This is a genomic window from Sphaerisporangium siamense, assembly GCF_014205275.1.
Classification (GTDB): domain Bacteria; phylum Actinomycetota; class Actinomycetes; order Streptosporangiales; family Streptosporangiaceae; genus Sphaerisporangium; species Sphaerisporangium siamense.
Map to the genome: position 1 here is coordinate 4,556,475 of NZ_JACHND010000001.1, position 56,717 is coordinate 4,613,191.

Here is a 56,717-nt window from a genome sequence, read left to right on the forward strand (position 1 = left end):
AGGGCCGGGTGCGCTGGGTCGTCGATCCCATCGACGGCACGGTCAACTTCATGTACGGCCTGCCCGACTGGTGCGTCAGCATCGCGGTCGAGGTGGACGGCGAGATCGTCGCGGGCGTGGTCAACGTCGTGCCGCGCGGCGAGCTGTACGCGGCCGAGAAGGGCGGCGGCGCCGAGCTGCTGCGCGAGGGGCTGCCCGCCGAGCGCCTGCGCTGCAACACCGGCGTCCCGCTCGCGCGGGCGCTGATCGCCACCGGCTTCGGCTACCTCCCCGGGCGGCGCGCCGTCCAGGGCGAGGTGCTGGCCCACGTGCTCCCGCGGGTGCGCGACATCCGCAGGGGCGGGTCCTGCGCCGCCGACCTGTGCGCCGTGGCGTCGGGACGCGTGGACGGCTACTACGAGCGCGGCCCCGAGTACTGGGACTACGCGGCGGGCGGCCTGATCGCCGCCGAGGCCGGCGCCAGGATCGGCGGGCTCGACGGCCGTCCCAGCAACCCCGGCCTCACCCTGTGCGCCGCCCCGGGCCTCTTCGAGGAGCTCCACGACCTGCTCGCGCCGCTGGACCCCGAGCGCGACTCCTAGGCCGGCGGCGGCCGCGCGGACGACGAGGGCCCGCCCGTGACACGGGCGGGCCCTCGGCTCGTCGGGGCGGAGAGAGTCAGGGCTGGATCGACACGCCGTTGTCGACGGCGATCCGCCGCAGATCTTCGATCTCGGCGGTGAGAGTGTCGGCGAGGAAGTCGTCGCCACTCGTGCGCGCCTCCTGAAGACCCTTGTAGGCCTGGTCGAGCCGGTGTTCGATCGTGGAGCTGAACTCGCCCATCTCACCTTCTTTCTACGAGGGGGGCGAAAGAGTGGTCGGCCCTCCGGTGGCATGGGAGACGAAGCGATCTTCCCTGGCCTTGCCGTTGGGTCTTGGGGTCTACCCACAGCGCTGTTGTGCTTAAACCAGGAATGTCGGATGTCCGTCATGTGCTTTGCGTCACCGCTTCTCGCGTGGTCGGCGCACGGTCGGCGCGTGCTTACCATGCGCTTAAGCCTGATGTGGCGACAATGAACCTTGCGGGTTCCGGCCCGGACGGCCGCGGGGCACGCGGCGCGGGACGGAGGCCGTGACCGGCCGGCACGGGCCGGCCGCGGGCGGGACTATCAGGAGGTGCCAGGAGCCGTGCGCGTGCTTGTGGTGGAGGACGAGCGGGTGCTCGCGGACGCGATCGCGACCGGGCTGCGCCGCGAGGCGATGGCCGTGGACGTCGCCTACGACGGCGCCGGGGCACTGGAGCGCACGTCGTACATCGACTACGACGTGGTCGTGCTGGACCGCGACCTGCCGAAGGTCCACGGGGACGAGGTGTGCCGCAGGCTCGTGGCCGGGCGCACCGCGACCCGCATCCTCATGCTCACCGCCTCGGGCGAGGTGGACGACAAGGTGGAGGGCCTGGAGCTCGGCGCGGACGACTACCTCGCCAAGCCCTTCGCGTTCATGGAGCTCGTGGCGCGCGTGCGGGCGCTCGGCCGCCGCTCGGCCCCCGCGCTGCCGCCGGTCCTGGAGCGGGCCGGGGTGCGCCTGGACCCGGGCAAGCGGCTCGTCACCCGCGACGGCCACGAGATCGCGCTCACCAAGAAGGAGTTCGCCGTCCTTGAGGAGCTGATGCGCGCCGAGGGCGCGGTCGTCAGCCAGGAGGACCTGCTGGACAAGGCGTGGGACGAGAACATCGACCCGTTCACCAACGTGGTCAGGGTCACGATGATGACCTTGCGGAAGAAACTGGGCGAGCCGGCGGTGATCGAGACCGTGCCGGGAGTGGGATACAAGCTGTGACCGAGGAACGCGAGCGGGACCGGGTCGCCGGCCCCGGGCGCCCGACCTTCTCGTCGCCCCAGCCGCTGATCGTCCCCCCGGGGGCCGCGGCGCCCGGCGACGACGGCGGTGACGCCGCCTCCCCGCGCGCCCAGGGCTACAGCGCCGCGCACGCCCCTGTCTCGCCGCCGCTCGGCCCCGCCGCGACCGGCGGGCAGGAGGAGGCGCCGGACGGCGCGGCCCCGCCCCGGCCCGACGGGTTCCGCAGCGGGCAGCCGACCGTCCCGAGCACCCGCGCCGCGCACCGCCCGAAGACGCCTCCGCCACCGCCGACCGGGGCGCCCGCCTGGGACGGCCCCCCGCCGTTCGCCCCGCGGCCGGTCGCGGAGGACTGGTTCGCCCGGCTGCGGACGCTGACGGGCCGCATGAGCATCCGGGTGCGGCTCACTCTCACCTACGGCGGTCTGTTCTTCGCGGCCGGAGCCCTGCTGCTGTTCGTCATCTACTCCTTCGTGGGCCGCTCCATCGCCGACTCCTGGCCGGCCTTCCCCTTCTCCCTGGACGACGTCCCCGCCGGCATCGCGGCGCGCGTCCAGGACCAGTGGGAGACGTTCCGTGTCGACACGATCTCGGCCGCGCAGCACCAGATCCTGATCCGGTCGCTGCTGGCCCTCGCCGGGGTCGGCATCCTGGCCCTGATCCTGGGGTACTTCGTCGCCGACCGGGCGCTGCGGCCGATCCAGAAGATGACCTCCACGGCCCGCAAGCTCTCGGAGACCTCCCTCGCCCACGAGCGCATCGACCTGGAGGGCCCGAACGACGAGATCAAGGAGCTCGCCGACACCTTCGACGCCATGCTGACCCGGCTCGGCCGCGCGTTCGACGCCCAGCGCAGGTTCGTCGACAACGCCTCCCACGAGCTGCGCACGCCGCTGGCGATCAACAGGACCGTGCTGGAGGTCGCGCTCGGCGACCCGCACGCCTCGGAGGACCTGAAGGTGCTCGGGCGCACGCTGCTCGGCACCAACGCCAGGAACGAGCACCTCATCGAGGGGCTGCTGCTGCTCGCCCGTAGCGAACGCGAGCTGGCCGTGCGCAAGCCGGTCGATCTGCTGGAGGTCGGGCGCACGGTGACCGAACAGCACGCGGCCATGGCCGAGGAGGCCGACGTCACCGTGCACACCGACCTGCGTCCCGCCCCTACGATGGGCGATCCGGTACTGGTGGAGCGCCTGGTCGCCAACCTCGTCGAGAACGCCGTCAAGTACAACATTCCCTCATCGGGACAACTCTGGCTCCGGACGGGAATGGTGGACGGGGCTCCGGTTGTTCAGGTGGCCAACACCGGGCAGCATGTGCCCGCGTACGAGGTGGACGACCTGTTCGAGCCGTTCCGGCGGCTCAACTCCGACCGCGTGGAATCGGCGCGCGGCACGGGGCTCGGGCTGTCCATCGTCCGTGCGGTGGTCCGCGCCCACCAGGGCATCGTCTCGGCGGTGCCCAGGGAAGGCGGGGGGCTGGTGGTGACGGTGCGACTTCCGGCGGCCTGATACGGCGGGGGTCGTCTCGTTCGCGCCAGACATGTGGTTGGATGTGCCGTCGAACACGATGGGTCCTGTCGCCAATGCTTAGGTTTTCGCCATATTTGGCTAACTCGATGGCGAAGGCGGCATGGCCCTCACGTGTGGGGAGGTTCGCTGACCGTGCCGACGGGGTACCGATTGCAAAATTCCCCGAGAGATACGGGCACAAGACGGACCGCCCAGACGTTACAGACGCGCGACGCGTGACGCGCACTCAATAGATGAGGGGGATGAATACGCAAATGGCCACCGATTACGACAGCCCACGCAAGACCGACGATGACCTGAGTGAGGACAGCCTTCAGGAGCTACAGGCGCGGCGGACCGACAAGTCCTCCGGCAGCATCGACATCGACGAGACCGATCTCGCCGAGTCGCTGGAGCTGCCCGGTGCCGACCTGTCGAACGAGGAGCTCTCGCTCCGGGTGATCCCGCGCCAGGCGGACGAGTTCACCTGCTCGCGATGCTTCCTCGTGCATCACCGCAGTCAGCTTGCCTCCGACAAGGGTGGGCAGCAGATCTGCCGAGAATGCGCCGCCTGACACTCAGGGAGGGTCCGTGACCTCTGGAGCGGATCGATCATCGCAGGACCGGCCAGGCCGGGACGAGGAGCCGGATGGCGCGGCGGGCCCGCGTCACACCGACATTCCGGACGTCGAGGGCGCCGGGGACACCCCGGGCGGCGAGCTGACCCGCGGCCAGGCCGACACCGAGGTCGCCGAGCTGGTCGGGAAGCTTTCCGGCGCCGACGACATGGACGGGGCCGAGCGGCGGCGGCTGCTCGGCCGCCTCAGCATGTCGCTGGTCGCGGCCGCGCGGCGGGCGCGGGTGACGGGCGAGGGGCGCGGCCGATGGCTGGCCGACGTCTTCGCCTCCATAGTGCCGCGTCTTCCCATCCGTGACCTCGCGACACTCCAGGAACACCACTACGGTCTCAGCGGCGAGGCCCTCGCCGACGACCTGGTGCGCACGGCCATCAAGGCCACCACCGCCGTCGGAGCGGTCGGCGGCGCCCTGGCGGCCGCCCAGTTCGCCGCCCCGCCGCTGCTGCTCTCCGCCCCCGCCCAGCTCGTCGCCGAGACCCTCGTGGTCGCCGCGATCGAGGTCAAGCTGATCGCCGAGCTGCACGAGGTGTACGGCGTGCAGGTTCCCGGCACGACCCCCCAGCGCGCGGTCGCCTTCACCGTGGCGTGGACCAAACAGCGCGGCGTCGACCCGCTGGCTCCCGCGTCCGTCACGCTGGCCCTCGGCACCGCGGCCAAGGCGTCGCTGCGCAACCGTCTTCTGCGCACCCTCGGCCGCCATCTGACCACACTGGGCCCGTTCCTCACCGGCGCCATCGCCGGAGGCGCGCTCAACCGGATGGCCACCAAGCGGCTCTCCGAGGCCGTCAGGACCGACCTGCGCCGCCAGCGGGCCCTGCCCCCCGCCTGAGCCGGCCTCCCGCGTCCCCCGCGGTTTCTATCTCCCCTCGCCCCGCCTCACGCGTCGCGGACGGCGTCCCTTAACGGTCTCGCGCCGCATCGCGATTTATGGGCCCAAAACCCGATGAATGCCACTTATGTCGGGTACGTGCATACTCCTGCGCCCGAGGCCGTGTACGGAGGGCTGCGACCGGTTTCGTAAGGTAGTCATAAACCGATCACGAGGGAGGACATGTGCGCAGCTCATTCCTGATCGTCGCGAACCGGTTGCCCGTGGACCGGACGATCACCCCGGACGGGACCGCCTCGTGGCGGCGCAGCCCCGGCGGGCTCGTCACCGCGATAGCCCCCGTGATGCAGCGCCGCGACGGCGCCTGGCTGGGCTGGCACGGAGCACCCGACGAGGAGCTCAAGCCCTTCGAGCACGACGGCATGAACCTCATCCCCATCCCTCTGTCGGCCGGCGAGGTCGAGCTCTACTACGAGGGCTTCTCCAACGCCACCCTGTGGCCGCTCTACCACGACGTGGTCGCCACGCCGGTCTACTCCCGCGTCCTGTGGGACGCCTACCGCGCGGTCAACGAGCGGTTCGCCCGGGCCGCGGCCGACACCGCCGCGGAGAACGCCGTGGTCTGGGTGCAGGACTACCAGCTCCAGCTCGTGCCCGCGATGCTGCGGGCCCTGCGGCCCGACGTGCGCATCGGCTTCTTCCTGCACATCCCTTTCCCGCCCGCCGAGCTGTTCTGGCAGCTCCCCTGGCGGCGCGAGATCCTGGAGGGCCTGCTCGGCGCCGACCTGGTCGGCTTCCAGCGGCCCGGCGGTGCGTCCAACTTCATCCGCCTGTGCCGCCGCCAGCTCGGCCTGCAGAACCAGCGCCAGGAGATCTCCTACGGCGAGCGGACCGTGCGCGCCGAGGCGTTCCCCATATCCGTCGACTTCAGCGAGCTGGACACCCTGGTGCGCGAGCCGCACATCATCGCCCGCGCCAAGGAGATCCGCGCCGAGCTGGGCGAGCCCGAGCACGTCATGCTCGGCGTCGACCGGCTCGACTACACCAAGGGCATCGGCCAGCGCCTGAAGGCGTTCGGAGAGCTGCTCGCCGACAAGACCGTCGCCCCGGGGGAGGCGGTCTTCGTCCAGATCGCGACCCCGAGCCGCGAGCGCGTCGAGGAGTACCGCAACCTGCGCGACGACATCGAACTGCGCGTCGGCCGCATCAACGGCCAGTACGGCGTGCTCGGCGTCCCCCCGATCAACTACTTCCACCAGTCCTACGACCGCGACGAGCTGGCCGCGCTCTACTGCGCCGCCGACGTCATGGTCGTCACCCCGCTGCGCGACGGCATGAACCTCGTGGCCAAGGAGTACGTCGCCTGCCGCCACGACCTGCGGGGCGCGCTGGTGCTCAGCGAGTTCGCCGGCGCCGCCGACGAGCTCAAGCACGCCTACCTGGTCAACCCGTGGGACGTGGACGGGCTCAAACGGCAGATGGTGGCCGCGCTGCGGGCCACGCCGCACGAGCTGTCGCGCCGGATGCGCTCCATGCGGCGCCGCGTGGCGACCTACGACGTCGACCGGTGGGCCGGCGACTTCCTGGCGGCCCTGGAACGCTGAGCGCGGCCCGGACGCCGAGCGGCGCCGAGGCGTTCCCCGCGCGCCTCCACGCCGCCCTCGCCGGGCGGACTACCCGACCACCTGCTCGGCCTTACGGGTGACGCTCTTCCATGCCTGGTAGCGCTTGTGGGCCGTCCGGGTGGCCACGATGCGGGTGACCTCCATGCCGACGCCCATCACCACCGCGAAGCCGATCGCCTCGGCGAGGCTCGTCTCCAGCGAGTTCGGGTCCGCGGGAGGCTCCTTGCCGGTGGTCTTGCGCCAGCCGTACTCGATCGCCTTGCGGGCGACGAAGCCGACGCCGAGCCCGACCACCGCCCCGATCAGGCGCCACGCCATGTCCTGCTTCTCGGCCTCGGCCGACCTGCCGCCCATGATCTCTCCCCTCGTCGATCTGCCAAACCCTAGTCTGTCGTGCCCGGCGCCGCCGCGACGCCATACCATAAGGCGCCATGACCCAACAGCGACCGCACCGTGCCACCGTTCCCGACAGGCCCTCCTTGGACGGCCTCGAAGCGGTATGGGCGGCCCGCTGGGATGGAGAGGGCACCTACCGTTTCGACCGGTCGAAGACCCGCGACGAGGTCTACTCGATCGACACGCCCCCGCCCACGGTGTCGGGGTCGCTGCACGTCGGACACGTCTTCTCCTACACCCACACCGACACCCTGGCCCGCTACCGGCGCATGCGCGGTCGTGAGGTCTTCTACCCCATGGGCTGGGACGACAACGGCCTGCCCACCGAGCGCCGCGTGCAGAACCACTTCGGCGTCCGCTGCGACCCCTCCCTCCCGTACGACCCGGCGTTCACGCCGCCCGCCGCGCCCGACCCCAAGCGCCCGGCGCGGGTCTCGCGGCGCAACTTCACCGAGCTGTGCGAGCGGCTCACCGCCGAGGACGAGAAGGCGTTCGAGGAGCTGTGGCGCCACCTCGGCCTGTCGGTCGACTGGTCGCTCACCTACGCCACCATCGACGCCGCCTCCCGCGCGGCCTCCCAGCGCGCCTTCCTGCGCAACATGGCGCGCGGGGAGGCCTATCTGGCCGAGGGACCCACCCTGTGGGACGTCACCTTCGGCACGGCCGTCGCCCAGGCCGAGCTGGAGGACCGGGAGTGGCCCGGCGCCTTCCACCGGATCCGCTTCGGCGGAGCGCCCGGCACCGCCCACGAGGACGGCGTGTTCATCGAGACCACCCGGCCGGAGCTGATCCCCGCCTGCGTGGCCCTGGTGGCCCACCCCGACGACGAGCGCTACCGGCCGCTGTTCGGCCGCACCGTCACCACCCCGATCTTCGGCGTCCCGGTCCCGGTCGTGGCGCACCGCCTCGCCGAGCCGGGCAAGGGCTCCGGCATCGCCATGATCTGCACCTTCGGCGATGTCACCGACGTCGTCTGGTGGCGCGAGCTGGACCTGCCGACCCGCCCGGTCATCGGCTGGGACGGCCGCCTGCTGCCCGAGCCGCCCGACGGCGTCCCCGCCGGGCCGTACGCCGAACTGGCCGGGAAGACCACCCACTCCGCCCGCGAGCGGCTCGTGCAGATGCTGCGCGACTCCGGCGACCTGGACGGCGAGCCGCGCAAGATCTCCCGCCCGGTGAAGTTCTACGAGAAGGGCGACCGCCCGCTGGAGATCGTCACCACCCGCCAGTGGTACATCCGCAACGGCGGCCGGGACGCGGCCCTGCGCGAGGCCCTGGTCGAGCGCGGCCGCGAGCTGGAGTGGCACCCGCCGCACATGCGCGTGCGCTACGAGAACTGGGTGCAGGGGCTCGCGGGCGACTGGCTGATCTCACGGCAGCGCTTCTTCGGCGTGCCGATCCCCGTCTGGTACCCGCTGGACTCCGAGGGCCGTCCCATCCACGAGTCGCCGATCGCGGCGGACGAGCGGTCCCTGCCGGTGGACCCGGCGAGCGACGCGCCGCCCGGGTACGCCGAGGAGCAACGGGGCAAGCCCTTCGGCTTCGCCGCCGACCCCGACGTCATGGACACCTGGGCGACGTCCTCGCTCTCGCCGCAGACCGTCTCCGGCTGGGAGCGCGACCCCGACCTGTTCGCCCGCGTGTTCCCCATGGACCTGCGCCCGCAGGCCCACGAGATCATCCGCACGTGGCTGTTCGCCTCGGTGGTCAGGGCCCACCTGGAGAACGGCGTGCTGCCCTGGCGGCACGCGGCCATCTCGGGGTGGATCCTCGACCCCGACCGCAAGAAGATGTCCAAGTCCAAGGGCAACGTCGTCACGCCGATGGCCCTGCTGCAGGAGTACGGCTCCGACGCCGTGCGCTACTGGGCGGCCGGCGGGCGGCCCGGCACCGACACCGCCTTCGACACCGGGCAGATCAAGGTCGGCCGCCGCCTGGCCATCAAGATCCTCAACGCCTCCAAGTTCGTGCTCGGCCTCGGCGAGGCCCCCGCCGAGCCGGGGGAGTTCCACGCGCTGGACGCCTCCATGCTGGCGCGGCTCGCCGCCGTCACCGAGGAGGCCACCGCCGCCTTCGAGGGCTACGACTACACGCGGGCCCTGGAGGCCGCCGAGCGGTTCTTCTGGGAGTTCTGCGACGACTACCTGGAACTGGTCAAGGCCCGCGCCTACGGCGACGACGAGGGCGCCGCCTCGGCGCGCGCCGCGCTGCGCACGGCCCTGGACGTGCTGCTGCGGCTGTTCGCCCCGTTCCTGCCGTTCGTCACCGAGGAGGTCTGGTCCTGGTGGCGGCCCGGCTCGGTGCACCGCGCCGCCTGGCCGTCCCCGGCCGAGCTCGGCGCCGCCGCCCCCGGCGACCCCGGCGTGCTCGCCACGGTGTCGGAGGTCCTGCGCGAGGTCCGCAAGGCCAAGTCCTCGGCCAAGCTGTCCATGCGGGCCGAGGTCGCGCGGCTGAGCGTCGCCGGCGCCTCCGTGGCGCTCGTGCGCCCCGCCCAGGACGACCTGTGCGCGGCCGGCGCCGTCGAGGAGTTCGTCCTGCGGCACGACGAGGACGGCGACCTGCGGGTCGAGGTCACGCTCGCGCAGGCCGCTCCCGCCTGATCCGGTTCCGCGCTCCTCCGTGCCCCCGGCCCGCGTCCGTGAGCCCGCGCCGGGGGACGGAGGGGACGCCGGGGGACAGATCAGAACCGGAGCAGCCTCAACCGGTCGGTAAGCTGCGCGCGTTCGGCTTCCCGGCGTGCCAGTCTGGAGAGGTGATCGTGGAAAGGGAGAGCGACGGGCGCGGCGTGCCGCCCGTCCTGTCGGCGATGGCGGCCTGGAGCTGGCGCCTCATCGTCACGGGCGTGGTCGTCTGGTTCTCGGTACAGGTGATCGTCAGGCTGAGCTTCGTGGCGCTACCGGTGGCCATCGCGCTGCTGCTCACCGCCCTGCTCTTCCCGCTCACCGACCGGCTGCGCGAGACGGGCATGCGCTCCATCTGGGCGACGTGGATCACCATGCTGCTCGCCTTCGCCGTCATCGTCGGGCTCGGGTTCATCATCGGCATCCGCGCCAACGACGAGTTCCCCCGGCTGGCCGAGCAGGTCCAGGTCACCGCGCGCGAGGTGCAGAACTGGCTGCTGACCGGGCCGTTCCAGCTCAAGGAGGCCCAGCTCACCGAGATCGTCAACGAGATCGTGCGGCAGATCAACACCCAGCGCAGCGCCATCACCAGCACGATCCTGTCCACGGCGACGGTCTTCGTCGAGGTGCTCGCCTCGATCGTCCTGCTGCTGTTCGTCACGTTCTTCCTGCTCAAGGACGGCGGCCAGATCTGGTCGTGGTTCCTGCGCGCCTTCGGCGGCGCCGCGCCGCGCGTCGACAGGGCCGGCCGCGCCGCCTGGCACACCCTGTCGCAGTACATCCACGGCACCGTCATCGTGGCCGCCATCCACGGCGTGGTGATCGGCATCGTCCTGTTCGGCATGGGCGTGCCGCTGTGGGCGCCGCTGGCCGTGCTCATCTTCGTGGCCAGCTTCATCCCGATCGTCGGCATCTTCTTCGCCGGCGGCCTGGCCACGCTCGTCACCCTCGGCGCCAAGGGAATGATCTTCGCGCTGGTCTTCGTCGGCATCCTCGTCGTCGAGCAGCAACTGGAGAACCACGTGCTCCAGCCGCTGATCGTCGGCCGCGCGGTGAAGTTCCACCCCCTGGCCATCATCCTGGTGCTGGCCATCGGCGGCGTCCTCGGCGGCATCGCCGGAGCGGCGATCGCCGTCCCCATCGTCGCGGTCCTGTACCGTGCCCTGCCCGAACTGCGCAGAACGCCGCCCGAGCTGCCGCCGGGCGAGCCCCACGAGCCACCGGCGCCGCCCAAGCCGCCCGCCGGCCGCGTGCCCGGCGCGGGAGAGGACGTCTCGCCTCAGCACAGCGGGTAAGGTCTCCCTTCATGAGCACACCGGTGACGCCGCGGCGCCGCCGGTGGCGTAGCTTGAGGCTGAGGGCGACGAGGTGAACACATGATCGAGGTGCTGATCCAGCGACTCGACCCCGAACTCCCGATCCCCGCGTACGCCCACCCGGGGGACGCGGGCGCCGACCTCTACGCCGCCGAGGACGTCGAGCTCCTCCCGGGCGAGCGGGCCAAGGTCCGTACCGGCGTGGCCATCGCGCTGCCCGACGGATACGCGGCCTTCGTCCACCCGCGCTCGGGCCTCGCCGCCCGGTTCGGCGTCGCGCTGGTCAACGCGCCCGGCACCATCGACGCCGGCTACCGCGGCGAGATCCACGTGACCATGCTGAACACCGACACCAAGGACGCCTTCCACGTCCGGCGCGGTGACCGCATCGCCCAGCTCGTCGTCCAGCGCGTCGAGAAGGCGGCCTTCCATGAGGTGGAGCGACTCCCGGGTTCGGCGCGCGGCGCCGGCGGGTTCGGCTCCACCGGCCGATGAGTCGATAAGGAGTGTGAGGGAAGTGTTCCGACGCCGCCGTCGCGAGGAGACAGCGGAGACCGCCCCGGACGCCGTCGAGGAGGCGACACCGGAGTCGGCCCGCGAGTCGGGACCATGGGACTCCGACGAGCCCTATCCCGAGATCGACCGGGTGGACCTCGGCGGCATGCTGCTGCCGGTCGGCCCGGGGTTCGAGGTCCAGCTCAACGTCGCGGGCGACCAGCTCGTCGGCGCCGTCGTCCTGGTCGGCGAGAGCGCCCTGCAGGTCCACGCGTTCGCCGCGCCCAAGAGGAGCGGCATCTGGGACGAGATCCGCGCCGAGCTGGCCCGCGAGGTGACCGGCGCGGGCGGCTCCTGCGAGGAGCGGGAGGGCCCGTTCGGCACCGAGCTCGCCGCCGAGGTCGAGCAGGACGGCGGCCCCCGGCCGGTGCGGTTCATCGGCGTGGACGGGCCCCGCTGGTTCCTGCGCGGGGTCATCAGCGGCCGCGCCGTCACCGACGCCGAGACCGCCGCCACCTTGGAGGACGTCGTGCGCGACATCGTCGTCGTGCGCGGCGACCAGCCCATGGCGCCCAAGGAGCCGATCGAGCTGCGGCTGCCCACCGAGGCCCGCCAGGCCGTCGAGCAGCAGGCGGCGCAGCAGGGCCGGACGGGCCTGAACCCCTTCGAGCGAGGACCCGAGATCACCGAGACCCGCTGACGTAAGCTGCGGGCAGTATCGCAGGGGGCTCCCGGAGGAGTTGAGCGGAACATGAGTACGGCAGAGCCTGTCAAACGCGGGCTGCGCGGGTTCTTCCGTCGGCTGACGACGAGCAGGGCCGAGCAGGAGGCCGAGGAGCTCAAGGAGGACCTCGACCAGTACGGCGCCACGCCGATCGCCTCGTGCGCCCAGCGCCGCAGGTTCTGCGTGGCCGGCACGCTCAGGACGGTCACGCTGCGCCCCCGGGGCGGCGTGCCGTCCCTGGAGGCCGAGCTGTACGACGGCTCCGACGTCGTCGACCTGGTCTGGCTGGGCCGCCGCAAGATCGTCGGGGTCGAGCCGGGGCGGGTGGTCCGGGCCGAGGGCCTGGTCAGCGTCCAGGACGGCCGCAAGGTCATGTTCAACCCCCGCTACGAGCTGCTGCCGGGAAGCGGCCAGTGACCACGGGTTCCACCAGCCGAGGAGACCAATGACCATGGACCGAGACGGCGCGCGGACGTCGGACGAGACGCCCGCACCGGCCGGCGAGGGTCACGGGGCCGCGCCCGCGGGCGTCGCGGAGGCGGCGGCCGGTGAGCAGGCGGCCCACGACACCGTCGAGGCGGCCATCCGGGCGCAGCTCGCCAAGGCGCTCGGCGGCGTGCGCGGCATCATCGAGGCCGCCGTCCCGACGGTGGCCTTCACGATCACCTGGATCACGAGCGAACAGCTCAAGCTCTCGCTGATCGTCGGCATCGGCGCGGCCGTGCTGCTGCTGGTGGTGCGCCTGGCCCAGCGCTCCACCGTGCAGTTCGTGCTGAACAGCCTGATCGGCATCGGCGTCGGCGCGTTCTTCGCGAGCAAGTCCGGCGAGGCCAAGGACGTCTTCCTGCCCGGCATCTGGTACAACGCCGCCTACGCCGTGGCCATGACGTTCTCGGTCGTCGTCCGATGGCCGGTGGTGGGCTTCCTGATCGGCTCGGTGACCGGCGACCCGACCGGCTGGCGGCGCGACCCGGGCGTGGTGCGGCTGTGCTCGCGGCTGACGTGGCTGCTGATCCTGCCGTGCGTGCTGCGCGTGGTGGTGCAGCTTCCGTTGTACTACGCCGATCAGGTGGCGGCGCTGGGGGTGGCCAAGGTCGCGCTCGGCTGGCCGCTGCAGGTCGCCGGGCTCGCCGCGATGGTCTGGGTGCTGGCCCGGGGCCGGACGCCGATCACGGGCCCCTCCGCGCCGGGCGCCTGACGCCCGGCGCGGCCCGGGCTCAGTGCGGGGCCAGCAGGTGCGCCAGCTCCTGCTCGACCTCCTGGTTGGCCACGAACAGCAGTTCGTCGCCCGCCTCCAGCGGGTCGTCGTCGGTGGGAACCAGCACCCGTCCCTCGCGCAGGATCGCCACCAGGGCCGAGTCCTGCGGCCAGGGCACCGAGCCGGCCCGCTGGCCGACCACCGGGGCGTCCTCGGGCAGCGTGAGTTCCACCAGGTTGGCCTGCCCCTGCCGGAAGGTCATCAGGCGCACCAGGTCGCCGACGCTGACCGCCTCCTCGACCAGGGCCGACAGCAGGCGCGGCGTGGAGACGGCGACGTCCACGCCCCACGACTCGTTGAACAGCCACTCGTTCTTGGGGTGGTTGATGCGGGCGACCACCCGCGGCACGCCGTACTCGGTCTTGGCCAGCAGCGAGACCACCAGGTTGGTCTTGTCGTCGCCGGTCGAGGCGATGACCACGTGGCAGTTGTTCAGCCCGGCCTCGTCCAGCGAGGAGATCTCGCAGGCGTCGGCGAGCAGCCACTCCGCCTGCGGCACGCTGTCGATCTTGATGGCCTTGGGGTCGATGTCGATGAGCAGGACCTCGTGACCGTTCTCCAGCAGTTCGGCCGCGATGGACCGCCCGACGGCGCCCGCTCCCGCGATCGTGACGCGCATCAGTGCGACTCCTCCTCGGGTGCCGCCGACAGCACCTTGTTGATCCGGTCCATGTCGTTCTCCGCGGCCATCACGTGCAGGATGTCGCCCTCCTGGAGGACGGTGTCCTCCTTGGGCAGCAAGGCCTCGCCCATGCGGTTGAGGAAGGCGACGCGGGTGCCCCCGGCCTCCTCCAGCGCGCGGGTGCGGGTGCCGATCCAGGCCGAGTGGTAGGCGACCTCGGCGAGCATCACCGTGCCGGTCGGGTCGCGCCACAGCGGTTCGGTGCCCTCGGGTAGCACCCGGCGCAGGATCTGGTCGGCCGTCCAGCGCACCGTCGCGACCGTGGGGATGCCGAGGCGCTGGTAGACCTCGGCGCGGCGGGGGTCGTAGATGCGGGCCACCACGTTGTCGACCCCGAAGGTCTCCCTGGCCACCCGGGCGGAGATGATGTTGGAGTTGTCGCCGCTGCTCACGGCGACGTACGCGCCGGCGGACTCGATGCCGGCCTCCTCCAGCACGTCGCGGTCGAAGCCGATGCCGGTGACGCGGCGCCCGCGGAAGCCCGGCCGCAGCCGCCGGAACGCCTGCGGATCCCTGTCGATGATCGCGACCGAGTGGCCGCTGTCTTCGAGGATATGGGCCAGGGTCGAACCCACCCGGCCGCATCCCATGATGACGATGTGCATGCTCCCCCGCTGAAGGCTTTAGCGGCGACTTCTGGACCTTATACAGCTACGAGGCCAAGTATGACCCGTTCTGCCAGCGCCGTGTGAGGAGCACCTACGGCCACGACTAGCATCTTCACTCGTGGCGAAGGTTGGAGATATGGTCAAGCGGTTACTCGTGGGCCGCGCGCTGAGAAGCGCGCAGGCACACGAGCAGTTGCTGCCCAAACGCATAGCGTTGCCGGTGTTCGCCAGCGACGCGCTGTCGTCCGTCGCGTACGCCCCGCAGGAGATCCTGATCACCCTGGGCGTCGCCGGGCTGGCCGCCTACCACTTCACGCCGTGGATCGCCCTCGCCGTCGTCGTGATCCTGCTGACGGTCGTCGCGTCCTACCGGCAGAACGTCCGGGCCTACACGAGCGGCGGCGGCGACTTCGAGGTGGCCACCACCAACCTCGGCTCGAACTACGGCCTGGTCGTCGCCAGCGCGCTCATGGTCGACTACGTGCTGACGGTGGCGGTGTCGGTGTCGTCCGGCGTGGAGAACCTGGGGGCCGCGCTCCCGTTCCTGCGCGAGCACAAGGTCGCCGCGGCGCTGGTGATCGTCGCGCTGCTCACGGTGATGAACCTGCGCGGCATCCGGGAGTCCGGCCTGGCCTTCGCCATTCCCACCTACGCCTTCATGATCAGCGTCTTCGGCATGATGATCTGGGGCGCGGGGCGGCTGGCGCTCGGGACCGAGCTGAAGGCCCCCACGGCCGACTTCACCGTGACCGGCGAGAGCGTGGGCATCGGCGGCTTCGCCCTGTTCTTCCTGCTGCTGCGCGCGTTCTCCTCCGGCTGCGCCGCGCTGACCGGCGTGGAGGCCATCAGCAACGGCGTCCCCGCCTTCAAGAAGCCCAAGGGCAAGAACGCGGCCAACACGCTGCTGGCGCTCGGGCTGCTGGCCGCCACGATGTTCGCCGGCATCACCGCCCTCGCCTACATCACCGGCGCCAAGTTCGCCGACCCGTCGGTGGGCAGCGAGGTCCACGACGCCGCCGGCAGGGTCGTCGCCCACCCCGACCCGGTGATCGCCCAGGTGTCCCAGACCGTCTTCAGCAACTTCCCGGTGGCGTTCTACATCGTCACCGCGATGACCGCGCTGATCCTCGTGCTGGCCGCCAACACCGCCTTCAACGGTTTCCCGGTGCTCGGGTCGGTGCTGGCCCAGAACCGCTACCTGCCGCGCCAGCTCCACACCCGGGGCGACCGGCTGGCGTTCAGCAACGGCATCGTGATGCTGGCGGCCATGGCCGGGCTGCTGATCTACGCCTTCGGGGCCGACACCACCCGCCTCGTCCAGCTCTACATCGTCGGGGTGTTCGTGTCGTTCACGGTCAGCCAGACCGGCATGGTGCGGCACTGGAACCGGCTGCTGAGCACCGAGACCGACCCGAAGAAGCGCGGCCAGATGCGGCGGTCGCGGCTGATCAACGCGTTCGGCGCGACCGTCACGGGCCTGGTGCTGGTCGTCGTGCTGATCACCAAGTTCACCCACGGCGCCTGGATCGCCTGCGCGGCCATGGCCGTGCTGTTCGTGCTGATGCGGGGCATCAGGCGCCACTACGACAACGTGGCGACCGAGCTGGCGACGCCGGAGGAGACCCAGGTCGACGAGTCGATGCTCCCGGCGCGCAACCACGCCATCGTCCTGCTCTCCAAGATCCACAAGCCGACGCTGCGTGCCTTGGCCTACGCCAGGGCGACCCGTCCCTCGACGCTGGAGGCCATCTCGGTGGCGGTCGACTCCGAAGAGGCCAGGCAGCTTCAGCGAGAATGGGAGGAGCGGGGGCTACCCGTCCCGCTGAAGATCCTCGACTCGCCGTACCGCGAGATCACCCGGCCGGTGCTCGAATACGTCAAGAGCCTGCGCCGCCGCTCGCCGCGCGACGTCGTGACGGTCTTCATTCCCGAGTATGTCGTGGGTCATTGGTGGGAACATCTGTTGCACAACCAGAGCGCGCTCCGGCTCAAGGGACGGCTGCTCTTCCAGCCGGGTGTGATGGTCACCAGCGTGCCCTGGCAGCTGGTCTCCTCCGACCGGCTCAAGGGCAGACCGGAGTCGTTCGGCCCCGGATCGGTCCGCCGGCCCTACGCTGAGGCGCGTAAGGATGATCAGGTGAAGATGTGAGCGGGGGAACCGCAGTGCCGATCGAACTCGACGTGGAGCGCGTGGCCAACGGCGGCTGGTGTGTCGCCAGGCATGAGGGCCGCGTGGTGTTCGTCCGCCACGCCCTGCCCGGCGAGCGCGTGCTGGCGGAGGTGACCGACGAGACCACGCGCTTCCTGCGCGCCGACGCGGTGGAGATCCTCGACGCCTCGCCCGACCGCGTCACGCCGCCCTGCCCGTTCGCCGGCCCCGGCCGCTGCGGGGGCTGCGACTGGCAGCACGCCACCCTCGCCGCCCAGCGCGGCTTCAAGGCCGAGATCCTCGCCGAGCAGCTCAGGCGGCTGGCCGGGATCGAGGTGAAGGTCGACGTCGAGGAGGTCCCCGGCTCGCCGAAGGGCCTCGGCTGGCGCACGCGCGTGCAGTTCGCCGTGACGCCCGACGGCCACCCGGGCCTGCGCCGGCACCGCTCCCACGAGATCGAGCCGGTGGACGCCTGCCTGATCGCCCACCCCGAGGTCGAGCGGATCGGCGTCGAGCGGGACAACTGGCGCGGCGCCACGGCCGTGGAGGGCATCGCCTCCTCCACGGGGGAGCGGGCCGTGGTCGTCACGCCGAAGGGCCACCGCACGGTCGCCGTGCCCGAGCTGGGCGCCGACGCCTACGTCCTGGTGGACGAGGGCCGCGGCCACGTGCGGGCCGTCCGCGGCCGCACCGCGCTCACCGAGCGGGTGGGCGACCGCGAGTTCCGGGTCACCGGCAGCGGGTTCTGGCAGGTCCACCCCGGCGCCGCCGCGGTGCTGCTGGAGGCCGTCATGGAGTTCGCCGCGGTGCGCCCCGGCGACTGGGCGCTCGACCTGTACTGCGGCGTGGGGCTGTTCGCCGCGGGCCTCGCCGAGGCCACCGGCCCCGAGGGCGCGGTGCTCGGCATCGAGTCCGACGCCCGCGCCGTCCAGGACGCCCGTCACAACCTGCGCGACCTGCACCAGGCCCGCGTCGAGCGCGGCCGCGTCGAGGACACGCTGGACCGTCTCGGCGTCGAACGCGCCGACGTCGTCGTGGTCGACCCCCCACGCACCGGCCTCGGCCGCGACGTGGTCACCCGCGTGTCCGCCCTGGACCCCGCCAGAATCGTCTACGTCTCCTGCGACCCGGCGACCCTGGCCCGCGACCTCGCCTGGTTCACCGACCACGGCTACCCCCTTGTGGACCTCCGCGCCTTCGACGCCTTCCCCATGACCCACCACGTCGAAGCCGTGGCCCTCCTGGTGAAGGACACGGCCTGATCACCGCGGCGGGGCGGCGCTTGGCTCGCTCACCCAGGTTCGGACGTGTTCGTGGGTGGGGGAGGGGCGTGCCGGGCGGAACGTACGGCGATCTCGGCTAGCCGGGCGGCGACCCCTGTGAGGGCGCGGCCCGAGGGGTGTACGAGCCGTAGCGTGCGTTCGAGGTCGACGTCCAGGACCGGCACCGACACGACCGTCCTGCCGGCCAGTTCGCCCGCCACGGCCAGGGAGCTGAGCACCGCCGGGCCCACGCGCTCGGCGACGGCGGCCTTGATGGCGGTGGTGGACGACAGCTCCAGCAGCGGCTCCGCCAGAGGACGCTCCGTACGGCTCCGCAGGGCCAGTTCGAGGTGGCGGCGCGTCCCCGAGCCGTGTTCACGGCTGACCAGCCGGGTGGCCGCGAGCTCCTCCGGAGTGATCCCGGAGCGGCGGCGGGCCCACGGGTGGCCGGGAGCGACGATGACCGTCAGCGTGTCGTGGCCCACGACGCGGGAGCGCAACCCCTCGGGCACGCCGGGGCCCTCGATGAAGCCGATCGACGCCGCGCCGCTCAGCACCGCGGTGGCGACGTCGCCGGAGTTGCCCGCCGTCAGCGCCACAGAGGTGTCAGGGGCGGACGAGCGCAGGGCGGCGAGCCAGCGGGGCAGGAGGTACTCGGCGACGGTGAGGCTCGCGGCCACAGGAAGCCGGTCGTCGCGGATGCCGCGCAGCGAGGTGATCCCGGCGTCCAGCGACCAGGCGGCCTCCACGGCGGCGCGGGCCCAGTCGGCGACGAGGGCGCCCTCGTCGGTGAGGCGTGAACCCCGGGCGGAACGCTTGATCAACGCGATTCCGAGACGCCGCTCCATGCCGCTGATCCGCGCGCTCGCCGTCGGCTGGGAGATGCCGTGGGCGCGCGCCGCGGCTCCGACGCTGCCCAGCCGGGCGACGGAGAGCAGCAGATCGAAGGGAGCGAGGTCGCTGACCCTGCTCGGCAAAGTCATAGGCGCAGTCTATGGGGACATCCCAAATCGGCCCCTACCGAGGCCGGTACGCCCTGACCAGGGTGGATCCATGTCCTCTGTCACCTTGCTCCCCACGCGTGCCGGGCACACCCGTGGCGCGCGGCTCCCGTTCGGGCTGCTGCGCGACCTGGAGCGCCCGGCCGACCTGTTCCGCCACCTCGGCCCCAACTGGTACGCCTCCGTCATGGGGACGGGCATCGTGGCCAACGCGGCGGGGACGCTGCCGGTGCGGGTGACGGGCATGCGGACGGCCGCCACCGTGGTCTGGGCGCTGGCGGGGCTCCTGCTGGTGACGCTCACCGCCGCCAGGTCCGTCCACTGGACCCGCCATCGCCCCGAGGCCAGGGCGCACGCGGCCCATCCGGTGATGGCCCACTTCTGGGGAGCGCCCGCGATGGCCCTGCTCACGGTCGGCGCGGGCACCCTCACGCTGGGACGCGACTGGATCGGGCTCCCCGCCGCCCTCGCCGTGGACGTCGTCCTGTGGTCGGCGGGAACCCTGCTGGGCCTGGTCACCAGCGTGTTGATCCCCTACCGGATGATGTCGCGCCACACGTTCGCGGCGGACGCGGCGTTCGGCGGATGGCTGATGCCGGTGGTGCCGCCGATGGTCTCCGCCTCGACCGGAGCCCTGCTCGTCCCGTACGCGACGGCGGGACAGGGGCGGCTGACCCTGGTGCTCGCCTGCTACGCGATGTTCGGCGTCAGCGTCTTCGCCGCTCTCCTGATCATCGCTCAGATCTGGACCCGGCTCGTCCACCACACGGTCGGTCCCGCGGCCATGGTGCCCACGCTGTGGATCGTCCTCGGACCGCTCGGCCAGTCGGTGACGGCGGCCAACCAGCTCGGCGGCGTCGCCGCGCTCGCGCTGCCCGCCCCCTACGCCGCCGCCGCCCGTGCCTTCGGCCTGCTCTACGGCCTGCCCACCTGGGGTTTCGCGATGGCATGGACGGCCCTGGCCGCCACCGTCACCGTGCGGACCGTCCGGGAGCACCTGCCCTTCTCCCTCACCTGGTGGAGCTTCACCTTCCCCGTCGGCACCTGCGTGACCGGCACCAGCGCTCTGGCGGCGCTTACCGGGTCGGTTGCCCTCCAGATCACGGCCGTGATCCTGTACGCGTGCCTGGTGGCCGCCTGGCTCACCGTCGCCCTGCGCACAGCCGCCTCCGGCGCCCGCGGAACGCTCTTCTTGCCGCCCCCGCCCGCAGCGCGTCCGTCCTCGTAGGGCATGACGGGCTTTGCTCAGTTTCGCCCGAGTGTGACGGTGAGTCCTTCCTCGGCCGCCAGGACCTCACCGCCGAACTCCTTGCGCGCGGTGGCCACGGCGGTGGCTCGGTCGTTGCCCGGCCAGAAGTGGGTGAGCATCAGTCGGCGGGCGCCGGCGCGGCGGGCCCAGTGACCGGCCTCCGCGGAGGCGAGCAGATTGCGGGTGGGGCGTTCGGTCTCGCCGTCGTGGTCGGTGGCCTCGACGATGAACAGGTCGGCGTCGCGGCCCAGTTCGGCGAGTGCGGGGGCGGGGCCGGTGTCGCCGGTGTAGGCCAGGGCGACCCCGTCGGCCTCTACGCGGATGCCGGCGTTGGGCACGTAGTGCGGCAGCGGCAATCCGGTGAGCCTGAACGGCCCGACCCGGTGGCTGCCGGGCAGCGGATGCACATCGAAGACGGCGCGGAGGTCGACGTCGGGCTCCAGGCCGCCGAGTCGGTCGAGCACGCCCGGTGTGCAGTACAACGGCAGCCGCGGCCCACCGGGATCGCCGTACAACCGCATCCGGAACAACCCGTGCAGGTCGATGCAGTGGTCAGGGTGCTCGTGGGTGACGACGACGGCATCCACCGCCCCGTCCGGCCAGTGCGCGAGGAGCCGCGGCAGCGTGGCGTACCCCAGATCGAGCAGCAGGCGATAACCGTCCCAGTCCACCGCGAACCCGCTGCAGGCACGTCCCGGCTCGGGAAATGCACCACAACTGCCAAGAACGGTCACTTGTCGCATCCGTACAGGATGCCAGCCTCGCAGACAGGCCATGGACGATGGTCATCGGGACGTTGGCGAGCCTTGGGGTGAGTGTTGTCGCAGCCAATGTGCGGGCCACGTACGACGCCGGTTCGGGGCAGGTACGGGTTGGCTGCGCTGCTATGGTCGCGCGCATGCGATCGAGTTACCTCGCCTGGGACGATGCGGTGGACCTGTTCGAGCGGCGTGGGCTGCCGGAGGGGACGTACGAGAACCTGTACGAGGAGGAGTACATCCTGGTGCCGGGGTCCGCCGCGGTGACCGGCGAACTTCCCCTCGACGAGCACGAGCGGACGCCGTGGCAGGAGGGCACGCCCGAGGCGGCCACCGGGTATGTCGTGGACGGGGACCTGGTCGTCGACGGGAACCTCACCAATGTGGACGACGGGGCCGCCGCGCTGATCGTCCTCGGCGACCTGCGGGCGAGGAACATCTACCTGGCCGGTGACACGAAGCTGGTGGTGCGCGGCCACGTGACGGCCGAGACCTTCGTCGGCGACATGACCGACAAGCTGGTGATGATCCATGGGGACCTGCGCGCCACCGTCTCGATCTTCTGGAACGAGTTCTGCCCCGACCTGGTCGCCGGCACCCTGCACGGCAGGACGCTCACCCCCGCCTACCTCGACCTGTCCACCGCCTCCATCGGCGGTCTGGCCGACCCGGCGCCCGAGGCCCCGCTCAGCCGCCTGCTCGCGCCTGAACTGCTGGTCACCGGCGCCCCCGGCCCCGACGACCTCGCCGAGATCGGCATCCGCGGCGACGCCCTGCGCGACCGCCTGCTGGCGGGCATCCCCCTCACCACGACCCTCTGATCCGTTCCGACGCCGACCAGCTCGCGTTCACCGCCCAGGTCGTGTCCCGTCGTAGCTCGCCGGCGGGCGGCCGGGCAGGATCTCGAAGGCACCGGTCAGCCGCCCTCGCCACGGGCCCGGCACGGGGTCCCTGCCGTAGAGGGGCCGCTCGGGGCGACCCTCTATGTGATCCGGTCCGGCCAGAGGGAAGTCTGAAGGTATGGGCGAGCATCGATTGCGTTTGGCAGAGCTGCTCGAAGAGGCGGAGGGCGCCGCGCCGGTGGAGTCGCTGGACGTGGTGGCGCGGAACTTGCGAGAGCGGTTCGGAGCCGAGCGGGTGTCCTTCCTGCACGTCGACTTCATCGGACACGAGCTGGTGCGGGTGACCGAGAACCCCGAGTCACAGAGCGGAGAGCATGCCGAGCGTGTTCTGCTCGACGGCAGCGACTACGAGAAGGTGCTGTGCACGCAGGACCCGTACCAGGTGTCGGACGGCGGTGAGAGGCAGCGGGTGATCGCGCCGGTCACCAACCGCGGCGACACGATCGGCGTGCTGGAGGTGACCCTGCCCCGCTGCGACGCGGATGTGCTGGAACAGGTGGCCGAGGCCGCGCACGCGCTCGCCTACATCATCATCGCCGACCGGCGCTTCACCGACCTCTACCAGTGGGGCCGGCGCACCACCGCGCTCAGCCTGGCCGCCGAGATCCAGCACCAGCTCCTGCCGGACGCTTCCTGTTGTGAAGCGAGCACCTTCGCCCTCGCCGCGGGTTTGGTGCCCGCCGACGCCATCGGCGGCGACACCTACGACTACACCCTCGACCGTGAGACCCTGCACGTCTCGATCACCGATGCCATGGGCCATGACGTCGACGCGGCGCTTCTGGCCACCCTCACGGTGAACGCCCTGCGCGGAGCCCGCCGCGCGGAAGCCGGCATCGCCGAGCAGGCACGCCGCACCCACCAGGCCCTTCTGGACCACGGCCGTGGTGCTTTGACCACCGGGCAACTACTGCGTGTCCGCCTGGACGGGACCAACGTCGAGCTGGTCAACGCCGGCCACCCGCACCCGCTGCGCCTGCGCGGCGGCACGGTGACGGAAATGCCCCTCGACGCCGACCCGCCCTTCGGCGTCGACGTGTCCGGCACCTACCAGGTCCAGCACCTGGACCTGCGCCCCGGCGACCGGCTGATCCTTCTGACCGACGGCATGCAGGAGCGCACCGCCGAAGCCGTCGACCTGCCCGCCCTTCTGCGTGAGACCCGCGACCGGCACCCCAGACAGGTCGTCAAAGCGTTGACCGGTGCGGTGCTGCGGGCCTGTGGCGGCTACATGGCCGACGACGCCACCGTCATATGCCTCGACTGGCACGGCCCCGTACCCGACCACAGTGGCACCACGTCTTAGAACGGCCGGTGCCGCTCCAGGGCCCGGACACCAATCGGTTCTCGAAGGTGGAACGGCGGTGCGGATCTCGCTACGGTAGTTATTGCGATTAGTTAGCAACAGCAAATCTATAGCACCAAGTGAAAAGGGGTCGTGATGGCCGCGTACACCTTGCCGGACATGCCATACGACTACGGGGCACTCGAACCGGCGATGTCGGGCGAGATCCTGGAGTTGCACCACAGCAAGCACCACGCCGCGTACGTCAAGGGCGGCAACGACGCGCTCGACAGCCTCGCCGAGGCTCGCGACCGGGGCGATTACGCCGGGCTGGTCGGCCTGGAGAAGACTCTGGCCTTCAACCTGTCCGGGCACGTCCTGCACTCGATCTTCTGGAACAACCTGTCTCCCGACGGCGGCGACCGTCCCGACGGCGAGCTCGCCGCGGCGATCGAGGAGCACTTCGGCTCCTTCGACGCCTTCGCCGCGCAGCTGTCATCGGCGACCAAGACGGTGCAGGGTTCCGGGTGGGGCGTGCTGGCCTGGGAACCGCTCGGCCGCCGGTTGATCGTGGAGCAGGTCTACGACCACCACGGGAACGTCGGCCAGGGCTCCACTCCGATCCTGGTGTTCGACGCCTGGGAGCACGCCTACTACCTGCAGTACCGCAACGTGCGCCCCGACTACGTCGACCGGCTGTGGAACCTGATCAACTGGACCGACGTCACCGCGCGCTTCACCGCCGCCCGGGCGGCCACCCCGGCGATCCCCGGCCTGGGATGAACCATCCTGACCCGGCCCTGCTGTTCGTCCACGCCCAGCAGGCCGCCGGCGTGATCGCCGCCAAGCACCGCGGCGACCTCGTCGGCGCCGAGGCGCTTCTCGCCGCCTTTCCCGACGACCCCGCCCGGGTCCGCGGGTTCTGCCTGCTCGCCGAGCTGGCCTTATCCCTGGTGCGCGCCCAGACCGGCCAGAGCATGGACGACCTTGTGCAGGAGCTGACCCTGCACATGGCCACCGCCGTACTCAAGCCGCCCCCGGGCCGGTAAGGGAACCGGCCGGCCCCGTTTGACTCATGGGAGCATCTCCGCCGGCATTCCCTCAATGGACATTGAGGGAAGTGGCCGGCGTGAGCGTGTCGCGCTGCATCACGCCTTGGCCGACCCGGGGCGACTGGCGATCGTGGACCACCTGGTGGCCGGCGATCTGTCCCCCGGGGAGCTGGGGCGGTCCCTCGGCCTGCCGTCCAACCTGCTGGCCCATCACCTGCGGGTGCTGGAGAACGCGGGTCTCGTCGCCCGCACCCGGTCCCACGCCGACCGCCGCCGCTTCTACGTGAGGCTGATTCCCTCGGCACTGGACGCGCTGACCCCCGGCACGAGCATCACCGCGCCCCGCGTCGTGTTCGTCTGCACCCGCAACGCCGCCCGTTCCCCGCTGGCCGCCGCACTGTGGACGACGCGCAGCGGCATCCCCGTCACCTCCGCCGGAACCCACCCCGGTCCCCGACTGAACCCCCGGGCCGTCCGCATCGCCGAGAGCCACGGCCTGGACCTGGGCACCCGCGGCACGGCGCACGTCCGGGACGTGATCGAACCCGCTGACCTGGTCGTCACCGTCTGCGACAACGCCAACGAGGAGCTGACCCCCACACCCCGCCGGGTGCACTGGTCGGTCCCCGACCCCGGCCCCGCCGGCACCGACGAGATCTTCGAAGAGGTCCTGGCTCGGCTCGGCGCGCGCGTCGACCGGCTCGCCGCACTCACCACGGTCGTGGCGGACACCGGTCGCACGTGACCACAAAGCAACCCAGACGGGACGACATCCCAGGCGACCCGGCCGACCAGGACCGGGAAGCGACCCGGCGCCGCCTGCGCGAGGTGACACTGGTGTTCCTCAAACTGGGCGCGATCGCCTTCGGCGGGCCGGCCGCGCACACCGCGATGATGCGCGATGAGCTGGTGCGCCGCCGCGGCTGGGTGGACGACCAGCGGTTCGTGGACCTGATGGGCGCCACCAACCTCATCCCCGGCCCCAACTCCACCGAACTGGCCATCCACCTGGGCTACGACCGGGCCCGCGGGCGCGGCCTGATCGCCGCCGGGGTGTGCTTCATCCTCCCGGCCGCGCTCATGGTGACCGCGCTGGCCTGGGCCTATGTCACCTACGGCCAGACCCCCGCCGTCGAGGGCATCCTGTACGGCGTCGTCCCCGCGGTGATCGCGATCATCGCGCACGCGCTGTCCGGCCTGCTCCGCACGGTCGTCAAGAACGTCTGGCTCGGCGTGCTGGCGATCGCCGCCGTGGCCGCCTACCTGCTGGGCGTCAACGAGCTGCTGATCCTGGCCGCCGGCGCCCTGCTGGCCGCGGCCGTCCGGCGGGTCCACCGGCTTCGCCGCGATTCCTCCCAAGGGCTGCTGTCCGTGCCGCTGCTTGGCCTCGGCGGGTCACCTGTCCTCGCCGATCCCACCGGGGGGCAGCTCGCGCAGTTGTTTCTCACCATGCTGAAGATCGGCTCGGTGCTGTACGGCAGCGGGTACGTGCTGCTGGCCTTCCTGCGCGGCGACTTCGTCGACCGGCTCGGCTGGGTCACCGACCAGCAGCTCATCGACGCCGTCTCGATCGGCCAGGTCACCCCGGGCCCGCTCTTCACCACCGCCACCTTCCTGGGCTACCTCGTCGCCGGCCCGGTCGGCGCCTTCCTGGCCACCGTCGCGATCTTCCTGCCCTCGTTCGTCTTCGTCGGCCTGCTCACCAAACTCACCGACAGGCTCCGCTCCAGCGACTGGACCTCGGCCCTGCTGGACGGTCTCAACGCCGCCGCGTTCGCCCTGATGGCCGGGGTGTCCTACGAGCTCGGCCGGGCCGCGATCATCGACTGGCCGACCGCGGCCATCGCCCTGGTCACGCTGGCGCTGCTGTGGAGGACCCGCCTCAACAACGCCTGGTACATCGCCGGGGGCGCCCTCATCGGCCTCGCCCACACCTTGCTCGGCTGAGATCAGGCCGGTCAACCGGGCGAGGGCGGCGAAGCCGTCGTCGGTGCCGGGCCAGTGCCGGCGCACGGCCTCCAGGCCCGCGCGGCGGGCGACCGAGCGCAGGACCGCGGTGACGATGATGGCGTCGTCGGCGTACCCCAGAACGGGGATGACGTCGGGGATCACGTCGATCGGGCAGGCGAGATAGGCCAGCAGCAGCGCCAGCCGCACACGGATGCCGCGAGGCAGCGCGGGATCGGCCGCCAGACGGCGGACCAGGCGGAGCGTGTCGGGGAGCAGCCGCAGCGCCTCGCGTATCAGCCCGCCGCGGGGCCGGACGACGGCCAGCGCGACGATGAGAGCCAGCCAGGCGACCACCATCGCGGCCGCGAGACCGATGAGCAGGTCCCATCCCCACGATCCGGTCATACCTGCCCGCTTTCGTCACGGCCGGGCACCGTGGCGCCAGGCCCGGCGGTGGACACGATGAACGACAACCGGAGCCGCCTGTCCGATTGAGCCACCCCCCATGATTGCCCCATTTGTGCCGTCACTGGACGACGGGCTTGCCGACGAGAAGAATTGGGCCCGCCGAAGGAGTGGATCGTGAACGATGCCGCCGACACGCCCGTGCTGCGCGCCCGCGGGTTACGAAAGGAGTACGGCAAGGGGGAGGGGCTGGTACGCGCCGTCGACGGGGTCGATCTCGACGTCGCCGCGGGGGAGACGGTGGCGATCATGGGGCCCAGCGGATGTGGTAAGTCCACGCTGCTGCACCTGCTCGGCGGGCTGGACCGGCCCTCGGGGGGAGAGGTGTCGCTGAACGGTCGTCGCATCGACGACCTCGGCGAGAAGGCCCTGGCCCGGTTGCGACGGACCGGCGTCAGCTACGTCTTCCAGTCCTTTCACCTGATTGAGGAGCTCACCGCCGTCGAGAACGTCGAGCTGTCGGCGCTGCTCGCCGGACACTCGCCCCGGGCCGCCCGGCGGCGCGCCGAAGAGCTGCTGGATCGGCTCGGGCTGGCGGGCCGGGCACGTTTCCTGCCCTCCGCTCTGTCCGGCGGTCAGCGGCAGCGGGTCGCGGTCGCCCGGGCGTTGAGCAACGAACCGCTGGTCGTGCTCGCCGACGAACCGACGGGAAACCTGGACAGCGCCGCCACCCTCGACGTTCTCCAGCTCTTCGAGAGCCTGCACGAGTCCGGCTCGGGGTCTGGCTGCTCGCCCTGCTGGCGGTGGCCGGTCTCGCGGTGCTGGTCGGGGGCCGGATGGCCGATCAGACCAGGCGTGTCGGGCTGCTGAAAGCGGTCGGCGGCACACCGGGCCTGGTCGCCGCCGTGCTGCTCGCCGAGCATCTCCTGGTGGCCGTCGTCGCGGCGGCGGCCGGGCTGGTGATCGGGGCGCTGTCCGCTCCGTTGCTCACCGAGTCGAGCGCGGGCCTCGTCGGCGGCGCGGGGACGGCGCCGTTGACGTGGTCCACGGCCGGTCTGGTGACCGGGGTGGCCCTCGGGGTCGCGGTCGTGGCGACCGCCGTCCCGGCCGTGCGCGGCGCACGCTCCAGCACCGTCAGCGCGCTGGCCGACGCGGCACGCCCGCCGCGCCGCACCGGGTGGCTGATCGCTCTCTCGGCGCGACTGCCGGTCCCGCTGCTCCTGGCCCTGCGGGTCGCCGCCCGCCGGCCGCGCCGGGTCGTGCTGGGCGTGGCCGGCGTCGCGGTCACGGTCAGCGGGATCTACGTCCTCCTCGTGCTCAACGCCTTCCTCGGCGCTCAGCCGGGCACCGGCGCGTACACCGATGCCCAGGTGGCGGTGCTGCGGCACGTGCTCCTCGTCTGGACGGTCTTCCTGCTCGCCTTGGCGGCGGTCAACGCCATCGTCATCACGTGGGCGACGGTGCTCGACAATCGGCACACGTCGGCGCTGGCGCGCGCCCTCGGCGCGACCCCCGCGAGGTGACCGTCGCCCTGGCGTCCGCGCAGGTGCTGCCCGCGCTCCTCGGCGCCGTCCTGGGCCTCTTCCCGGGAGGCTTCCTGCTGTTCGCCGCCGTCAACACGATCGCCGGCGGCGACAGCGAGAAGGCCACGCTTCCCGTGCCCTGGCAGCTGATCGCCACGGTGCTCGCCACCGCGCTCGTGGTGGCGGCGCTCACCTCTGTCCCCGCCTACCTTGGCGGTCGCCGACCGGTGACCGAGGCTCTCTGAGCCGAGCCCGCGTGATCATGGGCGGAAAATGCCGCGACGGGGCGGCGCGGCGTCGAGCATTCTTGTGATCATGCTTGATGACGCGCAGGTGAAGGCGTTCGTGGCGGACGGGTTCGTCCGGGTCGAGGGGGCGTTCTCGCGGGAGGTCGCGGAGGAGTGCCGGGGGATCATCTGGCGGGATCTGGGCGCAGACCCCGCCGATCCGGGCACGTGGCCGCGGACGGTGGCGGCGCGGCCGGGGTACGGACAGCCGCCGTTCCGGGCCGCGGCCGGCACGCCGCGTCTGCACGCCGCGTTCGACGGCCTCGTGGGCAGGGGGCGGTGGCTGCCGCGCGCCGATCTGGGGGGCTTCGTGATCCGCTTTCCCGGCGGCGAGCCGGCCGTCGTCGACGGGTGGCACGTCGACGTGAGCTTCCCCGGCCGGGACTCCGGCCCCCACGACTACATGACCTGGCGCGCGAACGTCCGGTCCCGGGACCGCGCGCTGCTGATGTTCTTCCTGTTCTCCGACGTGGGGGAGGACGACGCGCCGACCCGGCTGCGCGCCGGCTCTCACCTGGACGTGGCGCGGGTCCTGGAACCCGAGGGCGAGGACGGCCTGGACGCCAGGGAGCTGGCGCGGCGCGCGGAGGACGCCAGCGGGCACCGGCCGATCGTCCACGCCACGGGCCGGGCGGGCGACGTCTACCTGTGCCACCCGTTCCTGGTGCACGCCGGCCGGCCGAACAGGGGAAAGGAGCCGCGGTTCCTGGGCCAGCCGAAGCTGGTGCCGGCCGTGCCGCTCCGGCTGGAGCGCCCGGACGCGGCCTTCTCTCCGGTCGAGGCCGCGATCAGGAGAGGTCTCGGACGCGAGTGACGCGTGCCCGTCCCCAGGACCGCCTGGCTCAGGTCGCGGCCGGATCACCGTCGGCGGCACGACGACGATCACGCCTCGCCGTCCTCCGCAGGGAGGACGGCGAGGCGCGCGGCGACCGGGAGCGGATCAGTCGCGCTCCTTCCACGGGGGGCGGGCACTGGGACCGCCCTTTCGGGTCCCGCGGGATCCGGCGTCGCCGTGGGTCAGCGCTTGTTGACCCAGTAGTTCTGCAGGCTTCCCGTCGCCGGGATGCGCGCCGTCGAGACCGACCCCACGGGAACCCAGGGCCCGGCGTTGGTGATGACGCCGACCTGCGGGTTCACGTGCCGGGCGACCAGGTAGATCTGGTGTTCTCCCGTGCCGCTCGTGCAGAGGCTGGAGACGTATCCGTTGGACACCCAGGTGGTGCAGTCGTCGGGGAGGGCGTAGGCGGTGCCGCCCGGCAGGGCGACGGCGAGCAGTGCGGCGAAGGAGAGGGCAGCCGCCCACTTCCTGGATCTCACGTGTGCATTCCTCCGGCGGTGAAGGGGGTGGAGGTGGAGCCGGCGGCCGACCGATTCTTAGGAAAGTTTCCTAACCGAAAGATACCTGCGGGTCGGAGCGCGTCAAGACCCCGTCCGAGGTGCGGGCGCGGCGGCTTTGCCGTCTCTTGGGGCGCGGTTTCTTATCCTGCGGCCATGGCGCGATGGGTGGGCAGCGGCGGGCACCTCGTGGAGGCGATCCGCCTGGACGGCCGGCCGCTGCTGCGCCTCAGCCAGTACGGCTACCTGGTCGCCTACTGCCGCTCGGTGGCCGAGCTGGCCGCGCACGTCGCGCTGGAGGATCTGGTCGAGGTGATCCCCCTCCCGGCTCGCGACCGATGAGGGGGCGATCGAGCCTTCCGTGACCCGCCCGGGGTCGTTTCGCCGTTCCGGTTCATCTCACCTGCTGAGAATTTCCGGCCGCGCCCGGAGGAATTTCCCGGCCTATTCCGCGCCGCTTTCCGTGGCCGTGACGGCGTGCCGCCCGTGCGCGGGCCAAAGGGCTTCCGGGACGGATTGCCGGACGTTCTCGGTCGCCCGTTGAAGGTTCCGGCGCTGCCCTCTTCCGACGCCTCCGGCCGAGGGCCAGTACGGGTCTGTGGGCCTTGTCAATACCCGGACGTGCCGGAGGATCCGGCCAAGGGGCTCGCGAACGGGGGATCATCCCGAGAAATATGAATAGTGCTCATAATGCCTTCCGTAAGGACGAGAAGAGCGGTCCCCATACGCAAATCCCGGGCCTCCATCGCTCTGAGTGATACCTCTGGCAAGCGTTATAGAAAATAGACGGCCGGGGGCTTGTTGGGTGATATTCCGCTGGCTAGTGTCCAGCGCGGGGATCGAAAAAGGGGGCGGCATGAACGTTCTTCTCGTCGAGAACGATCGCCGCGTGGCCGCCGCTCTCGCCGCCGGGCTGCGCAGGTACGGCTACGCCGTCGCGCATGCCTCCACCGGCAGGGAGGCCCGGCAGGCCACGGGGTACGACGTGGTGCTCATCGATCTCGGCCTGCCCGACGAGGACGGCCTCGCCCTCTGCCGGTCGATCCGGAGGTTCGGCGGCCTCCCGATCATCCTGCTCTCCTCCAGGGGCGCGGAACAGGACCGTGTCCTCGGGCTGCGCGCCGGCGCCGACGACTACCTGGCCAAGCCGTTCGGCATGGCCGAACTGGAGGCGAGGATCCAGGCGGTGGTGCGCCGCCCCCGCGCCGCCGCGAACGCCACCATCGTCGTCGACGACCTCACCCTCGACCTCGCCGCGCGCACCGTGCGGCGCGCCGGGCGCGTCGTCGGCCTCACCCCCAAGGAGTTCGGCCTGCTCACGCAGCTCGCCGAGAGGCGGGGAAAGGTCGTCCACCGCGAGCAGCTCCTGCTGGAGATCTGGCACGACACGGGCAGGGCCGCCGCCCGCACCCTTGATGTCCACATCACCAACCTGCGCGCCAAGCTCGGCCGTCCGCCCATCCTGCACACCGTGCGCGGCGTCGGCTACCGGCTCGGCGCGGCGGGCGCCGGCTGATCGGACGGCCCGGCGCCGCCCGATGGCGAGGGGAAGGTGTGGCCGGCGCGGCAGGTCACCTGAAATTGATAGCCGACTATCATTTCCGGTGGGAAACGAACCCCGACGGTCGGATCACCTGGAGACGACATGAGCGAACCGGTGACGTTGCCGCTCCACATGCGCAGGGACGGGTTCGACCCCGTTCCCGAGGTGGCGGCCCTGCGGGAGGGGGAAGGCGTGGCCAAGGTGCCCATGCTCTTCGGCATGGAGGCATGGCTGGTCACGCGGTACGCCGACGTCCGCGCGGTCCTCGGCGATCACGTGCGGTTCACCAACACCCGGCAGGCCAGGTTCCGCCCGCCGGGCATGCCCGAGATGACCGAGGAGGAGATCGCGCGCCTGCAGGCGGGCAACCTGCTCGTGCTGGACCCGCCCGAGCACACCCGGCTGCGCCGCTTCCTGACGCCGGAGTTCACCATGCACCGGATGCGCGCGCTGGAGCCGCGCGTCCGCGCCATCGTGGCCGGCCGGCTGGACGCCCTGGAGCGCACCGGCCCGCCCGCCGACCTGGTCACCGGTTTCGCGCTGCCGGTGCCGTCCCTGGTGATCTGCGAGCTGCTGGGCGTGCCGGAGGGCGACAGGGACGAGTTCCAGCGGCGCACCGGCCGCATGCTCGACCTGGCGGTCCCCATCGAGGAGCGCGTCGCCCTGCAGCGGGAGGGTCACGCGTACATGACCGACCTCATCGCCCGCACCCGCGCCGAGCCCGGTGAGGACCTGCTGGGCATGCTGGTCCGCGAGCACGGCGACGAGCTGACCACCGACGAGCTGGTCGGCGTCGGGAATTTCCTGCTGATCGCGGGGCACGAGACCACCGCCAACATGCTCTCGCTCGGCACGCTGGCGCTGCTGCGCCACCCGGACCAGATGGAGTCGCTCCGGCGCGAGCCCGGGCGCGCCGACGCCGCGGTGGAGGAGCTGCTGCGCTGGCTGTCGGTCGTCCACTTCGGCACGGCGAAGGTCACCACCACCGACGTCGAGGTGGCCGGCCGGCGCATCCCGGAGGGCGAGCTGGTGATCGTCGCGCTGTCCGCGGCCAACCGCGACCCTGTGCTCGGCGAGGACGCCGACCGGCTGGACCTCGGCCGTGACGGCCCCGGGCACGTCGCGTTCGGGCACGGCGTCCACCACTGCCTGGGCGCCCCTCTGGCCCGCATGGAGCTGCGCATCGCCTTCCCCGCCCTGCTGAGCCGCTTCCCCGCGCTGAAGGAGGCCGGCGCGGGCGCCGGGTTCCGCTCGTCCCACTTCGTGTACGGGCTGAACTCGCTGCCGGTGACCTGGTAGGCGGCGGGCCCGGATGACGGGCGCTCCGCCCGCGCGGGCCCGGCGGCGGGAACGTGAATGCTGCTAGCGTCCGCCCTGTGCAAGGTCAGGGAAGCCGGGCGGACGCGCTGCGCAACACCGACAAGATCGTCCGCGCCGCCATCGCGGTCCTGCGCCGGATCGGCCCGGCGGCGCCGCTGGAGGAGATCGCCCGGTGCGCCGGGGTCGGCGTCGCGACCGTCTACCGCCGCTTCGGCGACCGCCACGGCGTGGTGCGCGCCGCCTTCCTCGCCTACCTCGCCGAGAAGGTCGAGCCGCTGGCCCGCGCGGCCGGCGAGGACGCCGACCCCCGGCACGGCCTGGACGCCGCGCTGGCCGCCGCCGTGGACGCGCTGGCCGCCCACCACACCCTGCTGGCCGCCGCGCGGGAGTCGGGCGCGTTCACGGTCGACCTCGCGGAGCGGTGTCTCGGCCCGCTCGCCGAGGTGCTGGCGGGCGCGCAGCGGCGCGGCCAGATTCGCGCGGACCTCGTGGTCAGGGACCTGGCCGCGATCGTGGTCATGGCGCTGGCGGCCACGCGTCCCGGGGAGCCGGGCCGCGCCGACGCGCGCCGCTACCTGGCGCTGCTGCTCGCCGGGACGCGTCCCTCCGCCGAGCCCTTGCCCGCCCTCGCCGCGCTCGTGAAGCCCGGCAGCGGGGTCAGCCCGCCATCTGGGGCGGCCCGGGATCCTCGCGGGTGACCTGCGCGGGCGCGACGTCGTCGCGCAGCCCGCGCCAGGAGGGGTGGCGCAGCCGGCGGTCAGGGGTCCACTCGGCGTACTGCACCTCGCCGACCAGCGCCGGTTCCGCCCAGTGCGCCTCTCTGGCCTGCTCGCGCGGCACCTCGTCGTCGAAGGGCGAGGTGTCCCTCTCCAGCGGCCCGAGGACCTCCAGCAGCTCGCGCAGCGTCTCCTCGGTGAACCCGGTGCCGACGTTGCCCGCGTAGACCAGCCGCCCACTGTCGTGGACGCCGAGCAGCAGCGAGCCGATCGTGGCGGCGCGGCGGCCCTTGCCGGGGGTCCAGCCGCCGACGACCACCTCCTGCGCCCGGAAGTTCTTGACCTTGGTCCACTCGGGCGAGCGCCTGCCGGGACGGTAGGGGGAGCTCAGGCGCTTGGAGACGATGCCCTCCATGCCGAGCCGCCTGCTGAGGCCGAGGGCGTGCACGCCGTCGTCGTGGAACCAGGCGGGCACCTGCCAGCGCGCGCCCGCCGACACGATGTCCTCCAGCAGGGCCCTGCGTTCCACGTACGGCAGGCCGATCGCGGGGTCGGCGCCGACGTGCAGCACGTCGAACAGCATGAACGTCACGGGGACCGTGGCGACGAGGTGGCGGACGCGCGCCGGGTCGCGCTGGTGCATCCGGGGCTGCAGCGCCGAGAAGCTCGGCCGTCCCGCCTCGTCGAAGGCGACGATCTCCCCGTCGAGGACGACGTCGCGGCGGCCGACCGCGCCCGCCAGCGGGTACAGCTCGGGGTAGGCGGTGGTGACGTTCCTGCCGTTGCGCGAGACCAGCCGGAGCGCGGCGTTCTCGACGTACGCGAGCGCGCGCACGCCGTCCCACTTCATCTCGTGTCCCCACTGCTCGTCCACGGCGGGCGCGGGCAGCGGTCCGGGCTGGGCGAGCATCGGGGAGTAGGTAGGAAGTCCCCCCATGGGCGTTTTCCTACCCGTTGTACCGTCGAGTACGAACCCCTGGCGCCTCAAGAGCCGATCATGCGATGTCGGGATAATGGGCCGTATGAGATTGAGGATCTTCACCGAACCCCAGCAGGGCGCCACCTACGAGGACCAGCTCCGCGTGGCCCAGGCGGCCGAACGGCTCGGGTTCGACGCCTTCTTCCGCTCCGACCACTACCTGAACATGGGCGGCGACCCCGAACCGGGGCCGACCGACTCGTGGGTGACGCTCGGAGCCCTCGCCCGTGAGACCAGCACCATCCGTCTCGGCACCCTCGTCACGGCGGCCACGTTCCGCCTGCCGGGCCCGCTCGCGATCAGCGTCGCCCAGGTGGACCGGATGAGCGGCGGCCGGGTGGAGTTCGGCTTCGGCACCGGCTGGTTCGACGCCGAGCACAAGGCCTACGGCATTCCCTTCCCGCCGCTCGCCGAGCGCTTCGCCCGCTTCGAGGAGCAGCTGGAGATCATCACCGGCCTGTGGACCACCGAGCCGGGCGCCACCTACTCGTTCGAGGGCGCCTACTACCGCCTGGTGGACTCCCCGGCGCTGCCCAAGCCCGCGCAGCGGCCCCGCCCGCCGGTGATCATCGGCGGCACCGGCGCCAAGCGCACCCCGCGCATCGCCGCCAGGTTCGCCGACGAGTACAACGTGCCGTTCAACCTCGTCGACGACACCGCCGCCGCGTTCGGCCGGGTCCGCGACGCCGTCGAGGCGGCGGGCCGCGAGCCGATCGTGCTGTCGGCCGCGCAGGTCGTGTGCGTCGGCGCGGACGAGGCCGAGGTCGCCCGCAGGGCCGCCGCCATCGGCCGCGAGGTGCCCGAGCTGCGCCGCAACGGCCTCACCGGCACGCCGCAGGAGGTGCTCGACAAGCTCGGCGCGTTCGCCAAGGCCGGGGCCGAGCGGGTCTACCTGCAGGTCCTCGACCTGTCCGACCTGGACCACCTGGAGCTGATCGCCGCGGAGGTCCTCCCGCACCTCTGAGTTCCACGGCCTGCGGGAATCCGGTGGCCGGTGTGATCGGGATAGGGAAAAATCGGGCGACGTGCTGCTCGCCATCTCGACGACCACCCAGCCGGCCACCGACCTCGGCTTCCTGCTGCACAAGCATCCCGGCCGCGTCCAGGACTTCGACCAGTCCTTCGGGGTCGCCCGCGTCTTCTACCCCGAGGCCACCGCCGGCCGGTGCACCGCGGCGCTCATGCTGGAGGTCGACGCGGTGCGCCTGGCCCGCTCGCGCGGCGCCGCGTCCTCGCCCGACTTCAGCCTCGGCCAGTACGTCAACGACCGGCCGTACGCCGCCTCGTCCATGCTCGCGGTGGCGCTCGCCGACGTCTTCAGGACGGCGCGCGCCGGCATCTGCAAGGCGCGGCCGGAACTGGCCGCGGGCCCGATCGACCTGACGATCACCGTGCCCGTGCTGCCCTGCCGGGGCGGCGCCGACCTGGCCGGCCTGCTGTTCGAGCCGCTCGGCTGGCGGGTCGAGGCCACGCCGATCCCCCTGGACGAGCGGTTCCCCGCCTGGGGCGACTCCCGCTACGTGCGCCTGGTCCTCACCGGCGCGGTCCGGCTGGCCGACGCGCTCAACCACCTGTACGTCCTGCTGCCGGTGCTGGACGACGCCAAGCACTACTGGATCGCCCCCGACGAGGTCGACAAGCTGATCCGCGCGGGGGAGGGCTGGCTGGCCTCCCACCCCGAGCGCGGGCGCATCACCCGCCGCTACCTGGGCCGCCGCAGCGGCCTGGCGCACGCCGCGTTCGCCCGCCTGGCGGAGGTCGGCGACGACGTCGAGGAGGACCTGGAGCCCCCCGTCGAGGAGGAGCCCGCGGCCGACACCGCCGAGCCCGCCGGGGAGTCCGGCGCCGATCCGGCGGGAGAGCCTGCCGCAGAGCCCGGGGAGGCCGGGGAGGCCGCGGGGGACGCGGAGGGGGCCGGGGCACGGTCCGGGGCGCGTCCGCTCAACCTGCTGCGCGTCGACGCCGTGCTCGCCGCGCTGGCCGAGACCGGGGCCGGCTCGGTCATCGACCTCGGATGCGGCTCGGGACGGCTGGTCGGCGAGCTGCTCAAGAACCCCGCGCTGACCCGGGTCACCGGCGCCGACGTCTCGGCGCGGGCGCTGGCCCTGGCCGCGCGCCGCCTGAGGCTCGACCGCATGCCCGAGGCCCGCCGCGGCCGCCTCACCCTCTTCCAGGGCGCGCTGACCTACACCGACGCCCGGTTCGCCGGGTACGACGCCGCGGTGCTGATGGAGGTCGTCGAACACGTCGACCCGCCGCGACTGCCCGCGCTCGAACGCGTCGTGTTCGGCGTGGCCCGGCCCCGCACGGTGATCGTCACCACGCCGAACCGCGAGTACAACGCGCGCTACGAGTTCCTCACCGGCATGCGGCACCCCGACCACCGCTTCGAGTGGACCCGCGCGGAGTTCGCCGGCTGGGCCGGGCGGGTCTGCGCCGAGCACGGCTACCGCGTCGCGTACCGGCCGGTCGGCGAGGAGGACCCCGAGCTCGGCCCGCCGACCCAGATGGGAGTGTTCACCCGTGACTGACCCCGTGACCGAGCCGGCGACGGAGCCCGCGACGGAGCCCCGGGACGTGGGCGCGGCCGAGCCCCTGGAGGAGCTCGTGGAGGAGCCCGCCAGGCAGGGCGTCACCGAGATCGGCGTGCCCGCGCTGTCGCTGGTCGTGCTGGTGGGCGTCTCCGGCAGCGGCAAGTCGACGTTCGCGCGCAAGCACTTCCTGCCCACCCAGGTCGTCTCCTCCGACTTCTGCCGCGGCCTGGTCGCCGACGACGAGAACGACCAGGCCGCGACGCCGGACGCCTTCGACGTCCTGAACTACATCGTCGCCACCCGCCTGCGCCGCGGCCTGCTCACCGTCGTGGACGCCACCAACGTCCAGTGGGAGGCGCGCAAGAAGCTGGTCGAGCTGGCCAGGAGCCACGACGTGCTCGCCGACGCGATCGTCCTCGACGTCCCCGAGGAGGTCGCCGTGGCACGCAACGCGCTGCGCCCCGACCGGGACTTCGGCGCCCACGTCATCGTCCGGCAGCGCAAGGACCTGCGCCGCTCCCTGCCCAAGATGTCCAGAGACGGTTTCCGCCGCGTCCACGTCCTCAGGGGCGAGCCATCGACACGGCCACCATCGCCTACGAGAAGGCGTGGACCGACCGGCGCGAGCTGACCGGCCCCTTCGACATCGTCGGCGACGTCCACGGCTGCCGTGCCGAGCTGGAGACCCTGCTCACCACGCTCGGCTGGGAGCTGCGCCGCGACGCGGCCGGCCGCCCGGTCGGCGCCTCCCACCCAGAGGGCAGGACGGCGGTCTTCGTCGGCGACCTCGTGGACAGGGGCCCCGACTCGCCGGGCGTGCTGCGGCTGGTGATGGGCATGGTCGCCGCCGGGACGGCGCTGTGCGTGTCCGGCAACCACGAGCAGAAGCTGACCCGCGCGCTCAAGGGCCGCAAGGTGTCGATCACTCACGGCCTGGAGGTGTCCCTGGAGCAGCTCGCCGCCGAGCCGGAGGAGTTCCGCCGCGAGGCCACCGCGTTCATGGAGGGGCTGATCAGCCACTACCAGCTCGACGGGGGCCGGCTCGTGGTCGCCCACGCCGGGCTGAAGGAGGCCTACCACGGCCGCGCCTCGGGCCGGGTGCGCTCCTTCGCCCTGTACGGCGACACGACGGGGGAGACCGACGAGTACGGCCTGCCGGTCCGCTACCCGTGGGCGACGGACTACCGGGGCCGGGCGATGGTCGTGTACGGCCACACGCCGGTGCCCGAGCCGGAGTGGGTGAACAACACCCTGTGCGTGGACACCGGCTGCGTCTTCGGGGGCAAGCTCACCGCGCTGCGCTACCCGGGCCGCGAGGTGGTCTCGGTGCCCGCCGAGCGGGTCTGGTACGAGCCCACCCGGCCGCTCGCCGCTCCCCTGCGGCGCGACCCCGGCGTGCTGGCGATCGGCGACGTCCAGGGCACCCGGTACGTCGAGACGCGCTCCGGCGGCAAGGTCAAGATCCGCGAGGAGAACGCGGCCGCCGCGCTGGAGATCATGAGCAGGTTCGCCGTGGACCCGCGCTGGCTGGTCTACCTGCCGCCGACCATGGCCCCGCCCGAGACGTCCCGGCTCGACGGGTACCTGGAGCACCCCGCCGAGGCGTTCGCCGAGTTCGCCGCCGCCGGGGTCGCCGAGGTCGTGTGCGAGGAGAAGCACATGGGCTCGCGGGCGGTCGCCGTGCTCGCCCGCACGCCCGAGGCGGCGGAGGCGCGCTTCGGCGTGACCGGCGGCGCCTGCGGGACCGTGCACACCCGCACCGGCCGTCCCTTCTTCGACGACCCGGAGCTGACCGGCGAGCTCGTCGCGGGGCTGCGGGCGGCGGTCTCCGACGCGGGACTGTGGGACCACCTGCGCACCGACTGGATCGTGCTGGACTGCGAGCTGCTTCCCTGGTCGGCCAAGGCCGAGGGGCTGATCCGCGCGCAGTACGCCTCGGTCGGCGCGGCGGCGGGGGCCGCCATGCCCGAGGCGGTGCGGCTGCTGGAGGCGGCGGCCGCGCGCGGCCTGGACGTGGCCGGGCCGCTCGGCCGGGCACGGCGGCGCGCCGCCAACGCCGCGCTGTTCCGCGACGCCTACGCGCGGTACTGCGCGCCGGTGTCGGGCCTGGCGGGCATCCGGCTGGCGCCGTTCCAGATCCTGGCCGTGGAGGGACGGGCGACCGCGGCCGAGGAGCCGCACTCCTGGCACCTGGAGACGCTGGCCCGCCTGGACTCCCCGCTCATCGCCCCGACGCGGCACGTCTTCGTCTCGCCGGGCGACGAGCGGTCATGCGCCGCGGCGGCCGAGTGGTGGGAGGGGCTCACCGCGGCGGGCGGCGAGGGCATGGTCGTCAAGCCGGTCCACCCGGCCGCCGGGCGCGTCCAGCCGGGCGTCAAGGTGCGCGGGCGTGAATACCTGCGCATCATCTACGGGCCCGACTACACCGACGCGGTCGAGGCGCTGCGGGGCAGGTTCCTCGGCAAGAAGCGGTCGCTGGCGCTGCGCGAGCACGCCCTCGGGCTGGAGGCCCTGGCGCGGCTGGCCGAGGGCGAGCCGCTGTGGCGGGTCCACGAGCCCGTCTTCGCGGTGCTCGCCCTGGAGTCCGAGCCCGTGGACCCGCGCCTGTGACCGCCGCTCAGGCCCCGGACCGCGCGGCCGGGGCCGGGTCCACGGCCACCTCGCGGCGGACGTACGCCCGCAGCTCCTCGCCCTGCTCGTAGAGGTCCGTCAGGACGGCCAGGCAGGGGGCGATCACGTCGGGGTCGGTGACGCGGCGCCCGCCGAGGTGGGCGCCCGTGGCGTCGTACAGCACCTCGTACATCAGGCCGGGGGAGAGGATCAGCAGCTCGGGCACCGGCCCCGACCGTTCGTAGGGGCGCACGGCCGAGGCGGGCACGACGCGGGGACGCTCGCCGGCGTCGGCGCGCGCCGCCAGGACGTGCAGTTCCCACTGCATGTAGGGGGTCAGGGGGCGCTCGACGACCCGGGCGCGCCGGAACTCCGCGTAGCCCTCGTAGTCGGCGGGCAGGGAGCCGCGCATCTCGCCGATCAGCCGCAGGGAACGTTCCCAGTCGCCCTCGGACATGGCCACCCAGGACGGCTCGTAGGGCTCGTAGAAGTGCTGGAGGCGTTCGAGCTTCCACACCACGCCCTCGGCGCTCTCGTAGGCGGCGCGGAACTCCGGGCCGTAGACCTCGGGGGGCAGGACCGCCGCCTCCGCCGCGCGCGCCCGCTCGAAGACCTCGGACACCTTGGATGCCTCGCGCGCGCGATGGTCAAGGCGGTCGTCGGTGCTCGGGATCATGGGCGGCTCCTCGTCGTTGGGTGCGGACTCCGCGCGGCGCCTCGCCGCGGAGCTGTGGCGAGAGGTACGGGGAGGTGCTGTGGAGTGCTGTGGGGTGCTCGGCGATCGCTCGAATTCACTCGGGTTACCGGGACATCGCGGGAAGAACGTGCGCCACCATGCCCGGACCCGTCCGCGACGAAACCCGGGAATGACAACGGTCTTCAGAAAACAGGCCGATCATGGGACGGCTGACATGGAGCGTCAAGGCCCAAATCCCGGCGGGACTCGACGGCGCGGCGACGCAGGGCCACCGATGCCCCCGGACGGCCGGTCCGGAACGCTCCCCGGACACGCCTGATGGCCGGACGGGCGTGGGCCCGTCCGGCCGGGTGAGCTCACCCCGCGGCGGCGGTCAGAAGCGGCGGCCGGGACGGCCGTGGTGGTGGAGGCGGTGCGCCACGCCCAGCAGGGCGAACACCAGCCACACCAGGAAGAGCACCTTCAGCACGCCGAACATCACCCACAGCGAGCCGGAGACCAGCGAGACGATCAGCACGACCGCCAGAATGATCAGGAACGCCGGGGGACCGCCGTGGTGGCGCCGGGCACGGGCGCGCCGGGCGGCCCGCATGGCGTGGTGCGCGGCGAGGTCGCCGGTCCACGCCGGGCCGGCCCACGGCGCGGGACCCGCGTGGGGCCCGCGGCCGGGGTGGCCCGGGTGCTCCCAGCGCGCCCACGGCGGGGGAGGCCCCCAGGGGCCACGCCGGCCGTGCTCGGCGCGCGCGGGCGCGGGGCCGGGCAGGTCGGCCGTCACCCGGCGCAGGTCGCCGGCCGTCCGGGCGGCGAGCACGGTGTCGAGTCGTTCGCTCAGCTCGTCATGGGTGAGGCGGCCCTGCGCGAAGTGCTCCCGCAGGGCGGCCATCACCTCGTCGCGTTCCGCGTCGCCGATCCGCAGATCGTCCCGCGAGGTCATCGAGGATCACTCCTCCGAGGTGTCGCCGTCGGCCAGGATCTGGTAGAGCTTGCGCCGGGTCTGGGCCAGGACCTGCTTGGCCTGCCCGATCTGCCCTTCGCTTCCAGTCTGCGCGATCTGGAACAGCGCCGCGGCGGCCTGGCGGGACAGATCGAACAATTCGTACACGGTGTCGTCGACGTCGGGCGTCATCTCCTCCCACGGGGCCCGCACCTCTTCCGGATGCTCGGTGACGTACTCCTGCCCGGCGGGGGTGAGCTGGAAGGTCTTGCGGCCGTCGGTCTCCTCCGCCCGCACCAGGCCCTCGTCGGTGAGCTGCTGCAGCGCCGGGTACACCGCGCCGGGGCTGGGCTTCCACCCGCCCTGGCTGCGCTGGGCGATCTCCTGGATGATCTGGTAGCCGTTGCGGGGCTCCTCGCTGAGCAGCGCCAGGATCGCGGCCCGCACGTCGCCGCGCTTGGCCTTGCGCCCGCCGCGGCCGAAGCCGCCGAACGGCCCGCGCCCCCCGCCGAACGGGAAGCCGGGGCCGCCGAAGCCGCGCCCGAAGTCCCACGGGCCGGGACCGCGGCGCCCCCGGTCGCGGCGGTCCCGGCGCTCGTCGTGGCCGTGGTCGTGCGGGCCGTGGTGGTGCCCGTGTTCCCAGCCCGAGGCGGCGGCGCGCAGGGCGGCCACGGCGGCGCCCCCGATCAGGCGCGGGTCGGGCAAGGGGCCTCGCCCCGCGTATGCGTATGACATGTCTTCCCCCAGTCCGAGCGATCGACCATCGATCGCTCTCGATGCCTCAACGATATATCGTTACCGTTCTCAGAACAACCCATGGACGAGGGAAGGTGCGGGCCGCCGACGCGAGCGGTCCAGGCGCCCCCGATGGCGAGAGCCCCGTGGCGGCCGGGGATTCGCCCCCGTCTGGTCCGCGTTATTCGGGGCACCTTCAGGGCATGGTCAATGCCCAGCTAGGCACGGTCCAAAAATGAGTGACGCAGATCACGAAAATGCGGGAACAGACCGCGGGATCCGAGCGTTAGCAGCTATCGACGGGTCCGTTCTGCTTTGAGAGGGCTGGGGGGTGCTCTTGGAGCGGAACGGCCCGTCTGCCTTTTCCTGGGCTCTTCCCCTTACTTCCCCGACGTACCGTCCCGTAACGCGGGCATCACCTGTCCGTAACCCGTCGTAGGCCACCCTTTTCTGCCTCCGGGGCAAGCGACACGCCGGTTCGTTGATGGCAAACTTCCCGCGTATGGCAGGGATTTTGCCGTAAGGTCCCCGATCGTGATCTACGCATGATGGGGCATACGCACGCGCTGAGCGGGGCCGCGGCCTGGCTTCTCGCCGCGCCGGGGCTCGCCGCGCTTCCCGGAATGGGCGGACCCCTGGCGGAGCTCGCCCCCATGGTCTCCGGGGTGCTGTCCCCGGGCGAGCTGATCGCCGGCGCGCTGATCTGCGCGGGCGCCGCCATGCTGCCCGACCTCGACCACCCGCACGCCACGATCGCCCAGACCTTCGGGCCCGCGACGTGGGTGCTCAGCAAGGTGGTCAACTGGGCCAGCGGGGGCCACCGCCACGCGACCCACTCGCTGGCGTTCGCGATCGTGGCCGGGGTGGGCACGCACTTCCTCGCCGACCGCTATCCCATCGGGCGCGACATCGTGGTGGTCCTGATGATCGGCCTGGCGATCCGGGCCGTCGGCGTCGGCATCCCCGGCAAGACCATCACCTCGGCATTGGTGAACATCGCGCTGACGGCCGCGACGTTCGTCTTCTTCCAGTCCCGCGGCCTGGACTACTACTGGCTCGGGCTCGCCGTCGCGATCGGATGCCTGGCCCACGTGGTGGGCGACTGCCTGACCGAGCGGGGCTGCCCCGTCCTGTGGCCGCTGCGGCACCGCTGGCTGCTGCCATGGAAGATCGGCATCAAGACGGGCAGGAAGTTCGAGGTGAAGATCCTCGGGCCGGTGCTGTCGGTGGTCGTGATCGGCCTGTTCGCCCTGCGGCTCATGCCCGCGGCGGCCTGAGGCCCCTCCCGCCGGGGGTAACTTGATGTCGAGATACATGACCCGATATCTTGATATCGAGACATCGTGCCGCCGGGGGTGCAGGTTAGGTCTACCTAACTGCCAGCGGTGGTCGACCGGTGCGGCAGGATCTATGGGGCGAACCCGGCATTCAGCTGCGTGACCCATCATCTTCAGTGGCGATGAGTGGAACAAGGAGGCGAGTCCCCGTGCCCGCAACGTCCGCGAACAGCTTCGGCAGCCGTGACACACTCCGTGTCGGTGACGCGGAGTACGAGATCTACCGGCTGGACGCCGTGGAGGGGTCGGCGCGCCTCCCGTACAGCTTGAAGATCCTCCTGGAGAACCTGCTCCGCACCGAGGACGGCGCCAACATCACCGGCGAGCACATCCGCGCGCTCGGCGCGTGGGATCCGAAGGCCGCGCCCAGCGTGGAGATCCAGTTCACCCCGGCCCGCGTGATCATGCAGGACTTCACCGGCGTGCCCTGCGTGGTCGACCTGGCCACGATGCGCGAGGCCGTGCGCGACCTCGGCGGCGACCCGGCCAGGATCAACCCCCTGGCCCCCGCCGAGATGGTCATCGACCACTCGGTCATCGTCGACTTCTTCGGCGGCCCGGACTCCTTCCAGCGCAACGTGGAGCGCGAGTACGAGCGCAACCGCGAGCGCTACCAGTTCCTGCGCTGGGGCCAGACCGCCTTCGACGAGTTCAAGGTCGTCCCGCCCGGCACCGGCATCGTCCACCAGGTCAACATCGAGCACCTGGCCCGCGTCGTGATGGTCCGCGACGGCAAGGCGTACCCCGACACCTGCGTCGGCACCGACAGCCACACCACCATGGAGAACGGCGTCGGCGTGCTCGGCTGGGGCGTCGGCGGCATCGAGGCCGAGGCCGCCATGCTCGGCCAGCCGATCTCCATGCTGATCCCGCGCGTGGTCGGCTTCAAGCTCACCGGCGAGCTGCCCCCCGGCGCGACCGCCACCGACCTGGTCCTGCGCATCACCGAGATGCTCCGGCACCACGGCGTGGTCGGCAAGTTCGTCGAGTTCTACGGCGAGGGCGTCGCGGCCGTCCCGCTGGCCAACCGGGCCACGATCGGCAACATGAGCCCCGAGTTCGGCTCCACCTGCGCGATCTTCCCGATCGACGGCGAGACGATCAAGTACCTCAAGCTCACCGGCCGCAGCGACGAGCAGGTCGCGCTGGTCGAGGCGTACGCCAAGGCCCAGGGCCTGTGGCACGACCCCTCCAGCGAGCCGGACTTCTCCGAGTACATCGAGCTGGACCTGTCCACCGTCGTGCCGTCCATCGCCGGCCCCAAGCGCCCGCAGGACCGCATCGCGCTGGACGCCGCCAAGCGGACCTGGCGGCACGACGTGCGGGTCTTCGTGCCGGACTACGACCCGGAATACGACCTCGTGGACGAGGAGGGCAAGGAGTCCTTCCCCGCGTCCGACTCACCGGCCTCCAACGCCCAGGCCGACGGGCACGACAAGGGGGACCGGCCGGCCGCCGCCCCCGCCGCGGGCGCCGAGGCGGTCGCGGGCCGCCCCCGCAAGCCCACCCCGGTCACCCTCGCCGACGGCACCTCCTTCGAGATCGACCACGGCGCCGTGGTGATCGCCGCGATCACCTCCTGCACCAACACCTCCAACCCCTACGTCATGATCGGCGCCGCCCTGCTCGCCAGGAACGCCGTCGACAAGGGGCTGACCCGCAGGCCGTGGGTGAAGACCTCGCTGGCTCCGGGGTCGCAGGTCGTCACCGGCTACCTGGAGCGCGCCGGGCTCACGCCCTACCTCGACAAGCTCGGGTTCAACCTCGTCGGCTACGGCTGCACGACCTGCATCGGCAACTCCGGCCCCCTGCCGGAGGAGATCTCCGAGGCGGTCCAGTCCGGCGACCTCGCCGTGACGGCGGTGCTGTCCGGCAACCGCAACTTCGAGGGCCGGATCAACCCCGACGTCAAGATGAACTACCTGGCCTCGCCGCCGCTGGTCGTCGCCTACGCCCTCGCGGGCACGATGGACCTGGACCTGAACACCGAGCCCCTGGGCACGGGCGCCGACGGCGCGCCGGTGTACCTCAAGGACATCTGGCCCTCCCCGGAGGAGGTCGCCGAGGTCGTCAACTCCTCGATCGGCGAGGACATGTTCAAGCGGGACTACGCCGACGTGTTCACCGGCGACGAGACCTGGCGGTCGCTGCCGGTCCCGACCGGCGACACCTTCGAGTGGGACCCGGCCTCGACCTACGTCCGCAAGGCGCCGTACTTCGACGGGATGCCGAGCGAGCCGGAGCCGGTCACCGACATCGCGGGCGCCCGCGTGCTGGCCCTGCTCGGCGACTCGGTGACGACCGACCACATCTCCCCGGCGGGCTCGATCAAGGCCGACTCGCCCGCGGGCCGTTACCTGAAGGAGAACGGCGTCGCGCTCAAGGACTTCAACTCCTACGGGTCGCGCCGCGGCAACCACGAGGTCATGATCCGGGGCACGTTCGCCAACATCCGCCTGCGCAACCAGATCGCGCCGGGCACCGAGGGCGGCTTCACCCGCGACTTCACCCAGGACGGCGGCCCGGTCTCCACGATCTACGACGCCTCGGTGAACTACCAGGCGGCCGGCCTCCCGCTGGTGGTGCTGGCGGGCAAGGAGTACGGCTCGGGCTCCTCGCGCGACTGGGCGGCCAAGGGCACGGCCCTGCTCGGCGTGCGCGCGGTGATCGCCGAGTCCTACGAGCGCATCCACCGCTCCAACCTCATCGGCATGGGCGTGCTGCCGCTGCAGTTCCCCGAGGGCCAGAGCGCCGCCTCGCTCGGGCTGACCGGCGAGGAGACCTTCGACATCACCGGCGTCGAGGAGCTCAACGCGGGCACGACCCCGGCCACGGTGACGGTCAGGGCCGGCGACAAGGAGTTCCAGGCGGTCGTGCGCATCGACACGCCCGGCGAGGCCGACTACTACCGCCACGGCGGCATCATGCAGTACGTCCTGCGCTCCCTGCTGGCCAAGAGCTGAGCAGGGCAGGCGGGGCCGCGGCCCCGCCCTCGGGGGTCACGAGACTCCGATGAGGACCGGCCCGCGCGGCACACCCGTCCGCCGGGCCGGTCGACCCCGGCCCGTCCCGTGCGGGGACGGGCCTTTTAACGTGTTGCGGCAGGTGGTGGGCCCGCGCCTAGGTTGAGGCCCATGACTCATGATCTTCTCGCGTTACTGATCGCCGGGTGCGTGGTGTTCGCCGGGGCGGTGGTCCAAGGAGGGGTCGGGTTCGGCCTGGGGCTGCTCGCCGCGCCGGTCGTCACCGTCCTCGACCCCACGGTCATGCCCGCGGCCGTGCAGGTGGTCAACGCCGTGCTGCCGCTGCTCACGCTCCTCGCGGAGTGGCGCGCGATCGACTGGCGCGGCCTCGGCTTCGCGCTGCTCGGCAGGCTCCCCGGCGGCGTGCTCGGCGGGCTCGTCGTCGTGTACGTCAGCGGCCAGGTCCTCGGCGTGCTGGTCGGGGTGATGGTGCTGGCCGCGGTGGCGGTCACCGCGGCCGCGGTGGCCGTCCCCCGCAACAGGGCCACGCTCGCCGCCGCCGGTCTGCTCTCGGGGATCACCGGCACGGCCACCGGCATCGGCGGGCCCCCGGTCGCGATCGTCTACCAGCACGACAAGGGCCCGAGGATCCGGGCGACGCTCGCGATGTACTTCTTCCTCGCGGCGACGCAGTCGCTGGCGATCCTCGCCGCGGTCGGGAAGCTGCCCCTCAGGGCGCTCGCCGCGGGCGCCCTGCTCATCCCCTTCCTGGTGGCCGGATACGCCGTCTCCGGGCCGCTGCGGCGCTTCCTGGACGGCGGGCGCATCCGCGCGGGCATCCTCCTCGTGGCCACGGCCTCGGCCTTCGTGCTGATCACGCGCAGCCTGACGGGCTGAGCAGGACGCACCGGTCCGGGTGGGGTCCCGGGCCGTCCACGGCGCCGCCGGGGCGCGCGCCGTGGAGACGGGGTCAGGCCACCATCGCGGAGCCGGCGATCCAGGTGTTGCACGCGGACGGCGCCGTCGCCTTGTAGCCGCGGCTCAGCCAGTTGGCGATGTTGCGGCCCTTGCCGTGGTCGCGCACGTCGGCGATCTCGTCGCCGCTGCGCCGGTCGGCCGCCACGAGGTCGTTCCAGTCCTCGGCCGTGCGGTCGAGCGAGGGCCAGACCGCGCCGATGAAGGCGCCCGCGAGGCACTCGGCCTGCAGCTCGTGCCGGCGGGTCTGCTCCAGGTACTCGTTCTCGCCGCGACCGGGCAGCCGGTCGTAGGCCTTCCACATGCCGGCGAGGTTCTGGACGTGGTGGCCGTACTCGTGGGCGATCACGTCCATCAGGAACAGGTCACCGGGGTCGTCCACGATGCTCTTGTCCAGCAGGAACACGATCTGCCGCGTGGGATTGCAGTAAATGGCCTGGATGTTCTTGCCCCACTTGCGGCCGCACGCCCGTTGCGGCTTGGTGAGGAACCTCACACCGGGTTTCACGAAGGGGAGACGGGCCTTCTTGAACTGGGCGGCCCACACGGTGTCGAGGCACCTCACCAGCGGGACCAGATAGTTCTTGACCGAGGCGACGTCGCCCGCCTCCACCGGCGGCTCCGGGCAGGACACCCGGCCGAGAGGGCCCGAGGCGTACAGCGCGTTGCGGGTGAGGATGGGGGCGTTCTTGATCGGGTAAGCCCAGGAACGTCCCTGCAGTGCCAGGGTCGCGACCAGGGTTAAAAGGATGGCGAGGGAGAGCTTTCGCATGACCCGCTGAGGGTACTCGACACGCCCACACCTCGTAAAACCCATCTAATGTGGATAACTCATGGAGGTTTTGTGAGGGTCCAACGGGAGCGGCGCAGGGGTGGGATCCTTGGGCAAATAGACTCGGCGAACGGCGAACAGGCGGAGGAGATGATTCCGTGAGCGAGCGGAGCCAGCGGGTCAGCGGTTCTGGCGAGGGCGTGCCCGACCTTTTGGCGTCGGTGAAGGGCCCCGGCGACCTCAAGCGCCTGCCGCCCGGCGAGCTGCCCGCCCTGGCCGCCCAGATCCGCGACCTCCTCGTCGCCACGACCTCGCGCACCGGCGGCCACCTCGGCCCGAACCTCGGTGTCGTCGAGCTCACCATCGCCCTGCACCGCGTGTTCGACTCCCCGCGCGACCGCATCCTGTGGGACACCGGCCACCAGGCGTACGTCCACAAGATGCTCACCGGCCGCGCCGCCGACTTCGACACCCTCCGCCAGGAGGGCGGCCTGTCCGGCTACCCGAGCCAGGCCGAGTCCGAGCACGACGTCATCGAGAACTCCCACGCCTCCACGGCCCTGTCCTACGCCGACGGCCTCGCCAAGGCGTACAAACTGCGCGGCGAGACCGGGCGCACGGTCGTCGCGGTCATCGGCGACGGCGCGCTCACCGGCGGCATGGCCTGGGAGGCCCTCAACAACATCGCCGGCCACGCCAAGGACCCCGACCTCCCGCTGGTGATCGTCGTCAACGACAACGGCAGGTCCTACTCCCCGACGATCGGCGGCCTCGCCTCCCACCTGGCGTCCCTGCGCATGACGCAGAACTACGAGCACATGCTGGAGTTCGTCAAGCACAACCTCGGCCGCGTCCCCGTCGTCGGCACCCCGCTGTACGACACGCTGCACGGGGTCAAGAAGGGCCTCAAGGACGTCCTGGCGCCCCAGGTGATGTTCGAGGACCTCGGCCTCAAGTACGTCGGCCCCATCGACGGCCACGACGAGCAGGCCGTCGAGGCCGCGCTGCGCCGGGCCCGCGACTTCCGCGGCCCCGTCATCGTCCACGTCCTGACCACCAAGGGGTACGGCTACTCGCCCGCCGAGAACCACGACGAGGACTGCTTCCACTCCCCGCAGCCGTTCGACCCGCTGACCGGCGAGGAGCAGCCCCGCCCGCACGGCTGGACCAACGTCTTCGGCCAGGAACTGGTCCGGCTCGGCGCCGAGCGGCCCGACCTGGTGGCCATCACCGCCGCCATGCTGCACCCCACCGGCCTGGCCGGGTTCGCCGAGGCGTACCCCGACCGCACCTACGACGTCGGCATCGCCGAGCAGCACGCCCTCACCAGCGCGGCCGGGCTGGCCCTCGGCGGCCTGCACCCGGTGGTCGCCGTCTACGCCACCTTCCTCAACCGCGCCTTCGACCAGCTCCTCATGGACGTCGCGCTGCACCGCCTGCCCGTCACCGTCGTGCTCGACCGCGCGGGCGTCACCGGCGACGACGGCGCCAGCCACAACGGCATGTGGGACCTGTCCATCCTCCAGGTCGTCCCCGGCCTGTCGGTCGCCGCGCCCCGCGACGCCGCCCGCCTGCGCGAGCTGCTCGGCGAGGCCGTCGCGGTCGAGGACGGGCCGACCGTCCTGCGGTTTCCCAAGGGCGCCGTCGGCGCCGACATCCCCGCCGTGGGCCGTCTCGGCTCGATGGACGTCCTGCGCGGCGGCGAGCCCGCCGACGTGCTGCTGGTGGCCGTGGGCCCCATGGCGTCGATCTGCCTGGACGCCGCCGCGCTGCTGGACGCGCACGGCATCTCCGCCACCGTGGTCGACCCCCGCTGGGTCAAGCCGCTCGACCCGGCCCTGGTCGGCGCCGCGGCCGCCGCCCGGCTCGTCGCGGTCGTCGAGGACAACGGCCGCGTCGGCGGCGTCGGCGACGCGGTGGCCCGCCTGCTCAGGGACTCCGAGGTCGACGTCCCGGTGCGCACGTTCGGCGTCGCGCAGCGCTTCCTCGGCCACGCCAAGCGCGCCAAGATCCTCTCCGAGCTGGGTCTCACCGGCCAGGACCTGGCCCGCCGGATCACCGAGGCCGTCACGCGCGGCGCCCCCGTCCTGGAGGACCACCCCGCCTCCTGACCGGCCCCGCGCGCCCCCGTCCAGGCGCCGCGCCGCCGCCCGGCCGAATCGGGAAGGAATGTTCGACCGGTCGCGGGGTAGGCATGACCTGCGCTTTTCTTGCGAAGGCGTACCACGTGGTCAACGGCGATCAGGGGCGTGCCGATGTCTGTACTTGGGTCGATGTTCCGCACGAAATCGATCGAGCGGTCGATCGAGGACACCGAGGCGCCCGAGCACCGTCTGCGGCGCAGCCTGAGCGCCCTCGATCTGACGGTGTTCGGGGTCGGGGTCATCGTCGGCACCGGCATCTTCGTCCTGACCGGGCAGGTCGCCCGGGACACCTCCGGGCCCGCGGTCGCGGTGTCCTTCGTCATCGCCGCCGTCGTCTGCGGGCTCGCGGCCCTGTGCTACGCCGAGTTCGCCTCCACGGTGCCGGTGGCCGGCTCGGCGTACACGTTCTCCTACGCCACCCTGGGCGAGTTCCCGGCGTGGATCGTCGGGTGGGACCTGATGCTGGAGATGGCACTCGGCGGCGCGGTCGTGGCGGTCGGCTGGTCGGGGTACTTCGCCGAGCTGATGGCGAGCCTCGGCATCGACCTGCCCCCCTCGCTGGCCGGCGACCACGCCACCTTCAACGTGCCCGCCGTGGCGATCGTGCTCATCCTCACCGGCGTCCTGGTGGCGGGCATCAAGCTGTCCTCCCGGCTCAACCTCACCGTCGTCACGATCAAGGTCGCGGTCATCCTCCTGGTCATCGTGGCCGGGCTGTTCTTCATCAAGAGCGCCAACTACACCCCGTTCGTCCCGCCCGCGCAGCCCACCCCGGCCGTCGAAGGGCTCAAGGCGCCGCTGATCCAGTCGCTCTTCGGGCTCACCCCCGCCGCCTACGGCGTCTTCGGCATCTTCTCCGGCGCGGCCATCGTCTTCTTCGCCTTCATCGGGTTCGACGTCGTCGCCACCGCGGCCGAGGAGACCAAGAGGCCCCAGCGCGACCTGCCCATCGGCATCATCGCCTCCCTCGCCATCTGCACCTTCCTGTACGTCGCGGTCTCCCTGGTCGTCGTCGGCATGCAGCCCTACGACCGGCTCAGCCGCTCGGCCCCGCTGGCCGGGGCGTTCCGCGTCGCCGGGCAGGACTGGCTCGCGGGCATCATCAGCGTGGGCGCGCTGGCCGGGCTGACGACGGTCGTGATGATCCTCATGCTCGGGCAGAGCCGCGTGTTCTTCGCGATGAGCCGCGACAACCTGCTGCCCCGCAACCTCGCCGCCGTCCACCCCCGGTTCGGCACGCCGTACCTCATCACGGTCATCATCGGGGGCGTGACCGCGCTGCTGGCCGGGTTCATCCCCCTCTCGGCCCTGGCCGAGCTGGTCAACATCGGCACGCTGTTCGCGTTCATCCTGGTCTCGGTGGGCGTCGTCATCCTGCGCCGCACCCGCCCCGACCTGCCCCGCGCGTTCCGCACGCCGCTCGTCCCGCTGGTGCCGATCCTCTCGGTGCTGGCCTGCCTGTACCTGATGCTGAACCTGCCGGCCGAGACCTGGCTGCGCTTCCTGATCTGGATGGTCATCGGCGTCGCCGTCTACCTGTTCTACGGCCGGCGGCACAGCCGCGTCGAGCGGGGATCACGGGTGGCCGTCAAGTAGCGCGCGACGCATCGGTTACCGTGCGTATGGGGGTGTACGGCACGGCACCGGGAGGCCGCCATGACCACGCTCGAAGACGTCGCCAAGCACGCGGGAGTCTCGCTCGCCACCGCCTCGCGGGTCCTGAACGGCAGCAGCCGCCACGTGGGGGCGGACCTGCGGCGCAGGGTCGAGTCCGCGGCCGCCCGGCTCGGCTACCGCGTGGACGCCACCGCGCAGACTCTGGCGCGCGGCGCCAGCAACGTCGTCGGCCTGGTCATCCAGGACCTCATCGACCCCTACTTCGCGGTCATCGCCGACGGCGCCATCCGCGCGGCCGACCGGCACGGGATGGTCACCACCCTGGGCACCACCTACCGCGACCCGGAGCGCGAGATCGCGCTGGTGGCCACCCTGCACGCCCAGCGCGCCCGGGTGGTGCTCCTGGCCGGGTCCCGCGTCGCCGACGAGGCCGTGCTGCGGCGGCAGCGCGCCGAGCTGGACGTGTACCGCTCCGCCGGGGGACGGGTCGCGGTCATTGGGCAGGACGTCCTCGGCACCGACACCGTGGCGCCGAGGAACCGCGAGGGCGCCTATGACCTGGCGGTGGCGCTGGCGGGCCTCGGCCACCGCCGGTTCGCCGTGCTCGCCGGCCCGCCCGTCCTCCTGACCGCGATCGACAGGACCCAGGGGTTCGTCGAAGCGCTCGCCGACCTCGGCCTGCCGCCCCCGCTCCTGGTGCACGGCGACTTCGACCGGGACGGCGGCCGTGACGCCGCCTGCCGGCTCATCGCCATGGACCACGACGTCACCTGCGTGTTCGCCGTGAACGACCTCATGGCGACCGGGGCGCTGGCCGGGCTGCGCGAGCACGGCGTCCGGGTGCCGCGCGATCTCTCCCTGGCGGGGTTCGACGGCACCAGCTCCATACGCGACCCCGTGCCGTCCCTCGCCACCGTGCGGCTGCCGCTGGCGCGGATGGGCGCGATGGCGCTCGACCTGGCCCTCAGCGGCGAAGGCGTGCCCCGGCACGAGCGCGTCACCGGCGAGGTCGTGCTGCGCGACAGCGTCAGGCCCCTGGCCCGGACGCCCTCGGTTCCGTCCGCGCCCCCTGTGCCGCCCGCGTCCTCTGTGCCCTCCGCGCCCGCCGCGGTGCCCGCTAACCGGTCAGCGGCGTCGCCGGGGGCTCGTCCACCTCACTCTTGACGACGAGCCGCACCAGCGCCTTGGACAGCGGGTGCGCGGTCAGCGCGATCTGCCACTCGCGGGCCCCGAGCTCCCGCAGCCGGGCCGACACCCCCTCGTCGCCGAGGTCGGCCGGCGGCTCCCAGGTCAGGCGGCGGATCGTCTCCGGCTGGAGCAGGTTCTCCGTGGGCATGCGGTGGGCGTCGGCGAGCGCGGCCACCGCGGCGCGGGCGGCGGCCAGGCGCTTGGCCGCGGCCGGGTCGCGGTCGGCCCAGCGGTTGGCCGGCGGCGGGCCGTCACCTGGCCCGGTGGGCTGGGGGAGCTGTGACTCCGGCAGCGCCCGCGCCCGTCCGACGGCGTTCAGCCACTCGCGCAGATGGCGCCGCGCGCTGCGCCCGGTGAACGGGGCGATCTCGGTCAGCGCCTTGGTCGTGCGCGGCTGCTCCAGGGCCGCCGCGACGATCGCCGAGTCCGGCAGGACGCGCCCGGGGGCGAGGTCGGCGGTGCGGGCCAGCTCGTCGCGCAGCGTCCACAGCTCGCGCACCACGGCCAGCCCGCGCAGGTTGCGCACCCGGTGGATGCCGGAGGTCCGCCGCCAGGGGTCGGTGCGCGGCGGCGACGGGGGAGTGGCCAGGATGGCGGCGAACTCCTCCTCGGCCCAGGCCAGCTTGCCGGCGGCGGCGAGCTCCTCGTGCAGTTTGTCGCGCAGCTCGACGAGCACCTCGACGTCGAGCACGGCGTAGCGGAGCCAGTCCTCGGGCAGGGGGCGCTGCGACCAGTCGGCGGCCGAGTGCCCCTTCTCCAGGCGCAGGCCGAGGACGTTCTCGACCATCGTGCCGAGCCCCACCCGCTCGTAGCCGAGCAGCCGCCCGGCCAGCTCGGTGTCGAAGAGCGCGCGCGGGACGAAGCCCAGCTCGGCCAGGCAGGCCAGGTCCTGCGTGGCGGCGTGCAGGACGATCTCGGCGTCGGCGAGGACCGCGTCGAGCTCGGAGAGGTCGGGGCAGGCGGTCGGGTCGATGAGCACGCTGCCCGCCCCGGCGCGGCGTAGCTGCACCAGGTAGGCCCGGCCGCTGTAGCGGTAGCCGGAGGCGCGCTCGGCGTCCACGGCCACCGGGCCGGTGCCGTCCGCGAACGCGCGGACGGCCGCCGCGAGCGCGGCGGCGTCCTCGATGACCGGCGGGATGCCCTCACGGGGTTCCAGAAGCGGCACTACCTCGGATGCGGGGATGAGTTCGTCGTCGGTCACGTCCTGAAGGGCTCCGGGTCTTCTCGACGCGCGGACCGCGGCGGGAGGGCCGCGACGTCAGGTGGCAGGGGTGGGATGCCCGCCGCGAGGCACATCAGGTCACACCAGGCCGCGACGTGGGCCGAGAGGTCCTCCTCCAGGGGGGACCACGACGCGCGCAGCTCCAGCTCGGTGGTGACCGGATCGGCGGCCTTGTCGCCGAAGCCCTCGGACACGGCGCGGGTCACGGTGCCGCCGGCCGCGGCGTACCCGGCCCCGTGGGATTCGAGGGACTCGGTCAGCCAGCTCCACGCCACGGGACCGAGCATCGGGTCGGAGGTGATCTCCGGCTCCATGTCGGCGCGTACGTAGGCGACGAGGCGGAACGGGCCGTCCCAGCCGCGCTGGCCGTCGGGGTCGAACAGCATGATCAGCCGGCCGACGGCGAGCTCGTCGTCGCCGCGGTAGACCGACCCGCCGACCGCGCCGGAATAGGGGGCCAGCCGCTGCGGCGCGGGGATGTCCTCCAGCTCGATCTCGGGCCTGACCTGGGCGGGACGCAGGCTCGCGAGGGCCCGCCTGAACGCTGCGGGGGCCGGCGGCGCGTCACCGATGGTCATGATGGCAGCGTAGGCCGGAACGGGCGGTGCCGGGAACAGGGGGGTATGCACGGAAAACATCGGCGGTGATCAAGCCCTGGTCACCGGGGCGCCACCACGCTCCGCACAGCCCCGGATGTGGCGTTCGTCGTGCCCGGGGCGGCGGCCCGGCCACGTGGGCCGGTCGTGACGCCGTCCACGTTTCGCGCGATCTCCCCGTACTCCGCGTTCCACGTGTTCTCCGCGCACAGTGCGGTGCTCGGAGGAACTCCACATCGCGGTCATCGCCGGGCCTTTCGTCGGATCCCAAGATCGAGAGTTCGCGCGGACAGGACTGGGCGCCGCCTGGCCGGCGCTCCCCCGCGGGCCTTGTCCGTGAACTCGAGGCTGGTCCGACGTTGACACGTCACGGCGACATTTCCCCGCAACGCGCTCGGCGTGTCCCGAAAGTGGTCACCGAATCGACGCCGCGCGGTGATTTGACGAACATTTGAACCAGCCGCGACATGATCACGGACCTCTCGTGAGACGTACTGTACCCGCGCCTGGGAGCGGGTTGACGAGGCCTGCCCTCCGCCGCGGGCCACGAGCGGGCCATCGAACCAGACATAGTGTACGGATCGCGGCCATCATCATCATGGCCGGACATCCGCCCGGGAAATATCGTTTTCGCGGCAAGCTTTGGTATGGCCGCCCGGCAGCCCGGCGGTGTCCCGGGAGCCGGCCCTCCGGTGACCTCTCAGACGACGCGCGCGGGCGCGCGAGTGCGCACGTGGGCGGTAGGTGGGCCGGCACCCGCCCATGGCACCCTGGAGGGGTGAATCCCGAGACCGACGAGTCAGCCTTCATCCGCGCCTGCCGGCGACTGCCCGTGCCTCACACCCCCGTCTGGTACATGCGGCAGGCGGGCAGGTCGCTTCCCGAATACCGCGCGGTCCGCGCCGACGTGCCGATGCTCACCGCGTGCGCGACGCCGGACCTGATCGTGGAGATCACGATGCAGCCCGTGCGCAGGTACGGCGTGGACGCGGCGATCTTCTTCAGCGACATCGTCGTGCCGCTCAAGGCCATCGGGGTCGACCTGGACATCAAGCCCGGCGTCGGCCCGGTCATCGCCGCGCCGATCCGCGACCGCGACGGGCTCGCCGCGCTGCGCCCCCTGGAGCCCGGTGACGTCCCCTACGTCACCGAGGCCGTCCAGGCGCTGGCCAAGGAGCTCGGGCCCATCCCCCTGATCGGCTTCGCGGGCGCGCCGTTCACGCTGGCGTCCTACCTCATCGAGGGCGGGCCGTCCAAGAACCACGACCACACCAAGGCCATGATGTACGGCGAGCCGGAGCTGTGGCACGCGCTCATGGAACGCCTCACCGAGATCACGGTGGCCTACCTGCGCGTGCAGGCCGACGCGGGCGCCTCGGCGCTCCAGCTCTTCGACTCCTGGGTCGGCGCGGTCGCGCCCGGCGACTACCGCGAGTTCGTCCTGCCCTACACCAGCCGCATCTTCGCGAGCCTCGCCGACCTCGACGTCCCGCGCATCCACTTCGGCGTCGGCACCGGCGAGCTGCTGGGGCTGCTCGCCGAGGCCGGTCCTGACGTCGTCGGCGTCGACTGGCGCGTGCCGCTCCAGGAGGCCGCGGGGCGCGTCGGGCCCGGCAAGGCGCTGCAGGGCAACCTCGACCCCGCCGTCCTGCTCGCCCCCTGGGAGGTCATCGAGCGCCGGGCCCGCGACGTCCTGGCCGGCGGGCGCGCGGCCGAGGGGCACGTGTTCAACCTCGGCCACGGCGTGCTGCCGAACACCGACCCCGACCGCCTTGCCCGCCTCACCGAGTTCGTCCACGAGTCCACCGCCCGCTGACGCCCCAGCGGCCGCGCCGCGGATCACGGCGACCCGGCCCGGGCCATCCCGGGCCGGCGGGACCACGGGGCAGGCGCTCAGGCGGGACCCGCGGGCGCCTTCTCACGCCCGTCAGGGGGAGTGCCGCCGTCGGGGCCGTCCTCGCCGGCGGGTTCGACTCCGCGCTCCGTCCCGCGCGCGGACGCCGCCGCGCGCCGCCTGTACGGCCGTCGCGCGAGCGCGACCGCGAACCACAGCACCGCCAGCACGACGAGCCAGGGGAGCAGCGCGCCCAGCACCATCAGCGCCACCTTCGCGCTGTTCACCATGGCCCGCCAGC

The 56,717-nt window shown here is 72.3% G+C and carries 54 protein-coding genes and 1 pseudogene (2 of these 55 cut by a window edge); 40 read left to right on the plus strand and 15 right to left on the minus strand.

The window, feature by feature from the left end; translation table 11 throughout:
- Positions 1-581, plus strand: the 3' portion of a protein-coding gene (locus BJ982_RS21120) for an inositol monophosphatase family protein (RefSeq protein WP_184882632.1). It extends 223 nt beyond the left edge of the window; 581 of the gene's 804 nt are visible here — the last part of the coding sequence; its start codon lies beyond the left edge, outside the window; the stop codon is at positions 579-581.
- Between the two features lie 76 nt (positions 582-657).
- On the opposite strand, the gene BJ982_RS21125 is transcribed toward BJ982_RS21120, so the two are convergent.
- Positions 658-822 carry a hypothetical protein gene (locus BJ982_RS21125; RefSeq protein WP_184882634.1) on the minus strand — a complete coding sequence of 55 codons (165 nt, stop codon included), beginning with the start codon at positions 820-822 and terminating at the stop codon, positions 658-660.
- Positions 823-1,167: 345 nt separating this feature from the next.
- Between BJ982_RS21125 and BJ982_RS21130 the strand changes: the two genes are divergently transcribed.
- From BJ982_RS21130 to BJ982_RS21150, 5 genes are all read left to right on the plus strand, one after another.
- Positions 1,168-1,821, plus strand: coding sequence for a response regulator transcription factor (locus tag BJ982_RS21130; protein WP_184882636.1), 654 nt, complete (start codon positions 1,168-1,170; stop codon positions 1,819-1,821).
- Positions 1,818-3,350 carry a sensor histidine kinase gene (locus BJ982_RS21135; protein ID WP_239122815.1) on the plus strand — a complete coding sequence of 511 codons (1,533 nt, stop codon included), beginning with the start codon at positions 1,818-1,820 and terminating at the stop codon, positions 3,348-3,350. Before BJ982_RS21130 ends, BJ982_RS21135 begins: the two co-directional genes overlap by 4 nt.
- A gap of 275 nt (positions 3,351-3,625) precedes the next feature.
- On the plus strand, positions 3,626-3,925 hold the full coding sequence (locus BJ982_RS21140; protein WP_114029376.1) for a DUF4193 domain-containing protein: 300 nt from the start codon (positions 3,626-3,628) through the stop codon (positions 3,923-3,925).
- 16 nt (positions 3,926-3,941) lie between these two features.
- Positions 3,942-4,817, plus strand: coding sequence for a hypothetical protein (locus BJ982_RS21145; protein WP_373869606.1), 876 nt, complete (start codon positions 3,942-3,944; stop codon positions 4,815-4,817).
- A 224-nt stretch (positions 4,818-5,041) separates the two neighbouring features.
- The gene (locus BJ982_RS21150; protein WP_184882638.1) at positions 5,042-6,421 is read left to right on the plus strand and encodes an alpha,alpha-trehalose-phosphate synthase (UDP-forming); all 1,380 of its coding nucleotides are present in this window, start codon (positions 5,042-5,044) and stop codon (positions 6,419-6,421) included.
- A 69-nt stretch (positions 6,422-6,490) separates the two neighbouring features.
- Here BJ982_RS21150 and BJ982_RS21155 read toward each other — a convergent pair whose 3' ends face one another.
- Entirely contained in the window at positions 6,491-6,796 is a 306-nt protein-coding gene (locus BJ982_RS21155; protein WP_184882640.1) for a DUF4235 domain-containing protein, read from the minus strand.
- A gap of 77 nt (positions 6,797-6,873) precedes the next feature.
- On the opposite strand from BJ982_RS21155, the gene valS reads away from it, so the two are divergent.
- The 6 genes from valS (at position 6,874) to BJ982_RS21185 (ending at position 13,192) form a co-directional block, all read left to right on the plus strand.
- Positions 6,874-9,438 (plus strand): valine--tRNA ligase, encoded by a 2,565-nt coding sequence (gene valS, locus BJ982_RS21160; protein ID WP_184882642.1) that lies wholly within the window; start codon positions 6,874-6,876, stop codon positions 9,436-9,438.
- Between the two features lie 152 nt (positions 9,439-9,590).
- A complete protein-coding gene (locus BJ982_RS21165) occupies positions 9,591-10,754 on the plus strand; it encodes an AI-2E family transporter (protein WP_184882645.1) in 1,164 nt (387 codons plus the stop codon).
- Between the two features lie 81 nt (positions 10,755-10,835).
- Complete coding sequence (gene dut, locus BJ982_RS21170) at positions 10,836-11,270, plus strand: dUTP diphosphatase (protein ID WP_184882647.1); 435 nt, start codon at positions 10,836-10,838, stop codon at positions 11,268-11,270.
- A 22-nt stretch (positions 11,271-11,292) separates the two neighbouring features.
- Positions 11,293-11,970 carry a DUF3710 domain-containing protein gene (locus tag BJ982_RS21175; protein WP_203958924.1) on the plus strand — a complete coding sequence of 226 codons (678 nt, stop codon included), beginning with the start codon at positions 11,293-11,295 and terminating at the stop codon, positions 11,968-11,970.
- 51 nt (positions 11,971-12,021) lie between these two features.
- Entirely contained in the window at positions 12,022-12,411 is a 390-nt protein-coding gene (locus tag BJ982_RS21180; protein ID WP_184882651.1) for an OB-fold nucleic acid binding domain-containing protein, read from the plus strand.
- 28 nt (positions 12,412-12,439) lie between these two features.
- Positions 12,440-13,192 carry a DUF3159 domain-containing protein gene (locus BJ982_RS21185; RefSeq protein WP_184882653.1) on the plus strand — a complete coding sequence of 251 codons (753 nt, stop codon included), beginning with the start codon at positions 12,440-12,442 and terminating at the stop codon, positions 13,190-13,192.
- A gap of 19 nt (positions 13,193-13,211) precedes the next feature.
- On the opposite strand, the gene BJ982_RS21190 is transcribed toward BJ982_RS21185, so the two are convergent.
- Both BJ982_RS21190 and BJ982_RS21195 read right to left on the minus strand, forming a co-directional pair.
- A complete protein-coding gene (locus BJ982_RS21190; RefSeq protein ID WP_184882655.1) occupies positions 13,212-13,871 on the minus strand; it encodes a potassium channel family protein in 660 nt (219 codons plus the stop codon).
- Positions 13,871-14,539, minus strand: coding sequence for a potassium channel family protein (locus tag BJ982_RS21195; protein WP_184882657.1), 669 nt, complete (start codon positions 14,537-14,539; stop codon positions 13,871-13,873). Before BJ982_RS21195 ends, BJ982_RS21190 begins: the two co-directional genes overlap by 1 nt.
- A 139-nt stretch (positions 14,540-14,678) precedes the next feature.
- Between BJ982_RS21195 and BJ982_RS21200 the strand changes: the two genes are divergently transcribed.
- Positions 14,679-16,691 carry an APC family permease gene (locus tag BJ982_RS21200; RefSeq protein ID WP_203958923.1) on the plus strand — a complete coding sequence of 671 codons (2,013 nt, stop codon included), beginning with the start codon at positions 14,679-14,681 and terminating at the stop codon, positions 16,689-16,691.
- A 14-nt stretch (positions 16,692-16,705) separates the two neighbouring features.
- Positions 16,706-17,953, plus strand: a complete 1,248-nt coding sequence (locus tag BJ982_RS21205) for a class I SAM-dependent RNA methyltransferase (RefSeq protein ID WP_184882661.1) — start codon at positions 16,706-16,708, stop codon at positions 17,951-17,953.
- Between the two features lie 29 nt (positions 17,954-17,982).
- Here BJ982_RS21205 and BJ982_RS21210 read toward each other — a convergent pair whose 3' ends face one another.
- Positions 17,983-18,936: a LysR family transcriptional regulator gene (locus BJ982_RS21210; RefSeq protein ID WP_184882663.1), complete on the minus strand. Its 954-nt coding sequence runs from the start codon at positions 18,934-18,936 to the stop codon at positions 17,983-17,985.
- A gap of 70 nt (positions 18,937-19,006) precedes the next feature.
- Here BJ982_RS21210 and BJ982_RS21215 point away from each other — a divergent pair, with 70 nt between their 5' ends.
- The gene (locus BJ982_RS21215; protein WP_184882665.1) at positions 19,007-20,182 is read left to right on the plus strand and encodes a TDT family transporter; all 1,176 of its coding nucleotides are present in this window, start codon (positions 19,007-19,009) and stop codon (positions 20,180-20,182) included.
- A gap of 17 nt (positions 20,183-20,199) precedes the next feature.
- On the opposite strand, the gene BJ982_RS21220 is transcribed toward BJ982_RS21215, so the two are convergent.
- Entirely contained in the window at positions 20,200-20,937 is a 738-nt protein-coding gene (locus BJ982_RS21220) for an MBL fold metallo-hydrolase (protein ID WP_239122814.1), read from the minus strand.
- Between the two features lie 164 nt (positions 20,938-21,101).
- Between BJ982_RS21220 and BJ982_RS21225 the strand changes: the two genes are divergently transcribed.
- The 11 genes from BJ982_RS21225 (at position 21,102) to BJ982_RS21270 (ending at position 29,179) form a co-directional block, all read left to right on the plus strand.
- Positions 21,102-21,782: a hypothetical protein gene (locus BJ982_RS21225; RefSeq protein ID WP_184882669.1), complete on the plus strand. Its 681-nt coding sequence runs from the start codon at positions 21,102-21,104 to the stop codon at positions 21,780-21,782.
- A 199-nt stretch (positions 21,783-21,981) separates the two neighbouring features.
- Positions 21,982-23,169: a PP2C family protein-serine/threonine phosphatase gene (locus BJ982_RS21230; protein WP_184882671.1), complete on the plus strand. Its 1,188-nt coding sequence runs from the start codon at positions 21,982-21,984 to the stop codon at positions 23,167-23,169.
- A gap of 135 nt (positions 23,170-23,304) precedes the next feature.
- Positions 23,305-23,931: a superoxide dismutase gene (locus BJ982_RS21235; RefSeq protein ID WP_184882673.1), complete on the plus strand. Its 627-nt coding sequence runs from the start codon at positions 23,305-23,307 to the stop codon at positions 23,929-23,931.
- Positions 23,928-24,197, plus strand: a complete 270-nt coding sequence (locus BJ982_RS21240) for a superoxide dismutase (RefSeq protein ID WP_184882675.1) — start codon at positions 23,928-23,930, stop codon at positions 24,195-24,197. Before BJ982_RS21235 ends, BJ982_RS21240 begins: the two co-directional genes overlap by 4 nt.
- A gap of 106 nt (positions 24,198-24,303) precedes the next feature.
- Positions 24,304-24,945: an arsenate reductase/protein-tyrosine-phosphatase family protein gene (locus tag BJ982_RS21245; RefSeq protein WP_203958922.1), complete on the plus strand. Its 642-nt coding sequence runs from the start codon at positions 24,304-24,306 to the stop codon at positions 24,943-24,945.
- Positions 24,942-26,147 carry a chromate efflux transporter gene (gene chrA, locus BJ982_RS21250; RefSeq protein WP_203958921.1) on the plus strand — a complete coding sequence of 402 codons (1,206 nt, stop codon included), beginning with the start codon at positions 24,942-24,944 and terminating at the stop codon, positions 26,145-26,147. Before BJ982_RS21245 ends, chrA begins: the two co-directional genes overlap by 4 nt.
- 54 nt (positions 26,148-26,201) lie before the next feature.
- Positions 26,202-26,645: a hypothetical protein gene (locus BJ982_RS41115; RefSeq protein WP_512700941.1), complete on the plus strand. Its 444-nt coding sequence runs from the start codon at positions 26,202-26,204 to the stop codon at positions 26,643-26,645.
- 87 nt (positions 26,646-26,732) lie between these two features.
- Complete coding sequence (locus tag BJ982_RS21260; RefSeq protein ID WP_239122812.1) at positions 26,733-27,425, plus strand: ABC transporter ATP-binding protein; 693 nt, start codon at positions 26,733-26,735, stop codon at positions 27,423-27,425.
- Positions 27,392-28,078 carry an FtsX-like permease family protein gene (locus BJ982_RS21265; RefSeq protein ID WP_260413820.1) on the plus strand — a complete coding sequence of 229 codons (687 nt, stop codon included), beginning with the start codon at positions 27,392-27,394 and terminating at the stop codon, positions 28,076-28,078. Before BJ982_RS21260 ends, BJ982_RS21265 begins: the two co-directional genes overlap by 34 nt.
- Positions 28,075-28,323, plus strand: a complete 249-nt coding sequence (locus tag BJ982_RS38575; protein ID WP_203958919.1) for an ABC transporter permease family protein — start codon at positions 28,075-28,077, stop codon at positions 28,321-28,323. The genes BJ982_RS21265 and BJ982_RS38575 overlap by 4 nt, the downstream gene beginning before the upstream one ends.
- A gap of 70 nt (positions 28,324-28,393) precedes the next feature.
- The gene (locus BJ982_RS21270) at positions 28,394-29,179 is read left to right on the plus strand and encodes a phytanoyl-CoA dioxygenase family protein (RefSeq protein WP_184882679.1); all 786 of its coding nucleotides are present in this window, start codon (positions 28,394-28,396) and stop codon (positions 29,177-29,179) included.
- 203 nt (positions 29,180-29,382) lie between these two features.
- Here BJ982_RS21270 and BJ982_RS21275 read toward each other — a convergent pair whose 3' ends face one another.
- The gene (locus BJ982_RS21275; protein WP_184882681.1) at positions 29,383-29,682 is read right to left on the minus strand and encodes a hypothetical protein; all 300 of its coding nucleotides are present in this window, start codon (positions 29,680-29,682) and stop codon (positions 29,383-29,385) included.
- Positions 29,683-29,856: 174 nt separating this feature from the next.
- On the opposite strand from BJ982_RS21275, the gene BJ982_RS21280 reads away from it, so the two are divergent.
- The 4 genes from BJ982_RS21280 (at position 29,857) to BJ982_RS21295 (ending at position 33,261) form a co-directional block, all read left to right on the plus strand.
- Complete coding sequence (locus BJ982_RS21280; protein ID WP_184882682.1) at positions 29,857-30,042, plus strand: transposase; 186 nt, start codon at positions 29,857-29,859, stop codon at positions 30,040-30,042.
- A gap of 514 nt (positions 30,043-30,556) precedes the next feature.
- Entirely contained in the window at positions 30,557-31,216 is a 660-nt protein-coding gene (locus tag BJ982_RS21285) for a response regulator (protein WP_184882684.1), read from the plus strand.
- A gap of 129 nt (positions 31,217-31,345) precedes the next feature.
- Positions 31,346-32,542, plus strand: coding sequence for a cytochrome P450 (locus BJ982_RS21290; RefSeq protein ID WP_184882686.1), 1,197 nt, complete (start codon positions 31,346-31,348; stop codon positions 32,540-32,542).
- 77 nt (positions 32,543-32,619) lie between these two features.
- Positions 32,620-33,261: a TetR/AcrR family transcriptional regulator gene (locus tag BJ982_RS21295; protein WP_184882688.1), complete on the plus strand. Its 642-nt coding sequence runs from the start codon at positions 32,620-32,622 to the stop codon at positions 33,259-33,261.
- Here the strand turns inward: BJ982_RS21295 and ligD are convergent.
- On the minus strand, positions 33,221-34,216 hold the full coding sequence (gene ligD, locus BJ982_RS21300) for a non-homologous end-joining DNA ligase (RefSeq protein ID WP_184882690.1): 996 nt from the start codon (positions 34,214-34,216) through the stop codon (positions 33,221-33,223). The genes BJ982_RS21295 and ligD overlap by 41 nt on opposite strands.
- 85 nt (positions 34,217-34,301) lie before the next feature.
- Here ligD and BJ982_RS21305 point away from each other — a divergent pair, with 85 nt between their 5' ends.
- The 3 genes and pseudogenes from BJ982_RS21305 to BJ982_RS21315 all read left to right on the plus strand — a co-directional run bounded on the left by BJ982_RS21305 (position 34,302) and on the right by BJ982_RS21315 (position 39,402).
- Positions 34,302-35,222: an LLM class F420-dependent oxidoreductase gene (locus BJ982_RS21305; RefSeq protein WP_184882692.1), complete on the plus strand. Its 921-nt coding sequence runs from the start codon at positions 34,302-34,304 to the stop codon at positions 35,220-35,222.
- A 61-nt stretch (positions 35,223-35,283) separates the two neighbouring features.
- Positions 35,284-36,789: a 3' terminal RNA ribose 2'-O-methyltransferase Hen1 gene (locus BJ982_RS21310; protein ID WP_184882694.1), complete on the plus strand. Its 1,506-nt coding sequence runs from the start codon at positions 35,284-35,286 to the stop codon at positions 36,787-36,789.
- Between the two features lie 64 nt (positions 36,790-36,853).
- Positions 36,854-39,402, plus strand: a pseudogene (locus BJ982_RS21315) (polynucleotide kinase-phosphatase).
- 7 nt (positions 39,403-39,409) lie between these two features.
- On the opposite strand, the gene BJ982_RS21320 reads toward BJ982_RS21315, so the two are convergent.
- The 3 genes from BJ982_RS21320 to BJ982_RS21330 all read right to left on the minus strand — a co-directional run bounded on the left by BJ982_RS21320 (position 39,410) and on the right by BJ982_RS21330 (position 41,768).
- The gene (locus BJ982_RS21320) at positions 39,410-40,078 is read right to left on the minus strand and encodes a DUF6879 family protein (RefSeq protein ID WP_184882696.1); all 669 of its coding nucleotides are present in this window, start codon (positions 40,076-40,078) and stop codon (positions 39,410-39,412) included.
- 394 nt (positions 40,079-40,472) lie between these two features.
- Positions 40,473-41,033: a DUF1707 SHOCT-like domain-containing protein gene (locus BJ982_RS21325; protein WP_184882698.1), complete on the minus strand. Its 561-nt coding sequence runs from the start codon at positions 41,031-41,033 to the stop codon at positions 40,473-40,475.
- A 6-nt stretch (positions 41,034-41,039) separates the two neighbouring features.
- The gene (locus BJ982_RS21330; protein ID WP_184882701.1) at positions 41,040-41,768 is read right to left on the minus strand and encodes a PadR family transcriptional regulator; all 729 of its coding nucleotides are present in this window, start codon (positions 41,766-41,768) and stop codon (positions 41,040-41,042) included.
- 545 nt (positions 41,769-42,313) lie between these two features.
- On the opposite strand from BJ982_RS21330, the gene BJ982_RS21335 reads away from it, so the two are divergent.
- From BJ982_RS21335 to BJ982_RS21345, 3 genes are all read left to right on the plus strand, one after another.
- Positions 42,314-43,045: a metal-dependent hydrolase gene (locus BJ982_RS21335; RefSeq protein ID WP_184882703.1), complete on the plus strand. Its 732-nt coding sequence runs from the start codon at positions 42,314-42,316 to the stop codon at positions 43,043-43,045.
- A 209-nt stretch (positions 43,046-43,254) separates the two neighbouring features.
- On the plus strand, positions 43,255-46,068 hold the full coding sequence (locus BJ982_RS21340) for an aconitate hydratase (protein WP_184882704.1): 2,814 nt from the start codon (positions 43,255-43,257) through the stop codon (positions 46,066-46,068).
- Positions 46,069-46,239: 171 nt separating this feature from the next.
- A complete protein-coding gene (locus BJ982_RS21345; RefSeq protein ID WP_184882706.1) occupies positions 46,240-46,965 on the plus strand; it encodes a TSUP family transporter in 726 nt (241 codons plus the stop codon).
- 73 nt (positions 46,966-47,038) lie between these two features.
- Here BJ982_RS21345 and BJ982_RS21350 read toward each other — a convergent pair whose 3' ends face one another.
- Entirely contained in the window at positions 47,039-47,815 is a 777-nt protein-coding gene (locus BJ982_RS21350; RefSeq protein WP_184882709.1) for a neutral zinc metallopeptidase, read from the minus strand.
- 200 nt (positions 47,816-48,015) lie between these two features.
- Here BJ982_RS21350 and dxs point away from each other — a divergent pair, with 200 nt between their 5' ends.
- The 3 genes from dxs (at position 48,016) to BJ982_RS21365 (ending at position 52,740) form a co-directional block, all read left to right on the plus strand.
- Positions 48,016-49,926: a 1-deoxy-D-xylulose-5-phosphate synthase gene (gene dxs, locus BJ982_RS21355; RefSeq protein WP_184889111.1), complete on the plus strand. Its 1,911-nt coding sequence runs from the start codon at positions 48,016-48,018 to the stop codon at positions 49,924-49,926.
- A gap of 162 nt (positions 49,927-50,088) precedes the next feature.
- Complete coding sequence (locus tag BJ982_RS21360) at positions 50,089-51,555, plus strand: amino acid permease (RefSeq protein ID WP_275411666.1); 1,467 nt, start codon at positions 50,089-50,091, stop codon at positions 51,553-51,555.
- 60 nt (positions 51,556-51,615) lie between these two features.
- Positions 51,616-52,740 (plus strand): LacI family DNA-binding transcriptional regulator, encoded by a 1,125-nt coding sequence (locus BJ982_RS21365; protein WP_184882713.1) that lies wholly within the window; start codon positions 51,616-51,618, stop codon positions 52,738-52,740.
- On the opposite strand, the gene BJ982_RS21370 is transcribed toward BJ982_RS21365, so the two are convergent.
- Positions 52,694-53,965, minus strand: coding sequence for an HRDC domain-containing protein (locus tag BJ982_RS21370; protein ID WP_239122811.1), 1,272 nt, complete (start codon positions 53,963-53,965; stop codon positions 52,694-52,696). The two genes, BJ982_RS21365 and BJ982_RS21370, sit on opposite strands and share 47 nt — an antisense overlap.
- Positions 53,962-54,564: a DUF3000 domain-containing protein gene (locus tag BJ982_RS21375; protein WP_184882715.1), complete on the minus strand. Its 603-nt coding sequence runs from the start codon at positions 54,562-54,564 to the stop codon at positions 53,962-53,964. Before BJ982_RS21375 ends, BJ982_RS21370 begins: the two co-directional genes overlap by 4 nt.
- A 796-nt stretch (positions 54,565-55,360) precedes the next feature.
- Here BJ982_RS21375 and hemE point away from each other — a divergent pair.
- Positions 55,361-56,398: a uroporphyrinogen decarboxylase gene (gene hemE / locus BJ982_RS21380; protein ID WP_184882717.1), complete on the plus strand. Its 1,038-nt coding sequence runs from the start codon at positions 55,361-55,363 to the stop codon at positions 56,396-56,398.
- 77 nt (positions 56,399-56,475) lie between these two features.
- Here hemE and BJ982_RS21385 read toward each other — a convergent pair whose 3' ends face one another.
- Positions 56,476-56,717, minus strand: partial view of a DUF4349 domain-containing protein gene (locus BJ982_RS21385; protein ID WP_184882719.1) — the final stretch only. It continues 796 nt past the right edge of the window; the window shows 242 of its 1,038 coding nt (coding positions 797-1,038); the start codon falls outside the window, past its right edge; its stop codon occupies positions 56,476-56,478.

Coding starts and splice junctions, on each gene's coding strand:
- BJ982_RS21125 (WP_184882634.1), bottom strand. CDS start 822: ATGGGCGAGTTCAGCTCCACGATCGAACACCGGCTCGACCAGGCCTAC.
- BJ982_RS21140 (WP_114029376.1), top strand. CDS start 3,626: ATGGCCACCGATTACGACAGCCCACGCAAGACCGACGATGACCTGAGT.
- BJ982_RS21155 (WP_184882640.1), bottom strand. CDS start 6,796: ATGGGCGGCAGGTCGGCCGAGGCCGAGAAGCAGGACATGGCGTGGCGC.
- valS (WP_184882642.1), top strand. CDS start 6,874: ATGACCCAACAGCGACCGCACCGTGCCACCGTTCCCGACAGGCCCTCC.
- dut (WP_184882647.1), top strand. CDS start 10,836: ATGATCGAGGTGCTGATCCAGCGACTCGACCCCGAACTCCCGATCCCC.
- BJ982_RS21180 (WP_184882651.1), top strand. CDS start 12,022: ATGAGTACGGCAGAGCCTGTCAAACGCGGGCTGCGCGGGTTCTTCCGT.
- BJ982_RS21185 (WP_184882653.1), top strand. CDS start 12,440: ATGACCATGGACCGAGACGGCGCGCGGACGTCGGACGAGACGCCCGCA.
- BJ982_RS21190 (WP_184882655.1), bottom strand. CDS start 13,871: ATGCGCGTCACGATCGCGGGAGCGGGCGCCGTCGGGCGGTCCATCGCG.
- BJ982_RS21195 (WP_184882657.1), bottom strand. CDS start 14,539: ATGCACATCGTCATCATGGGATGCGGCCGGGTGGGTTCGACCCTGGCC.
- BJ982_RS21200 (WP_203958923.1), top strand. CDS start 14,679: ATGGTCAAGCGGTTACTCGTGGGCCGCGCGCTGAGAAGCGCGCAGGCA.
- BJ982_RS21210 (WP_184882663.1), bottom strand. CDS start 18,936: ATGACTTTGCCGAGCAGGGTCAGCGACCTCGCTCCCTTCGATCTGCTG.
- BJ982_RS21215 (WP_184882665.1), top strand. CDS start 19,007: ATGTCCTCTGTCACCTTGCTCCCCACGCGTGCCGGGCACACCCGTGGC.
- BJ982_RS21225 (WP_184882669.1), top strand. CDS start 21,102: ATGCGATCGAGTTACCTCGCCTGGGACGATGCGGTGGACCTGTTCGAG.
- BJ982_RS21230 (WP_184882671.1), top strand. CDS start 21,982: ATGGGCGAGCATCGATTGCGTTTGGCAGAGCTGCTCGAAGAGGCGGAG.
- BJ982_RS21235 (WP_184882673.1), top strand. CDS start 23,305: ATGGCCGCGTACACCTTGCCGGACATGCCATACGACTACGGGGCACTC.
- BJ982_RS21240 (WP_184882675.1), top strand. CDS start 23,928: ATGAACCATCCTGACCCGGCCCTGCTGTTCGTCCACGCCCAGCAGGCC.
- BJ982_RS21265 (WP_260413820.1), top strand. CDS start 27,392: ATGGCCGATCAGACCAGGCGTGTCGGGCTGCTGAAAGCGGTCGGCGGC.
- BJ982_RS21270 (WP_184882679.1), top strand. CDS start 28,394: ATGCTTGATGACGCGCAGGTGAAGGCGTTCGTGGCGGACGGGTTCGTC.
- BJ982_RS21280 (WP_184882682.1), top strand. CDS start 29,857: ATGGCGCGATGGGTGGGCAGCGGCGGGCACCTCGTGGAGGCGATCCGC.
- BJ982_RS21285 (WP_184882684.1), top strand. CDS start 30,557: ATGAACGTTCTTCTCGTCGAGAACGATCGCCGCGTGGCCGCCGCTCTC.
- BJ982_RS21290 (WP_184882686.1), top strand. CDS start 31,346: ATGAGCGAACCGGTGACGTTGCCGCTCCACATGCGCAGGGACGGGTTC.
- ligD (WP_184882690.1), bottom strand. CDS start 34,216: ATGGGGGGACTTCCTACCTACTCCCCGATGCTCGCCCAGCCCGGACCG.
- BJ982_RS21305 (WP_184882692.1), top strand. CDS start 34,302: ATGAGATTGAGGATCTTCACCGAACCCCAGCAGGGCGCCACCTACGAG.
- BJ982_RS21320 (WP_184882696.1), bottom strand. CDS start 40,078: ATGATCCCGAGCACCGACGACCGCCTTGACCATCGCGCGCGCGAGGCA.
- BJ982_RS21325 (WP_184882698.1), bottom strand. CDS start 41,033: ATGACCTCGCGGGACGATCTGCGGATCGGCGACGCGGAACGCGACGAG.
- BJ982_RS21330 (WP_184882701.1), bottom strand. CDS start 41,768: ATGTCATACGCATACGCGGGGCGAGGCCCCTTGCCCGACCCGCGCCTG.
- BJ982_RS21335 (WP_184882703.1), top strand. CDS start 42,314: ATGATGGGGCATACGCACGCGCTGAGCGGGGCCGCGGCCTGGCTTCTC.
- BJ982_RS21345 (WP_184882706.1), top strand. CDS start 46,240: ATGACTCATGATCTTCTCGCGTTACTGATCGCCGGGTGCGTGGTGTTC.
- BJ982_RS21350 (WP_184882709.1), bottom strand. CDS start 47,815: ATGCGAAAGCTCTCCCTCGCCATCCTTTTAACCCTGGTCGCGACCCTG.
- BJ982_RS21360 (WP_275411666.1), top strand. CDS start 50,089: ATGTTCCGCACGAAATCGATCGAGCGGTCGATCGAGGACACCGAGGCG.
- BJ982_RS21365 (WP_184882713.1), top strand. CDS start 51,616: ATGACCACGCTCGAAGACGTCGCCAAGCACGCGGGAGTCTCGCTCGCC.
- BJ982_RS21375 (WP_184882715.1), bottom strand. CDS start 54,564: ATGACCATCGGTGACGCGCCGCCGGCCCCCGCAGCGTTCAGGCGGGCC.